This is a genomic window from Enterococcus sp. BSD2780061688st2 D3 (assembly GCF_005844145.1).
In the GTDB taxonomy this organism is placed as follows: Bacteria; Bacillota; Bacilli; order Lactobacillales; family Enterococcaceae; genus Enterococcus_B; species Enterococcus_B durans.
In genome coordinates this window covers 47,576-105,246 of record NZ_SPHN01000011.1, presented here as the reverse complement: position 1 = coordinate 105,246, position 57,671 = coordinate 47,576, and the positions used below count along the sequence as shown (strand labels likewise).

Below are 57,671 nucleotides of genomic sequence, written 5' to 3'. Positions count from 1 at the left end.
TTATCCTGTCTGTTTTTTTACTTATAGTAATCAAAAAACAAAAATGTGGTATACTATAGCTACAAAAATAAATACACAACTGCCACCGGGTAGTATAAAAGAGGAAAAGCATTCCATTAGGTCTTTGAAGGAATGTTTCTCCTCTTTTTTGTGTAGAAGGAGGAATGACTTATGGCATGGATCGAATTGATTTTTGCGGGTCTCTTGGAAGTTTTTTGGTCAACGATGATGAAGTGGAGTGACGGCTTTTCTAAATTAAATTATTCTCTTTATACAGTTCTCGGTATGATTGCTAGTTTTTATTTCCTCTCAAAAGCAATCAAGACTTTACCTATGAGTTTGTCTTACCCCATTTGGACAGGTATCGGCGCGCTTGGTTCAGTCATCGTAGGAGTTGGGTTGTTCCATGACAAATTAACTCCGCAAACCTGGTTCTTTGTCGGACTTTTATTGATCAGTATTATTGGAATAAAGATGACAAGTGGCCATTGATCCCCTTGAAGAAACCAATGGTAGAGCATATGACTTTTAAAGAGTAAAGCATATTTCAACTATTTATTATTTGGTAGATGTCTCCAGAATATCTGCTAAATCGAAAAATCATCGGCTCTTGACACAAAAAAATCCAAACACCTTGAAGTCTTCTATTCAGTCCAGTTAAGGTTGAATAAAAAGATGATCTCGGATGTTTGGATTTTTCTTTTTAAACGTGTAAGATCCCTGTCGCAAACAAAACAGAAGCGATCAAACCAATCATTGTGACGACGATCAATAAAATCCTGTCTAGATGGAGATGTGGTATCGGTTCATTCTGTTCTTTTCTCGCCCTCAGGTAAAAAACGATACCTGGCAAGAATAAAACTAAGACCAACATCACTTCATTGAATGCTACAACAAGCATGGCCCAGACCTGAAACGCCGTAGCTAAACAACCTACCAGAAATTGAACCCATTCTTTTCTTTGATAAGAGAGTTTCATTTGATATAACCCTAAGAATAACCAAGTAAAGAAAATTGCTGCTGTACCTAGCGTATACGCAAAATTATACGCGCTGTCTGTAAATAATAAAGAGAGCAAGAAAACATTCGTACAGATAGTTGTTAAAATGATCGCGTATGTTGGTGCGCCTTTTTTGTTCACTTTTCCCCAACGTTTTGGCAATAATCCATCATCCGCCATGTTTCGCATGGTTTCAATCGGTAAGATCGTCCAAGACAGCCAAACACCGACTAAGGAAATGATCAATCCTCCATTGATCAGAACAGCTCCCCATTTTCCTACCATCATTTCAAAGACATACCCCATTGCTGGCTGTGTATCGATTCCTTGTAGTTCTTGCATCGACATCGTGCCATACGGAAGCATTGAAACAAGGACATATACAATGATCAATCCGAAAATCCCCAGAATCGTTGCTTTTCCGACATCTGATTTCTTTTTAGCCCTAGAACCCACGACTGAGGCCCCTTCAATCCCAACAAACACCCACAACATCACCATGATACAGCTCAATACCTGACTTGAAAAAGGAATTGGTTGCCCATTGGCATTCAAAATGATCTCGCTCGAAAAATTATCTATAAACTGTTGGATCGAAAACGTGCTGATAGCAACAACAATAAACAAGAATAACGGAACAAGTTTGCAGATTGTGACAATAGCATTTACATAACTGGCATTTTCGACTCCTCGATTGACTAACCACGCATACCCCCAAAGAAGGATCGTACTCATAATGATCGATGCAACATTTTGCCCTCCGTCAAAGACAGGGAAAAAGTAGCCTAGTGCGCTCATCAATAGTGTAGCAAAAGCCACATTGCCTAGCCAACACGTCAGCCAATAACCCCAGCCACTGATAAAACCTGCGAAACGACCAAAACCTGCTTCTGCATAGCTGAAGATTCCACCCTTTAGTTCTGGACGCTTTTTATTGATATTATTAATTGATAACGAGAGCATCATCATTGCCGTACCTACAAGTACCCAACTGAAAATAGCGGGGCCTCCAGCCGATCCTGAGATGTCCGTCATGATACCAAACACGCCACCTCCGATTGCTGACCCAATTACTAAGGCCGCTAATGGAACCAATCCAATTCCTTTGTTCTGTCGCTCTGTATCCATTTAAACATCCTCCAAAATTAAAGCGCTTTTAGCAAAAGTATAGCAAAACTTCGTCTAATTTACTTTATTTATAAAAATTCTAATAGAAAAATAATTGTAACGATTCTTTTCTAATTATACAAGGAATTTGAATATTCATCGACTCAAAACCCTTTCACAAAAAGTACCAAAAAGATGCTATACTAAATAGGAATGATTGGAGGAAATGGCATGAATATTTTGTATCTATCCATCTCTGGAAATACACGTGCATTCGCTAAACATATAGCGGAATATGCTGAAAAGCAACACGCAGATAATCCTGAGATGCCGGAGATTTCATTAAAAGAAATCCATGAAAACAGTCCCTTTGAAAAAGAAAGCGAACCTTTCTTTACTTTTGTTCCTACCTATTTAGATGGTGGAAACGGCCTGGACAACGGAGACACTGAGATCTTGACTGAAACGTTGCGTGAATATCTTGAATATGAAGAAAACCATACACTTTGTCTTGGTGTCGTTGGAAGTGGTAACAAAAACTTTAACAACCAGTACTGCTTGACCGCCAAACAGTACGCAAGAAAATTCGGCTTCCCATTTCTCGCCGACTATGAATTACGAGGTACTCCTACAGATGTGGCAAATGTATATGCGATATTAGCTAAAACTTTTTCTGCACATAACGCGAAGTAGTCCTCTTAACAATAGAGTGGATAATCGTAAAAACTACCGCCCCTGATTGTTAGAAATTTATTCTGACAACCAAGGGCGGTAGTTTACTTTTTGTGTTTTCTATGCCTTTGTTTCGACATCCATCACTTGTGTTTTTGCTTTTGCTTTACCCGTTTTTTCAAGAACAAAATTTGCAACACGATCCATATTTGTAACAAGTACCATCATCGATGTTTCTTTTCCAGCTGATTTGATTGCTGCCAAATCCACATCCGCAACTAATGTATCTGAGGTCACTTGCTGTCCTTCTACAACTTTTAGATCAAAAGGTTTGCCACCGAGATCAACTGTATTGATTCCCATATGGAGCAAGATCTCCAAGCCATTTGCTGTAGTGATGCCGATCGCATGTTTTGTTGGGAAAACTGAGCTGACCTTCCCTGTGACAGGAGAATAGATTTGTCCATTTACAGGTTCAACGAAGTAGCCTTCCCCCATCATTTTTTGTGAAAACACAGGATCACTTGCATTTTCAAGCGGTTCAACAGTTCCATCCGCAACTGCTGTCAATGTGATTTCACTTGTACCCATGTTCGTTGCAGCGACAGTTGATGCAACAGGTTCATTGATGATCATTTCTTCTGCAAGAGCTTCTTTTTCCAATTGTTCTTTAGGGATTCCAAAGAAGAAAGTTGCTACAAATCCACCTGCATAAGCAGCTAATAACCCTAAGACATACCCATACCATTTTCCATCAGAAATCAATGGAATCAATGCAGCTCCAGAAGGTCCGATCGCAATGGCGCCGACATTTCCGATCATTCCGATTACAGCACCACCGATACCTCCACCAATACAGGCAGTGATAAATGGTCGGCCTAATGGTAATGTTACTCCATAGATCAATGGTTCACCAATCCCTAAAATCCCAACAGGTAATGCACCTTTGATCATTTCAGTTAATTCTTTGTCTTTTTTGCAGCGGACCCATAAAGCCAAAGCTGCACCGACTTGTCCTGCACCAGCCATTGCTAAAATAGGTAATAAAAGTGTTTTACCTGTTTCATCAATCATTTGTACATGGATAGGTGTTAAAATTTGATGCAATCCAAACATAACCATTGGTAAGAAAAGTGTCCCTAATACGAAACCTGAAAAGGCACCGCCGACACCTAGCACCCAGTTGATGCCGCCAACCATACCGTCTGAAATAAATCCAGCTAATGGCATGATCAAGAAAATTTCTACTAACCCGATCACGATCAATGACAGTGTTGGTGTGACGATGATATCGACTGAATCAGGAACTACTTTATGCAATTTTTTCTCTACGATCGACAATAACCATACCGCAAAGATAACTCCTAGGATTCCCCCTTGACCTGCTGCCAATGGATCACCTGTAAATAAGTTTTTAAGAGGTGCTTCTGGGTTCATCCCAGTAAGCATAACAACCGCACCGATTACACCACCAAGCGTTGGTGTTGCGCCAAATACTTGGGCCGCATTGATACCCGTGTAGATAACTAGATAACTAAACATTCCGTTTTTCAGAATATTCATGATGTCGATGTATTGTTGCCATGTTGCAGCATCTAACGTACCAGCTGTCACTAAGTTCGCTAAGACTGCTGCAATCCCTGCAACAATCCCTGTTCCTACGAATGCAGGGATCATTGGTACAAAAATATTAGAGATATCTTTCAAGATCGATTTTATTTTAGAAGGTTTCTGTTTTGATTTTTGGGCTGCCTTCATTGCTTGAGCGCGTTCATTCACTAGCGCTTTTCCAGATGTATCCGTACTAGTAGATTTAGGTGTACCAGAAGAAATTTTTTCACCTAGTTTTACTCCGGCTTGATCAACCATTGCTTGAGCGACTTTATTGACTTTTCCAGGACCGATAATGACTTGCAACTGCTCGTCTTCTACTACACCTAGAACACCAGGTATCGCTTTCAATTCATCAACATCGACTGATGCATCGTCGATGATCTTCATGCGTACACGAGTCATACAATGAACAATGCTTTCCACATTGTTCATTCCACCTACTCCAGCATAAATCCGTGAAGCTAATTCTTCTAAAGTCAATTCCTCTTTTGCCATGTGTTTTTCCCCCTTATAAGGTACCTTTTACAAACCCATTTGCGTCAACCAATTTTTCTTGTGCTGTTTTCTTGTCACTGTCTGTTAAAATCATAACGATGGCTAATTTGACATTTTGTTCTGCTTCATTAAAATACTTCTCTGCCGTTTCATAGTCAACGTCTGTTGCTTGCATAATGATTCGTTTTGATCGTTCTACTAATTTTTCGTTGGTTGGTTTAACATCGACCATCAAATTATTGAACACTTTACCAATACCGATCATGCTGATTGTTGAGATCATATTTAAAATCAATTTTTGAGCTGTTCCTGACTTCAAACGAGTAGAACCGGTCAAAAATTCTGGCCCAGCGTCCACTTCAATCGGAAAATCTGCGTGTTTACTGATTTCTGCATCTTTGTTGCACGAAATCGTCGCTGTTTTGGCACCAATCGAGCGTGCATAATCAAGACCGCCAATAACGTAAGGTGTCCGCCCACTTGCAGCAATACCTACAACCATATCGTTTTCTGTCAGATGTAAGTTGATCAAATCTTCTCTTCCTAACTCAAGAGAATCTTCTGCTCCTTCAACAGCCACTGTCATTGCTGCTTCTCCGCCAGCAATCAGCCCAACGACCATTTCAGGCTCTACGCCAAATGTCGGAACACATTCTGCTGCATCTAAGACACCTAATCTTCCACTTGTACCAGCACCCATGTAAATCAAGCGACCGCCTTTTTTGAATGATTCGATTGTTTGTTCGATCACTGGTTCGATATTGCATAACTCCTTTGATACTGCTTGTGCTACTTTTTGATCTTCTTGGTTCATCAAATTGACAGCTTGCGTGATACTCATTTCGTCAAGTCCAAATGTTTGTTCATTTCTACGTTCAGTTGTTAAATTTTCTAAGTTGATTGTATTCATCTAATTTGCCTTCTTTTCTTTTTTGATTAGTTTAAAATTTACTCCTGCATGTATTTGCTCAAGTAACGGTAATTCTTCTTCAATGACTCGCGCTACCCGATTGACTTTTTCATCTGCAGGTAGGTCTCGTTTCGTGATCTGGATCTCACCCATATATCGACAGTATTTCTCATTATCTAAAGTGACCGATCCTTTTTTTCGTTCATTCGTATCACGAACTGGAATGTATGGGATTTCTCTAAAACGTGCATCAGCACTTCTGAGAACATCTCTTGCATCATCTTGGCGATTAGTATGATTTCCTAAAACATATTCAAAAAACTCATGATCGATTACATCTACATGCAATAAAATGCTTTGTTCTTGCTGATAAATCAAAAACTGCTCGCGCACTTCTTCTGACAAACCACCATCACCGATATAAACCAGATCTGTTTGACAAGCGGCTAACTCAATGGCTGCTGCTAAAGGGTGGATATTACGATGTTTTTCAAGTGTTGGCAACCCTTGATAGACTGGTCCGCGTAAATCTTTATCACCTGGAACAAACCCTTGGATCGTGAAGCCCTGTTCTTTTAGCCAGCGGTTCTTTTTCGCATACCACTGATAGTCAAGCCCTGTCTCAGGACGCGGATAGTAATTGTGCCATGCCTCAAGTTGAGTAAAATCGGCTTTAGCTTCTTCTAATTCCTGGACATCTTGAGCTGTTATCGTACTGGCATTCAAACTGATTTTGATCTGATGAGACCAGTCAGCGATTTGTTGATTTGGAATGTGATAGTCCATTCGTAAACCGGTTACACCAATCTGTTTTAGCGGTTTCAAATCTTCAAAAGAAAAACCTGCACGACTTAAAGCATCCCCTGAAATATCAACCATCAAATCAAGCTGATGGTTTTTTGCACATTCTCCCAGTGCCATCAAACGCTTCTTATAGGCCGTGGGATCATCTTCGGGAATATGCATGGACGTGAAGATCCCTTGAAATCCACTGTCTGCCATTTGTTTGATATATGCTTTCTTTTCTTCAGTCAAAGGTTCATTCATAAAAATCGAAAATCCAAACATTTTTCTCCCCCATTTGTGTATCCGTCTTCATTTCTATGAACAGAGTATAACTCGAATGAAATGAAATTTCAACATTTTTATAAAAATATATTAATTTTATTTCTGTAAAGGTTTTTTTGATGTGATTTTGATCAGAAAATAAAATAAAAGACGGACATCTAATGTCCGTCTTCCTCCTATCAAATAAACAATTTCCCAAAGCAATTATATCAAGAAAAGTTCTCATTTTTTCATCACTGATCAAAGAGAATTTCTTTTATTTAATTACGCGCATCCACTATTTTCCCAGCTGACTTTCAACGTTAGAAACTAGTTGCTTTATTTAATCAATCGTTTTTTCGAACGTCACTAACTCAGTATTATCCACATAAAAATCAAAAAAAGTATGATTTGGCATCGGATTGAAATACGCATTGATCACCCGCATCAATGCATTATGGCAAACAAGCAAGTAGACATTCTCTTCATCTTCTAAACACTCTTTTAATAAAGGAACCACACGAGCATAGACATCTAGCACGGATTCACCATTTGGGAAACGTACAGCAAACTCCTGACGTGCTTCCTGAAAAGCTGCGTCTTTGCTCGGTACACCATCATACTTTCCAAAGTCCATTTCGATCAGACGATCATCTTCTTCCATCGATAATTCTAGTCTGTCAGCCACAGCTTGAGCTGTTCGCTTGGCACGTTGTAAAGGAGAATGGATGATTTTTGTCACTGGTATATCTAGTTGTGTGACTTTTTCAGCTAATAACTCTGCTTGTCTTTTTCCTTTATCGGTTAGAGACACATCTGCTCTGCCACAGACTAACCCTTGTGCATTCCAAGTTGTTTCTCCATGTCTGGTCACGTATAACATCAAATAACTTCCCTTCGCTAATTCTGTTTCGATTGTATCATAAATCACTCGTCAAACAAGTTTCTCTTCTTGGATTCATCTCGCTGGTGTCAACAAGACAACCTGACTTGCTATTTTTTTGAGAAATGTTTGATCGTGATCAACGATCAGCATAGGTGGTTTGTTTTCTAAAATCAATTGTTCTAACTGTTCTTGATTAAAGACATCTAAATAATTTAGCGGTTCATCCCAAATGTACAGTTCGGCATTTTGGGACAGTGATTTTGCAAGTTCAACTTTTTTTCGTTGCCCCATACTCATTTGCTCGATTTTATTATGAAAGACTTCTCTTTCCATTCCCAGTTTGCGTAAATTATTCAAAAAAGCTTGATAATCCACTCGATTCTTTTCGGCGAATTCGCTTAGGGTCCCTTTGTTATCTTCATAATTTTGTCGGACATAACTAATCGTTAGCTGTTGCGGCTGCTTGACTTCCCCAACTGCTCTCCCAGTAAAATCTCCAAGAAGGTACTGTATGATGGACGACTTGCCAATACCATTTGGTCCAGTCAATGCCACACATTGGTTTTGTTCAATAGAAAAGCGAACCGGAGCGAAAAGCATCTCGTCATAACCTAATTGGAGATCCTCCACTTCCAATAAGCGCTTATGATGCGTTTTGGTCACATTTATCGTCAATGGATCAATGTATTCAATATCTTTCAACAATTTTTCTTTTTCATCGATTTGCGTTTCCATTCGATTCACGATTGCTTTCGAGCGCTTCATCGTACGAGCCGCATCAGCCCCAATTGCACCACGATTGACTCGTCGGTTCTCTGTATCAATAAATCCAACACTTTTTTTCGTTTTATCTCCTTCACGAGACCGTGCCCATTCTGCTTTTTCAGCAGCAGTTTTCTTTAAACGACTCACTTCTTTTTTGATTTTTTCATTTTGGCCGATTTCAAACGCATCTTTTAACCGTTTTTGCTCTTCATAAACAGAATAGTTTCCTTGATACAATTCCAATTGACTTTTTTCGATCGCCAGCACATGATCAACCACTTCATCGATAAATCCGCGGTCATGACTGACGACAATAAATCCTTGATTCTTCTTTTTCAAGTAATTGGCAACTTGCTTTCTTCCCACTACGTCTAAATGATTCGTTGGTTCATCAATTAATGGAAAATGCTGATCGTCAATGAACAAAAGAGCCAGCAGGACTTTCGTTTTTTCACCACCAGATAGAGTATTGAAGGGGCGCCATAGGATTTCCACGTCTGTCTCCATCAAATTCAGTTCTCTTTCAATCTCCCAAAGCTCAAAATCAGCGATATCAACAAGAACGTAGTAAGTCAAACGCTCTTTTTCTGTTACTTTTTGTGGAAAATAAAGAAATTCTTGTTGGTGTTTTATCTGTCCTTGAAAAGCCAGTTTATTTTGCAGAATAGTTAATAAAGTTGTTTTTCCACGACCATTTCTGCCAATCAGTCCTAACTTCCAAGTTGTATCAAAATTTAGTGTTGCATGATCGAATAATAATGTCGTTTGGTTGTCATAGCCAAAGGTTAATTGTTTAATTTCTATTTTGGACATATTCATTCCCCCTAAAAAAAGACCAGTCCTATTTTCAGAACTGGTCACTAAAGAACGGGAACAAAAAAGAGACCCCACCATTGTGAACTAGCCAATTCTGAAAATCTGCACACTCTCCCCATGGTATGATGGAGACAGTCTTGATGCAGCTTCAATAATTGACTTAAATTCTCAATGCGCGGATCCCTCACTTCACTTTATTTGCCCTTAGGTTAACATATTGTTTTTCTATCTGTCAACTAAGGTCATTCATTTTCTACTAATCTACTAAGATTCTCAGATAAGATACTGACTTTGGTCAGCGTCTCCTCGTGTCCCATTGCTTCTTCTAAAGAGATAGGCCCAAGTTGGATACTGAATACACTAGGTAAAAATCTTGTTAATTCTCCTAAATCTTTCTCACGACTTCCACATAAGGCAATGATCGTTTTTCCATACTTTTTTGCTAACCGAGCGACACCATAGGGAACTTTACCATGAATCGTTTGCTGATCGATACGCCCTTCGCCAGTGATCACAAGATCCGATTTCTTGATTTGTTCTTCAAGACCGATCAGTTGTGAAACAACGGTAAACCCAGAAGCCATTTTAGCACCTAACAATAGTAATGCCCCTCCAATACCACCAGCTGCACCGCTTCCGGACAAACGATCTAGATCGATGCCATAATCTGTTGCCAGTTGGTTTGCTAGACGTACAGCTTGTGCATCTAAAAATGCCAACGTTTCGGGAGATCCTCCTTTTTGCTTTCCAAATAAGCGGGCTGCCCCTTGCGCACCAGTGTAAGGGCTTGTCACATCAGCAGCTATCAATAGTTCGACTTCTCCAAAATCTTCTTGTAGATTTCGAAGATCGATCTTTTTAGTTGAAAGCAATGGATTCCCCTCCGTGATCCCTTCAAGTCGTGCGCCTAACGATTGTAGCAACCCTAAACCGCCATCTGAACAGCCACTGCCACCCAAAGTCACGATGATCTGATCTACATCTTGGTTCTGGGCATCTTTTACTAATTCACCTAAGCCAAAGCTAGATGCTAAACGAATTGTTTGGTCGGTTGGTTGTGTCAGCAAGTCGATCCCAATCACTTCCGTAGATTCAATGACTGCTATCTTTTTACCTTGATAACTCGTCAGCAGATAACGACAGATTTTTTTCCTAAAAAGCAGATCGATTGCTTCCAACTGACGCCACGTACCACCTAGCGCATAATGAATCACCTCTGCTGTCCCTTCGCCTCCGTCAGCTACAGGCAAATTGACTTTTTTACCTTCTGTCAATTGCCATGCATCCAACACAGCTTGGTTTAGTTCGAGAGATGTTGCACTCCCTTTAAAGGAATCAATTGCAGCTACTATATCCATGGTCATTCCTCCTGAATTGTTCTTCTCTCCTCTAGTAAGACACGGCTTCTCCTTTTTTTCAAACAAAACAATGCTCTTTTTTTACTTTTTTATATATACTAAAGAGGTATTGTAAAAAAAGGAGAGATTTTTTATATGAAAATTGCTATAGCCGGTGCTGGCGCAATGGGTAGTCGCTTGGGATTGATGCTTCATCAAAGCGGGAATGAAGTGATTTTGATCGATCGCTGGCCTGCCCACATCGAAGCAATCAGAAACAATGGTCTGATTGCAAATTTTAATGGGAAAGAAATCGTTGAAGCAATCCCGATCTATTCCCCAGAAGAAGTAATAAAAAGTAACATTCAAGCAGATTTGATCATTGCGCTAACAAAGGCGAATCAGCTAGATGGTATGTTTCAAGCAATCAACTCGATCATCACGGAACAGACTCATGTCCTTTGTCTTTTGAATGGTCTTGGTCACGAAGATGTCTTAGAAAAATATGTACCGAAAAAGAATATCTTATTTGGGATCACCATGTGGACAGCAGGATTAGACGGACCTGGTCACGTTACTTTGTTGGGGGACGGTGAGATCGAATTGGAAAATCTTGAACCCGAAGGAGAAGCATTTGCAAAAGAAGTTGTTGCGGTATTCAAAGATGCCAAATTAAATCCAACTTATAGTAGCAATGTCCGGTATTCGATTTGGCGAAAAGCTTGTGTCAACGGTACTCTAAATGGTTTATGTACTATTTTAGACTGCAACATCGCTGGTTTAGGCGAACAGCAACCAACAAATGATATGGTACGTACCATCGTTGCTGAATTTGCGGCAGTTGCAGAAAAAGAAGGTATTGAACTCGATCAAGAAGAAGTAAATCAACATATCCAAGCAACCTATGATCCTGACAATATCGGATTGCATTATCCATCCATGTACCAAGACCTGATCAAAAATCATCGATTAACAGAAATCGACTATATCAATGGTGCGGTATGGAAAAAAGGACAAAAATATGACATTCCAACACCTTATTGTGCATTTCTGACTCAACTGATCCACTCAAAAGAAGGATTACTTGCCGCCAAATAAAAATAGAACGGCAAAAAGAAATTGGGACAGAAATGTTTACAACCGAAAATAAACCGAAATCCACAGGAATTGTTTCTCAATTTTTGTGGATTTTTGCTTATTTTTTAGGAGTTAAACACTTCTGTCCCAGCCTCGTCTTTTTCTCCAATTTCTCAAACCTAAACGACTTTTGTCTCGACCTCTAGCATTGAATGATTTTCAGATTTGAAAAAAATCGCTAAGCTCTTTTTTATAGGTGACAAATATGCTTTCCATGCCCCGTGACAACAGTGTATACAATATCCGCTTGTCTTGAGCGGTATGGAATTTTTCTTTTGAGATATCGTAAAGAATAACATGATCAAATTCTCTTCCTTTAGCGATATCAATAGAATAAATCGAAAAAGATCGTTGGTTTGCCTGTCCTTTGAAATATTCTTCCAAAAAAGCAGCTTCCGTCTGGCTCTTTGTCAATATCGTATAGTGGTTTTCATTTTTCATGAAAGGTGTGATCACCGCCAGCCATTTCCTTTCATTTTCAAAACGAATAAATCGGGGAGACTCTCCTGCTGGGCGAACAGGTACAATTGACAGAGTTTCATCATTGACAAGTTTTGCAAATAGTTTAGTGATCTCCCCACTAGAACGGTAACTCGTTCGTAAATCATAACGTTTTACTGTTCGGTTGTTTGTCTCGAAGATTTTTTGGATCTCACTAAACGGGATCGCCGAATTGAAAATTGCTTGATTTTCATCCCCAACCATAGTGAAGGCTGCTCGGGGAAATAGCGTCAATAACAGTGCACATTGAGCCGGAGTATAGTCTTGGATCTCATCAATCAACAGAAAAGACAGCGATGGTACGGCAAGTTTCTCGACAAACAAATGTCGGTTGAATAAGCGAATTACTGCTTCATCCAAAGTTATTGTAGACTGCTTTAAATAAGGTCGTTGAGTGAACGCTGTATAATAGTGATCTAAAAATCGATCTTCATCGATCCAACTATTATCTTTCAATTGGTCATCAACGACGTGATACCTCATTCTTAATAACTGCATGGTATATTTTTGGATACTCGTTGGAGAATCATCCTCGATCAAATGACCAAAGTATCTTTGTTGTTGTTGTTCAGAAAGTGTTAATACTTGATCCTGTAATTCTTGTTTTTTGCTATTTCTGATCAATTGTGACTCCCACTCACTTATTAATCTTTTTTTAGTTGCCTGTAATCGCTCGATCATTGGGAGTTGAGGCGTAGAGTGATAGATTGACTGAATCTTTTCTTTAGATATAATGACTTTGCCTTTTCGAAGGATCGAGTGAAAAGAAGGTTCGATCAGCGCTGTTTTACTGGCCGCTTCTTGCAGAAAGGCTACAAACTCATTGCTGCGGATCGTTTCTGTCTGAAAAGTTACAGGTTCTTGCAATCGGGAAAAATAGGCTTCTTCATTTTCTAAAGGAACTGTTTTTGCTTCTTGCAACAAGAACGAACAAAACTGCCGAATCGTTTGATTCAAAGGATTCTTTTCACCTAATGAAGGTAAGACTTCCGAGATATAGTGGATAAATTCTTGGTTTGGTGAAAGGATCAGCACATTGTCAGAAGTGATCTGACTACGGTATTGATACAACAGATAAGCAACACGTTGCATGATAACTGAGGTCTTTCCGCTACCTGCGACTCCATTGACCAATAAGGTTTGGCTCGATTGATCCCGAATGACTGAGTTTTGCTCTTTTTGGATCGATGCCGTGATGTCCCGCATCTTTTTTCCGTCGTTCTTTTCTAATGCATCCAATAATACATCATCTTGGATTGCAATCGACGTATCGAAAAAGCGGATTAATTTATCATACGCAACAATTAGTTGCCGTCTGTTTTCTATAGATACAGCAATCATGTGACCATTGACTTGATAGGAAGAATCACCCAACGTATTATTATAAAAAAGTTCTGCAATTGGAGAACGCCAATCATAGATCAAGTTATGACTTTCTTCATCTGCAAAACCGTTGATGCCAATGTAAAAAGATTCGGCGGATTCGCCATCAAGAAAATCAACGACTATTTTCCCGAAGTAGGGTGATTTAAGCAAACGTTCAATGGTAGCCAGTTCTTTTTCTGCTGTCTGTAAGCTCAGGTTCATTTGGTCAATTTCGCGATTTTTGCTCTCAATAGCAGCATAAGTTTCTAGGCTATCTGACAAGTTGTCAAAGTTGAGCCGAATATCCGTCCCCATTGTTTGGAGGTCCTGCAAATGGCTCCCATAGCTTTTATCTAGAAAAGAGCGTAGAGTATTTTTGCGAGTAACCAATTTTTGATGAACAAATGATAAATGATGTTCCTCTAACATGCGTTGCTTTTCCATCCGTTTTCACATCCATTTCCCAGAGTATGTCTCATTATACGAGGTGTTGGCAAAAATACTAGTCTGTTTTTCACTCACTTTTTCCTGTATAATAAATGTAAGGGAAACATACTAAGATTAGAGGGTAAATTCATCGACGGATGAAATTACCCTCTAATCTTAGTATGTTTTTTTTGCCTCCAATATCCCTTCCAGAAAGACACTTCAAAGAACAAGATAGCCAGCCAATCAGAAAATGCTGAGCTTTGATCTAACTGTTCTAAAGTATCTTAGTTTTCGAACGATCAACAAAAATCATTTCAAAATCTGCGAAAAAACGAAAATCATTTCTTTGAAGTACAGCATCAAATGAACGAGACCCTTCTTGTAACTAAATCTGCTATGACAAACATGCACGTGACAATTATGTATTTTGGGTCCTTTCCTCGATTCCAATAGAGATTTTGTTTTGAAAAAGAGGTCGAGACAAAAGTCGTTTAGGTTTGAAAAATTGGAGAAAAAAGAGGCTAGGGCAGAAGTGTTCAACTCCGAAAAATAAGAAGAAATTCACGAAAATTGCTTTTCAAATTTTTGTGAATTTCGGCTTATTTAAGAAGGAGTTGCTTCTGCTCCCGCCGTTTATTCGAGGGTCTGTAGCAAATCTGTTTTTTAGATTTGTCCCACATTTACTTCATTATTCTTGTTTGTTGGTTTCCTCTATTTTACTTCACGGTACTCATACTGTCGGTATATCTCCTGATCTTGCTGTAAAAAACGTTGAGCCCATGCTTGTGCATCAAAAAATTCAAGAAGCGCTGTATCAACTGGGTGATAAGGTGTAGCTAAAAAATCAGGCAATTCGTCTAATGCTCTTTCTTGAAGAAGAAAAATATTTTGAGGATCGTAAAAGTGATAATGCTTCACCGCTTCGTTATCCGTCACTAATTTTTTTTCAAAATAAAGTGATTCAAAGGTTCGCAATGTCACTCCCCGTTGTCCTTCACGTACAAGTTCTAAAATACCACGGGAATGAGCCGTTCGTTCTAGGTATTCTGTATAAGAAAGATAACCAGCTTGTTCGTTTCCTTTCAGCGGAAGAATAAAATAATTTGGTTTTATTCCACGTTTTTCAAACTCTTGTTTATACTCTTCTGCACGTTTTTTACGTCCATGGTTCGTCGCACCAAAAAATAGGTCAGACGTAATCTCGACTTTTGGCATAACCATATGTTTAGAATAAAAAGAACTGTTATGCTTCAATCCAATCTCTCGTGCTTCTAGAAAATCAAAATGATAGAACTCATTGATTGCCGGTTCTTGCTCTGCTGCTCTTAATAAATTGAAATGCTCTTCTTTGAAATGATTCCAGAAAAAAAGCACGATCTTCGCATTTGTATAGGGACGAATCAGTTGCGCCATCTCAAGTTCAAAGCCATAATCTAAAAAAATGATCAGTTCATAGGTCGCCAACTTTTTTTGAAAGGAAGAAAAAAATGTTGGGACAAATAACTCTTTTGCTGTTATTACGTCGAGTGAATCAATAGATGGAAAAAAGTACAACGATCGATTTTTTGGAATCAATAAAATAGGTGATGCAGTCATCTCAATCCCCTCGCTTTCAAATCTCAATATAAAAGAATACTACTTTTTGCTATCATATCGCCTTAACGATCAAAAAAGCGAATAAAACGCTTGCTTTCGCAAAATAAAGGCGAACAATCACACTCACTAGGACAAGTCATTATGGCAAATTTATGATGTTTTCATTAAAGTAACCGAAAACATTTACAGAATAGTTGAAATTATCAGATAATTTGCTATGATAAAACAAGTTATTTTCAAAGTAGCTGATTATTTAATTATTAAAAAACAAGCATTTCGGTTTGATATTACTAGAAAAGGAGTTCTTTATGGAAAAAACTAAAAACACCAAACTAAAAAAACAACTTAGCTCCAGACACATCACAATGCTTGCATTAGGTGGTGCTATCGGTGCTGGTTTATTTAAAGGAAGTGGCGAAGCAATCGGTATTGCCGGCCCTTCTGTCTTGATTGCCTTTTTGATTGGCGGATGTGTCTTATTCATCGTTATGAATGGTTTAGGGAAACTGGTGCTAGATGGTGGCGATACTCAGCATGGTCTTTCAGGTCTTGTCCGTCCTTTCTTAGGTTCGCATTCTGCTGATTTTGTGGATTGGGTCTATTATTCTATGTGGACGATCAATATCATTGCAGAAGCAGTTGCTGCAGCCTCTTTCTTGCAATTATGGTTTCCTCATATCCCTACTTGGGCGTTTGTTTTGATCTTAGCTGTTTTAACTACGTTGATCAACTTATATTCTGTCCGATTATTCGCTGAAACAGAATATTGGTTAGCCTTTGCTAAAATCAGCGTGATCATCTTGCTGATCATTTTCGGTATCTATCTAGTGGGTCAGCAAATGTTGGGACATGGCGTTTTCCCTACTTTGCAAAATATCACGAACCATGGCGGATTTGCTCCCCATGGCATGAAAGGAGTCATTAACTCTTTACTCGTAGTGATCTATTCATATGGTGGATCAGAACTGATCGCTATCACGGTTAGTGAAGCTGATGATCCTAAAAAAGCTATTCCCAAAGCAATTCGTGGGGTAATGGGAAGAATCGTTTCATTCTATATTATTCCATTGTTTTTACTATTGATTATTTTCCCTTGGAATAATTTGGCAGGAACAACAGTTAGCCCATTTGTGATGGTATTTGAAAAAATGAATATTCCTTTTGCACCAGATATCGTCAATTTTGTGATCGTACTCGCACTCTTTTCGTCAATCAACTCCGGTGTCTATGCTTCTTCCCGTCTGTTGTATTTTCGATTGAAGGATAAAAAAGGTCCAGCCAATAAACTTGCTGTTTTGAATCGACACCATGTCCCTCAACGTTCTGTACTTTTTTGTGCAAGTATCTTATATCTTGGCGTTGTACTTTCTTATTTTGTTGGGGATGAATTGTTTGGTTATCTTGCCGGTTCCCTCTCCTATACAGTCCTAGTGATATGGATCATGATCAGTGCCGCAGCTTTTATCCTCTCTTTAAAACGAGGTACTTTGTTTGCAAAATGTGTGAATTTACTCGCTTTGGTCATCTTAGGATTGATCTTGATAGGTATCTTGTTAACAAATTCTATCGGGGTTACTGTATTGACTGCATTGCTTTACTTGATCATTTTCTTTAGTTATCGTAAAAAAAATGATAGTTTTGCTATACAAAAAGGCTAAAAAACAATTGAATGAGTTACATGAAACAAGCAACTAGATTATCGCAAATCAGTTGCTTGTTTTTTATTATGATGAGAAGATAAAATGGAATGATCGAGCGCTTCAACTTTTATGGATATCCGCTTGTTTTGAAACGATAACACTAAAAAAGCCGTATCATCTTGAAAAAAGGTTTCCCGATTTTCAAAGTGATACGACTTTTTACTAATTAGAACAGGAGCGTTCGACTCTACTTTTCTTTACTCAAATTGGGCGTTTTCTTGTTGTGCTTCAACAGATTCTTTACTGATTTTTTCTACACCTAATCCAGTAAAAGCACTGACCATTGAGAACACTGGCGACAATAGACTAAAGAAGACAAATGGCAAGTATGTCAACGTTGGAACCCCAAAAGTACTAGCAACAAAGCTGCCGGCGATTCCCCAAGGAACAAGGTAATTGATAACTGTACCGCCATCTTCCAATGTCCGTCCTAGTACGGTCGGATCAAATCCAGCTTTTTGGTATGTTTCTTTAAAGGCATTACCAGGCAAAATCACTGATAAAAATTGCTCTCCAATAAACAGATTCACACCGATACTTGTCATTAAAGTAGTAAAAATCAATTTTGGCGTATTCGTCATTTTTTTAGAAACGACATCCATAACGGTTGAGATCAACCCAAACTCAATAAGCAAACCACCTAGCGACAAAGTTAAAATAATCAGAGAAACCGTTGGCATCATGCTTTCGATCCCGCCTCGACTAAGTAACGCATCAATTTGTTGATTTCCTGTTTTTGCTACAAATCCTGACTCGATGACAGTTGCCAATCCATTCAGTGATGTCTGTGGGTCTTGGATGAAAATCATACCTACTGCAACAGCGATGTTCAATAAGATGGTCAAGATGGCGGGAACTTTTTTCCATGCACATAACAACATAAGAAATAACGGTATCAATGACCAGATGGAGATGGTAAAGTTGGCTTCTAGTGTCGTTGTGACTTCTTGGATTGCTGATAAACTTGCCCCTTTACTTGTATGACCTAAAATCGCAAACAAGATGAAGGAAACAATGAATGCAGGAACTGTTGACCACATCATATGCTTGATATGTTTGAATAGATCCGCATCAACGATTGCCGCTGCTAAATTAGTTGATTCAGATAGAGGTGACATTTTATCGCCAAAGACAGCCCCTGACACGATAGCACCTACTACTAAAGCTGGGTTCAGTCCTAATGTTGTACCGATGCCGAAAAAGGCGATGCCGATCGTAGACATAACGGTAAAGGCACTACCGACCGCACTACCAACGATTGCACAAACAACAAATACAGATGGAACGAACCATTGAACACTAATCAGTTTGAAGCCAATGACCATCAATGTTGGGATGATCCCTGCTTGTATCCATACCGCAATCAGTGAACCAACTAATATGAAGATAAAGATCGGAATGATCCCTGGTTTTATCCCGTTGATGATTCCTTCATGAAGCCATTCCGTTGGGTATCTCTTCACAACAGCGTAAAGCATGACCATACCGATCGCTGCCAAAATTGTGATATTGGGTGATAATTTTAGCCCAACTACCCCAATCGCAATACTTAATACAATCACTGTTAACACTAAAACTGCTTCTTTAAAACTTGGTTTTACTTTTCTCTCCATGATAATTCTCCTTTTTTAAGTTAATCTAAGACCTAAAAAAGAGTAAATATCGAATGACCCCGCCACAATTCATCTGCGTTTCCTCCTTCATTTAAAACAAAAAGACCTGTTTTCAACTAAGGACGAATGACTCCGCGGTACCACCTTAATTAAAAACAGATCTGTTTTTCACTTTGATTAGCTATTCAATTATTGAATCCTTTTCATGTACTTCGTCATCAAGGCTTGATCGGTTCACAGCAACCACCGACTTTCTGGACTAAACACCCAAATGCTACTATGTGAAAAGTTGACTTTCATGAAGTTTACCTTCTTCTTCTTTGTTTGTCAACCTAAATGGAATAATTTTCTTATTTTTCTGAAAATAACGTTGCAATGAATTGCTTAGAACGTAGAGCCCTCGTCCTTTTTCTTTGCTACGATTTGTTGATGCTCTTCTTTGATCTGTGCTAACAATTCTGGGTTTTCAAAAAGATCCAACGCTGTCGCTGCTAAACATTCAGCCGCGATCGCAATCGAAGCCAATCCTTTTTCACTCTTAGCCGCTGCTTTGAATTCTTCCGAATGGCCAGCGATATAATCATCTGAAATCGACACAGTTGGTTGGATGGTAGGAATCACTTGGCTAACATTACCTACATCTGAAGAGCCCAAGCTTGTACGTAGTTTCCGTTCAATTTCTTCCTCAGGGACTCCTGCTTCTGCAGTATGTTGGAAGAACAATTCATCAAATGAAGGTGTAACGATCACATCATCAACTGCATTTTGGAATAGGCCAAATTCATAAGTTGCTCCTGTACTCAATGCTGCCCCTTTAACGATATTTTCCACTTTTTTGTATACTTCATCTAATGTTGGCCGATTGCTTGCTCTCAAATAAAATCTTCCTGCAGCATATTCTGGGATAACATTTGCCGCTACGCCACCATCTGTGATGATACCGTGGATATTGACATCTTTTGGCAATTGAAGACGTAATGCATTGATGCCGTTAAATACTTGGATCAGTGCTTCTAATGCATTGATTCCTTTTTCTGGAGCCGCTGCTGCGTGGGAGGCTACACCATAAAATTTGATATCCACTGGATCATTCGCTAATGACTCTGTTGTTTTTCCATAGCGATATGCAGGATGCACACATAATGCTGCATCTACATCTTCGAAAAATCCCTCACGAACAAAACTGCCTTTGGCTGAGCCATTTTCTCCTCCTTCTTCGCCAGGAGTACCATATACACGGATTTCTCCACCGATTTCTGCAATTCTTTCACGGATGATACTTGCTGCTAACACTGAATATGTGCCAAACAAATTATGCCCACACGCATGACCAATACCTGGTAGAGCATCAAACTCAGCTAGGAAAGCAATCACTGGCCCTGGTTTGCCAGAAACAAAACGAGCGTCGAAGCCAGTGCGATGTCCTGCTACGTCAGTCTTTACGTCAAATCCTTCTTTTTCCAATTGATGGACCAATGCGCTTGAAGAATAGAATTCATAGTTGCTCACTTCCGGATGATTATGGATATCTAGTGCTAGTTCTTGGTAATCTGATAATCTCTTTTGGATAGCTTCCTGCAATTGGTTTGTTGTGATCGTTGATGTTGTCATAAGTAATTCCTCCTCTAAATTGTTTTGTTATTTGCGTCCAAATGTGTCCCATGCTGGTACACTTGACCCTTTTGATGTTTTTTCAATCACTTTCGCTGTATCTTTCGTTTGGTATGCATCTACTACTTTTTGATAAGTCTTGTTCTTTTCGTCTTTCTTTCTAGCAACGATGATATTCACGTATGGACGTGCACTGTCATCTACTGGTTCTATGAAAATCGCATCCTTTGTAGGGGTAAATCCTGCATCTACTGCCACACCACTGTTGATAACAGAAATATCCACATCGTTCAATGATCGCGCCGTTTGTGAAGCATCTAATTCTGAGATATCCAACTGTTTTTTATTTTCAGTAATGTCTGAAACTGTCGGCGTTTGACCTTTTGATTTATCTACTTTGATCAGTCCTGCTGTTTGTAAAAGTAATAATGCCCGACCTCCGTTAGTGACGTCATTCGGGATAGCTACTTTTGCACCATCTTTGACTTTTTTCACATCTTTTATCTTGTTTGAATAGATACCTAATGGTGCATTTACCGTGTTCCCGATCGAAACCAAATCTGTTCCATGCTCTTTGTTATAGTTATCCAAAAAGAACTGATGCTGAAATGAATTCAAATCGATCGATCCATCTGCTAGTGCAGCATTTGGTTGATTGTAGTCGGTAAATTTTACATATTCCAAATTGATATTTTCTTTCTTGAGACGTGCTTTTACATCATCCCATACATCCGTATCCTCGCCGACGATCCCTAGTTTTACGGTAGTTTCTTTTGCTGTATCTTTGGTGGCTGCTTTTCCTTGGGAACATCCTGCTAACCAAATCAGGGCAACAATGACAATTGTGGCAAATCGAATAATTTTTTTCATTTTTTTTCCTCCAACTTAATGTGCTATTTTTTTTATAATTAGATTACTGATGAATTGACTTAAAAAAACAAGTGCTAATATCAATAATGTTGCTACGATCGTTACATCTGTCTGGAATCGATTATATCCTCTAGAAATAGCTAAATTCCCTAGTCCTCCTGCTCCGACAGCACCTGCCATTGCAGTTAATCCAATCACATTGATGATCGTCAAAGCAGATACTCGCACGATTCCAGGTAGGCCTTCTAATAAATAAACACGAAGAATAATTCCAATAGGGCTCGTTCCCATTGCTTCTGCTGCTTCAATGACTCCTGGGTCAACTTCTAGTAAGGCATTTTCGATCTGGCGGGCAAAGAAAGGAACGACTCCAAAAATCAAAGGAACGAGTGCTGCTTTTGCACCGATCGTTGTACCTACTAAAAATCTGGTCGTCACTGCCAATAAAGACAACAAAATAATAAACGGGATCGAACGGATAACATTGATCACTTTATCCAAAATCTCAAAGAATAAACGATTTTCTAACAATCCTTTGGGTCTAGTCACCACTAAAGTGATTCCTAAAATAATTCCTAAAATACCACCGATCAACGCTGTCCAAAAAGACATATACAGGGTCTGTTTTGTCGCTTCAATGAATTCATCTGGAATCAAGTAAACATTCGGTAGATATTTTTCAACTAAACTGCTCATGTCAAATTCCCCCTTCTGCAATTTTGATTTGTTCATTTTCTTCATTCTTCTGTAGCACATTGACTCGAACACCCAAACGTATCAAATAGTCCAGTGCCTTTTGCCGTTGATTCGTTTCACCTGCGAGTGTCACGATCAAACTTCCAAGCGGTGTTTCTTGCAACAATTCAACATTTCCATAAAGGATATTAGCAGTCACTTGGTATTTGCTGTAGAGCTGTGCAATCAACGGTTCATTCGTCTGATTCCCCACATAACTCAATTCAACCAACCATTTATTCGTGATCTGTTCTGCAAAAGCTCGATGTCCAATAATTGTTTCAAGTGCTTGATCTAAATGCGTAGCTGTACGAATAAAATCTTTTGTCAACGCTTCTTGTGGATGGCTGAATATCTGGACACTGCTACCTTTTTCTACGATTTTCCCATCTTCCATCACCGCCACCTTGTTGCATACTTCCTTGACTACTTGCATTTCATGCGTGATCAAGACGATCGTCAATCCCAACTTACGGTTAAGTTCCTTTAGCAAGGCTAAGATTTGATGTGTCGTTTTTGGATCAAGTGCGCTCGTGGCTTCATCACATAATAAAACTTTTGGTTCATTTGCTAATGCGCGAGCAATCGCTACACGCTGTTTTTGCCCTCCTGATAGTTGATTCGGGTAGGCAGATGTTTTTTCTTCTAATCCAACTAACTCTAGAAGTTCGCTCACTTTTTGACGACGTTCCTGTTTTGACTTTCCCGTATACTTCAGTGAAAAATCAACGTTGTCAAAAATCGTGCGGTTCTCCATCAAATTGAAATGTTGAAAAATCATCCCAATCGATTTTCGTTCTTTTCTTAGCTCTTTTGCCGAAAGCTTGCCTAAATCAGTTTGATTGATGATGACTTTTCCCTCTGTAGGTTTTTGTAACAGATTCATCACTCGGACCAACGTACTCTTTCCTGCACCGGAATAACCAACGATCCCGTATACGTCCCCTTTTTCAATAAACAAGTCGACATCTTCTACAGCTTGGATCACTTTATCTTTTTGATGAAAACGGACACTTATATTTTGTAATTCAATCATCTTGTTTCCTCCTTTTCTTATACTAAAAAAGGCATCCTCAAGAAAATGATCTTTATCACTTTCTTGAGGACGCCTTTTGCGTGTTACCACCTCATCTTCGAGTTGAACTCACATTCAACTCCTTTTCAAGTACATACATACTCTAGCAAGATATCGGTCGCAACCGTCACCGCCTCACAATTTTTGCTTGGGGTGAAATGCTCAATAGCCATTTTCTAACTGTTCCTCTTTGCTTCTTCTCAGCTGTCGAAGCTCTCTGTTAAAAGATTTCCAGTTGTACTTACTATCTCATCGCAAAAAAATATTAAAAAAAAAATCCTTTTACCAACACATTTTGTGTTAGTAAAAGGACGATCAATCGTGGTACCACCTTTATTCGGAAGTTTCCTTCCCTCTGCCCAACATCTTCATTTGAAGAGATTGGTGTTCATTTTAACGGATGAACGTGAACCGAACCTGCCTACCTATCGACAGATTATTCTCCGAGGCCATTTTTCAACTTTGCGAACTTGACTCTTTGCACCGGACAGAGTCTCTCTGAGAAGTCTTTCAAGTTTACTTTCCTCATCAACGAAAAGTTATTTTGTTGTTGGACATAATTTACCTTAACAAAATTTAAAAGTCAAGCATAAAAATAAAAAAAATTATATCTCGCTTAATTTATTGTTTTTTTATCGAGCATTTCAACAACGATACGCAAATCTTTTCCTTCAACCAATAATGTTAATCCAGCTTTTTCTTTGGCGGAGTAGTTTCGATCAAAACTAGCATCTGGAATCAAAACAACTCCTAGCCCAGCACGTGAAGCTGAAGTAGCTCCCACTAGTGAATCTTCTATCGCAAAGGCTTCATGTGCAAGCAATCCTGTCTTTTCGAGAGCTGTCAAATAAGGGATCGGTGAAGGCTTATTTTCCGCTACTTCATCACCAAAGGTCAACGTATCGAAATAGTGCGACAGATCAAATTGTTCTAAGATATCTGTGGCTCTTTTTGTAACAGTCGTAGTCGCTAAACCTAATTTGAGTTGGCGTTTTTTTAACTCAGTCAAAATTTCTTTTGCGTAAGGTTTGAGTGCGATTTCTCCACCACGTAGTTTTTGGTAAAAGTATTCCTCCCGTATTGCTCGGACTTCTTGCACTTTCTCTAGACTGCCGGCAGCTTCAACTAAAATATCAAAGCTCTGCTTCCAGTTTTTACCGCTCCAGGCATCTACGATTTCTTTTGGTATTTCTATTCCATATTGCTCAAAGCCCCATAGCCACCCATCACGATATGTTTTTTCGGTGTCGACTAATAGACCATCTAAATCAAATATTGCGCCTTTCATACTTTCACTAATCCTTTCAAAAAACAATACCTTTAGTTTAGCATGAGTACCAGTTGAAAGTATAGAAATGAGTGCAAATTTCATGAAAATTATCCTAGACAATATCCTGATAATATCCTGACAAAATCACTACACAGCAGTTACATCGGATAATCAGTGTCAAAACTGTCCTTTCGATTCAACACAGAAAGAGGTTGGGACAGAAGTGTTTAACTCCGAGAAATAAGAAGGAGTTGCTTCTGCTCCCACCGTTTATTCGTTTTTAAAGTATGAGACAAAAGTATTTCTTACTTTTGTCCCACATTCTCCTGCTTGATGGAAACCCATAGCTCAGATGGGCTCTCTTTCTTCTATATTGTCTTGATTTGTAAGATCAATTCATTTTATAACAATTCACCAAATTTTTTGATATAGATTTTTTTGACCATCGTGACTAAAGCTAAGTAAGCTAGTACCGTCACAATCAACCAGATCCAATACGTTCCTGGTAAAGGCAACAAACCTAATTCTGCACCAAAGCCTGTGAATGGTAAAATGGACCCTACGACTATTCCCAAAGTGGTAATGATGAACATCGCAAATGTTGCGTTACTTTGTAAAAATGGAATCTTCGGTGTACGTAGTGCGTGCAGTACCAACGTTTGTGTCCACAAGGATTCGACAAACCATCCGGCATGGAACAATGCAATAAATACGACTTGTTGTTTCGCATCCAATGAGTGGAAGTTTCCCCCAACAACAGCTGGACAAATCACAAAATACATCAATAAGTATGTGGTGATATCAAAGATTGAGCTGGTTGGACCAAAATAGACCATGAATTTTCCAATACTAGATGCTTTCCATTTCTTAGGTTCAGTTAAATATTCCTTATCCATTTGATCCCAAGGAAGAGAGATACAAGAAACATCATAAATCAAATTCAAGAACAAGATTTGTAACGGTAACATTGGTAGGAATGGTAAAAATGTACTAGCGATCAATACAGAAAACATGTTACCAAAATTCGAACTTGCTGTTGCTTTGATATATTTCATGATATTCCCAAAAGTTTCTCGACCTGACAAAAGACCTTTTTCTAAAATCGTCAAGTCTTTTTCCAAAAGAATCACGTCTGCTGATTCTTTGGCAATATCCACCGCTGTATCCACTGAAATACCGATATCAGCTACTTTCATCGCAGGTGCATCATTGATTCCATCACCCAAAAATCCTACCGTGTGCCCATTTTGGCGCAAAGCTGTAGTCAATCGTGCTTTTTGTTGTGGATTTAATTTGACGAAGACTTCATGATCTTCAGCTACTTGTGCCAATTCACGATCGTCCATCTCTGAGATTTTTTCTCCTGTAATCAGTTCATTGATCTCTAATCCAACTTGTCGACAAACAGAACGAGTAACCAACTCATTGTCACCAGTCAAAACTTTTACGGCCACCCCATGATCTTTCAATGCTTTTAGTGCTTGTTTTGTTGTTTCTTTTGGTGGATCAAGAAAAGCAAGATATCCGATCAAGACCATTTCGGATTCATCTTTGACAGAAAATTCTCCAACTACACTTGGGTTCGTCTTTTGTGCGACTCCAATGACCCGAAGACCGTCTTCGTTTAGATCTCTTACTTTTGCTAAGACAGATTCTCTTAACTCTTTCGTTAACGGACTAACAACACCCCCAAGATCGATATAGCTAGAGATGCTAAGCATTTCTTCAATTGCACCTTTTGTGATCATCTGCGTTTTTCCCGCAACATCTTCCACTACTACACTCATCCGACGACGTTCAAAATCAAATGGAATCTCATCCACTTTTCGATAATTGATGCTATCCGTTGCCAATGTTTCTTTTGCTTCTTCAATGATCGCGACATCAAGTAGATTTTTTAGTCCCGTTTGATAATAACTATTCAAATAAGCATGTCGTAACACACGGTCATCTTCTTTTCCTTCACAATCCATGTGGTATTCCAAAATGATTTTATCTTGTGTCAACGTTCCTGTTTTATCTGTACATAACACATCAATTGCACCAAAGTTTTGGATCGCATTCAGATTTTTGATGACTGTTCCTTTGTTCGCCATCACACTTGCACCTTTGACAAGGTTAGTAGTGACAATCATCGGTAACATTTCTGGCGTCAATCCTACGGCAACCGATAGGCCAAATAGAAAGGCTTCTAACCAGTCACCCTTAGTAAAACCGTTGATAACGATAACCGTTGGTGCCATCAACGCCATAAATTTGATCAACAACATCGATGTCTTATGGATCCCTATCTCGAAACTTGATTTGATCGGTTTTTCAGAGAGGGTCTGCGCAACATGTCCAAACAACGTTTGATTTCCTACAGAAATGATGATGCCCTCAGCGCTTCCGCTGATGACATTACTTCCCATGAATGCAAGATTATCGTAGCTTGTTTCGCTAAGTGTCGCATCTTCATAAACATGTGCTTGTTTTTCCACTGGATAGCTTTCACCTGTCAAAGCCGCTTGAGAAATAAATAAATCTTTTGCGGATAATAACCGCATGTCTGCTGGGATCATATCTCCCGCTGATAAGCGCACTAGGTCACCACAGACGATTTCTTCCATCGGGATTTCAGTATATTTGCCATTTCGTTTGACCGCAGCGGTCACTTTTACTAATGATTTTAATTTTTCAGCTGCCTGATTCGAACGAACAGACTGTATCAATGTCATTGTTCCACTGACGATAACCATTGTAAAAATGATTGCAACACCAAAAAGATCCTTGTCGCCGGGTGCGGCTAAGACATATTCTGTGATAAATGAAATAACACCTAAAGCAATCAAAACTAATGTAAAAGGCGTGATATATGCTTTCAAAACTTCTACAATAAACGGTGTTTTCTTTCCATAAGAAATTGAGTTTTCACCATACTGTTCTCTTGCTTGTTCAACTTGTTCTTCTTCCATCCCACGATCTGTTGAATGAAAAAATTGCAGTAATTCTTCTTTTGTTTTACCTGCAAATGCAGCATAGATTTTTTGTGTATCTTTCTTTTTTTCCATCTCATTCTTCTCCTTTTTGTCAGCCAAAAAGTACGTACTGGTAGCTTTTTTACTGATCAGTTATTTTATTGGAGAGAGAAAGAAAAAGCTGTTCCTAAAGGGGCTGAAAACAGATAGATAATAGTCTCAGCCAGCAGTTTCTCTCGCTCTTGTTTTTTCGCAGGACTGTCATCCATTTGTTCTCATCTCCTTTATTTGTTTACTTTCCAACATATTTTTTTCTATTTTCAGCTTCAACTTCCCAACAAAATCACCCCTTTTACGCATAATTTGGAAGACTAATGTAAAAAAAGCAAAAAGACCTTTCGCCAAAATCCAGCGAAAGGTCGAAAAAGCACACGAAAAAAGCTTCTTTGATCTCATCGTTGAGTTTTGACACTGTACAACGTAAAAAGCAACTTCTTGCTTTTAGCTACCTTATGAAAAGCCTTGTCTCGACAATTCCTGTTCTACCCATTGGCGTCTCTCGACGTTTTTGGGCAGTAGCCTATGTTTGTATAGGAGCCTCACCTAACAAATCTTATTTAGTTTTCCTCCGTAAATATAACAACATATAGAAGGAATGTCAAACTTATTTTTTTGATTTTTTTGAAAATCTTTAAATAACGACTGTTAGCTTTTTTTATTGTCAGTCACCTATTCTAGACTTCACTAATATTTGTACCTTTTTATAGACACAAGTATAATAAGACTATAACAATTGAACAGGAGTGATTGAGATGGAACGAACGCTTGTCATTATTAAACCGGATGGTGTAAGACGTCATTTAATCGGCCGAATCATCCAACGATTTGAGGAAAAGGGTTTAGCAATCACCGAAATGAAATTTGCTACTATGACAGAAGAATTAGCAAAAGAGCATTACCAACATTTATCTGGGCGTAGTTTTTTTTCTGAATTGATCGACTACATGACTTCGGGGCCAGTTGTCTATTTAGTCTTAGCTGGTGACGATGTAATCGACATCGTCCGCAAGATGGTTGGCGCAACAAAAGCTGTCGATGCCGTTCCAGGAACGATCCGTGGTGATTATGCTTTACCTGGAACAGAAAATATCATTCATGCTTCTGATTCCCGTGATTCTGCAACCAATGAAATCAATCGGTTCTTTCCCTTATTTGATACGCAAAAGAATAAGGCAGCGATCATCCACCCCGATTTAAACAATTAAAGATGATACCAGAACCTTCACTGAATCACTCAGCCAGAGATTTCTAATTGTGCTTAGCATTTGGAAATCTCTGGCTGGTCATTGTTGTGCTTTTTTGTACTAATCCACTTTATCTGCCGTCGCTTCTCTGGTGTCCAACGGCTGCTAATTTTTCTTCAAGTGCCACGCGTTCTTTCTTTCCCAACGTGTATTCAATCACAGAAAATAGTGTATTCGTTCCTTCTATGATCGGTTCGCCTAAAGCTGCAGCAATCATCCGCCGGTAATACTCAAGCATCAGCATCTCATAAATGATCGTTGACTTTTCTTTGTGAGCTAAACTGCGGTACATGTCTTCATTGATACTACGGGCTTTTTTGAAACGTTTTTTATCAATATAGTAAATGGTTAAGTTTTTTAAAAAAGTAAATAAATATTGATCCGATAGTTTTGAATCTGGCAACAGCCGCATTCTTTTCTTGATTTTTAAATAATGATTATCAATGAATGAATCACTGAATATGTAAGGAAACTCAGCTAATATCCCCAATTCGAAGAGTCCATATTCTCTCATTTGCATAAAATACTCTTCAATTGTCCGACATTCATATTTTAAAAACTCTAATTGCAACTCCCCTTCTGTTTCCCAAAACATCTGTAGATTCAATACCAGATAATAGAGATCCGTCGTTTTTTTGAATTGTTTGCGATTATTTGCAATTTCCTTATAAGGATCGAAGTTATCTTCTTGGACTTTGTTTAAAAGATGACGACTTTTCTTGATTTTCTTTGGTTCATCCATTTGATTACGTAACCATTCGTACTCAGCCAAAGAAATATTTAATCGTTCTAAAAATGCTTTCAGTGTCAAAAAGGATATTTTTTTTACTGAATTACTTTCAATCCCTACTAAAGACGTTTTAGAACAGATTCCTTGTGCTAATTGTGATTGTGTCAGTTTTCTGTTCACCCTAAGTTGTTTGATCAATTTCCCATCGTACATAAAATTCCTCCTCCATCGTTTGAATACATCCAGATTTTTGTATTGGCTCTTCCCTCATCCAAGAACAGAATGAAGCAAGAACGTTCAATACTAAAAATTTGTTTCATTCATTAATCAAATACGCAAAAAATAAAAAATTCATGAATTATAAAAAAAACTTCTAAAGAAATGGAACATCCAGTCTCTTTAGAAGTTTTTTAGTATGATCATTTGCTTGTTGCTGGTTCTATGGGATAAAGGTTCGTCGTTGTTTTATTGCCATTTTTTGAATAGACACTCGTTGAATTGTTTCCTTTTTGTTTTTCGATTGATTCATTTTTTTGTGCTTCATTTTTATAATCATATTTTTTAGGATCGATCGTTTCAAATCCTTCTGGGACATAGAATCTTAGAAGATTTTCCTGATTCAATTTATCAGAGAGACTTAACGCTTTTTTCACTTTATCTTGATCTTGTTTGATCTCTTCCTCGATTCCTGCTGTTTTTTCATCGATAACTTCACCTGTTTGATTATTATAGGTTTTTCCACCTAAGACGGTATAATCCGGCGTAACAAAGTTTCCATTTCTAAATGCAACTACTTGATCGTGTTTGGCAGACAATAGGTCTGTTCCAAAATGGATATAATTCTTATCATCGATACCTACTAGATGCAACAGAGTCGGTAATACATCGATCTCTCCACCATACTCGTGATTCACTTTTCCTTGCGTATATCCTGGGATATGGATCATCAACGGCACCCTTTGCATTTGAGCATCGTCAAATTCATTCCAAGTCTTAGCATCTTTCCCTAGCGCTGTTGCGAGATCTGCATTGTCTGTGTTGGAGATTCCAAAATGATCCCCGTAGATCACAAACATCGAATTTTGATAAATACCAGATTTCTTCAAATACGTAAAGAACTGTTCTAATGATTGATCAAGATAATGAGCAGTTCGTACATAATTATCTACCGTACTATTCCCTGTATTCAATGACGGAAAGTCAAAATTCTTATCATCTGTATAATAAGGAGTATGGTTCGTGACAGATAAGAATTTGGCATAGAAAGGTTGTTGTAAGTGTTCCAAATATTGAGTCGATTCACTAAATAAATCTTTATCCAAAATGCCATACCCGAGAGTTTCATCTGAATCTTTGAAATAAGAACGATCAAAGAAATTCTCGTATCCAAGGTTTTTGTACACGTGATCTCGATTCCAGAAGCTAGCAACATTCCCATGGAAGACAGCACTTGTATATCCTTGGCTTTGTCCAAGGATTGCTGGCGCTGCTTGGAAGACATTATCTGAGCCAAGCTCTGTAAACAATGAACCCTGAGGCAAACCAAAAGTACCAGTTTCTAACATATTTTCTGCATCACTTGTTTTCCCTTGACCCACTTCATGGAAGAAATTGTCAAAACTGATCGTTGATTGATTTTGAAAAATACTATTTAAGAATGGCGTGACTTCTTGACCATCCACCTTCATATTGATCAAAAATTGCTGAAAACTTTCTAAATGTAATACAATGATATTCTTTCCTTTGGCAATGCCAAATGTATCGGGATTTGGTTCAGCATAATGTTGTTTCGTATAATCTAGTACTTCATCGATTCCATTACTGCTTGCATGCGCGCGTACGCTACTCGTCATTCCCGTTTTGATGCCATCGTAAATCGTATAAGCATCGATCCCTAAATATTTCACGATGTAAGAACGATCAAACGTTCTTTGTAATAACTGAGGGCGATTCGCTTCACTGAGCGCTAAATTACCAGAAAATATCAAAGCGGATAGACAAGTGAGGGCTAGCGCAACTGGTTTGGGCACAGCCGGACTCTTTAGTGGAACTTTTTTCACGATCAACCAACCAAGTAGACCGATAAAGATGAGAATATCCACCCAATATAAAATATCATGGGGTTCCATCAAAGAAAAAGAGCTTCCTGAAAGACCTTGTGATACTTTTGAAAATCCTAATACAGATTTCACCGTAATGAAATCAGTGAATTCACGGTAAAAGATAATATTCAAATATAGAACTAATGTATTTAAAATATCAATGATCAAAAGGACAAACAACGCTGGTTTGAGCTTCTTTATATATAAAGATAAGCCAAAAAAAAGCAGTGTCGTTGCAATCGGATTGATCCATAAAATAAAGTATTGGATACTTCCTTCTACTCCCAATGAAAAATCAATACAATAGGCAAAAATTGTTTTTAACCAAAAGAAAAAACTGGCGATCAGAACAATCATCAGACGATTTTGGCACAATTTTTTCAAACGTGTCACACATATCACTTCTCTCTATTCATTTTTGTATATTCTGCTCTTCAAAAATGAAAATTCTCTAAAAAAAAAATTATTTTAAGATTTTTTTAGAAATTAGCTAAAAACATGCCCATCTGATTGGCCGGTTTATCTCAAAAACTAAAAAAGAATAGAAACAACTAATTCGTTTTTCTACTCTTTTTAGATAGTTCTATTGATTATTTTGATTTAATTCACTTTGATTATTGACCGTATTTACACCTGTTTCCCCACTAGTCGAAGGAGGTGCTGTCGGAGAATCTGACGTAGTGGTAGACTCTGAATTTTTTTTCACTTGCTCGTTTGTTTTGATCCATTCTTTTAGTCGTTTATCGACTACATCTACATTGATTTTATCCGAATAACTGGTTTTGACTTTGCCATTTTTTAATCGGGCCAAGGGTTCCCCTTTGTTGGTTAGTAATAAAACCGTCAAGTGTTTGTCCTTGAATTGATATTGTCTAAATGAAATCGCACTCAGCACATCATCTATATTGATGAACTGATTATTTTCCTTATCTTTTGGCAAATAGATCTCTAATTCTCCCTTATCGTAGTTGGCTACTAATTTATAATCTTCCCACCAATACGTCGAAAATTCTTTTTTAAATTTATCTACTGATTCTTTACTTGCAACTATTTTTTCTGTATTTTTTTGAGAAATATCAGCTGTCATTTTTCCTGAAGCCGCAGCAGACAAAATAAGCAGTAGGAAAAAACCAAGTAACCAAAAGAGAAGAAAAGGTCTCTTTTTTCTCATGCCTTCCTTCACTCCTATTCAATTTTACCTATACTATTATATACAAAAAAAGGGGCTTATAGAGGAAAAAATAAAAAAAAGCTTTAAAAAACTAGAATTATTTTTTATCGTCTAAAAAAAGGATGCACATACCCATTTCTCCTAATTCGAACCACTTTTTTCTCTTCCATTTGCTTGATGCTTTTATTGAGGAAAATATCCATGACAGATTTTCTTGTTGCAAAATAAACTTATACATGATTACAACAGACACCTTTTTACCGTCTATACTAAAAAAAAGAATATGGAACAAAGGTAAAAATCAGTTTTGCTACAGACTCTCGAGTAAACGGCGGGAGCAGAAGCAACTCCTTCGGAAATAAGAAGAAATTCACAAAAATTTGAAAAGCAATTTTCGTTCATTTCTTCTTATTTCTCGGAGTTAAACACTTCTGTCCCAGCCTCTCTCAAATAAACGGTGTCCAAAAGTCAGGTTTTTCGGAAATTTCAAAAAAACGAGCAATACAAAAAACGTATTGCTCGTTTTTTCTCAAATTTCTCAAACCTACACGACTTTTGTCGCGACCTCCTCTTTATTGCTATAAAATCATTTCATTTTTATCAGATAACTCTTTAAACCAATAGCCGGATTTCTTGATCGTCCGTTTTCCATCGTTTGATAAATCGACAGAAATGAACCCATATCGGTTTTTATAGGCATTCGTCCAAGACCAATTATCCATACACGTCCACATATGATAGCCTAAACAATTACTACCTTCTTGAATCGCCTGATGCACATATTTCAAGTGTTCTTGAACAAATTCGATTCGATAGTCGTCATGGATCATCCCGTCTTCTTTGATGAAACGAGCTTCATTTTCGACACCCATCCCATTTTCAGAAATAAAGCAGTCGATATTGCCATAGTTCTCACGAACATTGACCAAAATATCATAGATTCCTTTTTCATAGATTTCCCATCCTCGATAAGGATTCATTTTACGACCAGGCATCTGATAATTATCAAAATAGTCTTCTGGCATCGGACCGTTTTCTTGATCGATCGGTGTTTCTTTTGCCTTTACTCTTCGAGGCTGGTAGTAATTGATCCCTAATAGGTCGATCGTATTTTCTTTGATGATCGTCAAGTCGCCCTCATTGATTGCAGGCATGATCCCTAGTTCTTTGACGATTGCTACTAATTCCTGTGGAAATTCTCCTTTGACCGCTGGATCTAGAAAAGAACGATTGAAAAAGGCATCAGCGATTGCAGCTGCTTTCACGTCTTCTGGATTTTTTTCATCTCTAGGGTAACTTGGTGTCAAATTCAAAATGATACCGATTTGACCTTCTAGTTCCATTTCATGATACGCTTTAACTGCTAAAGCAGATGCTAATGCTTCGTGATAGCCTACTTGAACAGCTTGTTTCATGTCTGACTCTTCCGGATAATGCCAGCGGTAAAGATATCCAGCTTCTACAGGTACGATCGGTTCATTATGTGTGAACCATTTCTTGACTTTTGTTCCAAATAATTCAAAACAGATTTTTGCGTAACGTTCATATGCTTCCACTGTTTCCCGATTGAGCCAACCACCCTTTTCTTGGAGTGCCATCGGCATATCGAAATGATATAAATTGACAAAAGGTTCGATGCCATTTTCAATCAATTCATCGAAATAGCTATGGTAAAATTCAACTGCTTTTGGATTGACTTCGCCGATCCCTTCAGGAATCAAACGACTCCACTGAATAGATGTCCGAAATGAATTGTGGCCTGTCTGTTTCATTAATTGGACATCTTCTTTGTATTTTGTATAAACTTGCGATGCTTTTCCCGGTCCTACTTGATTGAAAAATTTTTCTGGTTCTTTACTGTACCAATAATCAAAGATATTTTCTCCTTTGCCATCACCAGATACACGGCCTTCCGTTTGAGGACCACTTGCTGCTGACCCCCACCAAAAGTGAGCAGGAAATTGATAATTTGTCATAGTCGCACCTTCTTTTATAGAGTTACAATAACTTTTGTGAATCTCATCACTCGTTACTTCCCCATCAATATAGCAAACGTTTTCTCAACTTACAAGCCTATTTATGAAACGTTTTCTAAAAAGGATTAGACCAATTGACATTTTTTAAAATAACCCTATACTTAGCAAAGTACAGGACGTTTTTCTTGAAGAACCAATTCGAAAAAATAATTTTTCCCTTCTTGTTTAAAAAGTAGACTCACTGAAATCACGGATTTTCACGCTCATCCGTTTCATGTTTTCCTGTCTAATGGTATAATTTTGATAACTATAAAATGGGGGCAGTATTTTGAAGAAATTAATCGTAATGGTTGTTTTGCTTTTTGCAAGTTCTACTCTATCAGGCTGTAGTTTGTTTGGTGGGGCAGATCAATCATCCGAACAAACCACTGACTCATCTATTCTGATGGCAGATAAGTCAGATATTACAAATAGCCAGTATTCCTTGAAGGTGCGCAAAGATATGGATCTAATCAGTGGTCAACTCACCTTCACAGATAATAAGATGACTTGGGTACGCACGTATGCTGAAGATGAAACGGATACTTCCAATACTACAAAAAAAGCAATCACTTTAACCGATATCAAGATAAAAACTAAATCAGATAATTATACGATCACAGGAAAAGAAAAAGGAAAAGACGTGTCGATTCAATTCACTAAAATCGGAAATTATCGCATAGAAGACGAGGATGGAAATATCTATAGCCTCTAATCGTTTTGCATAGGCTACACGAGTTGTCCATACAAAAATGAGCCAACTCCGAAATAAATTTATCTGTTTAGCAAATGTTGGCAAATCAAAAAATCAGTTTTGCTACAAACGCTCGAGTAAACGGCAGGAGCATAAGCAACTCCTTCGGAAATAAGCCGAAATTCACAAAAATTTGAAAAGCAATTTTCGTTCATTTCTTCTTATTTCTCGGAGTTAAACACTTCTGTCCCTGCCTCTCTCGCATAAACGGCGTCTAAAAGTCAGTTTTTTCGAAAATTTTAAAAAAAGGTTGGGACAAAAGTAAGAAACACTTTTGTCTCGACCTCATTTTTTGTATTCTTCTGTTGATTCGTGGAACATTTTTTTAATTTTGCTTAATTCTTATGGATATTTCATATTTTTCTGTTATATTGAGTAAGCAGTTTGAAATAAAGGAGAAAACAATGAGTATATTTGATAGTCACGACTACTGTACATGTACAAGTAGCAAGAATATTCATACTGAATTTAGCGATCAAGGAAGCCTAAGTATTTGTGACCATTGTCATAAATTAATCAAAGATTCATTTAAATCATTTGAAACTTATACAAAAGAAAGCTTCGTCGGAGATTTCTATAATTAAGTAAAAATGAGGGTAGGATAAAAGCAAAAAAACTTTTATCCTACCCTCATTTTTAATTTCTGTCCTTTGACTTTTTCACTATTGTTTTAAAGGATACTCTCTTTACAATCCAAGCCCTTGCCCTTTCGCATGATCGTTTTCTGTAAAGTAACTGCCAGAAGACTCTCCTTCTAATTCAGCTAATTTTTGTTGGATCTGTTTGATCACTTCTTGGGCATGTTCCGGTTTTTCTACAAAATCAAACCGATCTCCATCGATCTGGATCTTAGGACATACATCAAAATCTTCGTACCATTGATCATATCGCTGATTCAATGATTCATAATATCCATATAGCGTTTCATCACTTTCAAGTTGTTCGTACGTACGACCACGTTTTTTGATCCGTTCCAACATCGTATCTAATGATACTTTGATATGGACCATCAAATCTGGTCTTTTTTTCGGTGCCACATCATCTAGTTCATTCAACATAGTATCTAGTAAATGGTCGTATTGTTGGACTTCGATATCTGTTACACGTCCTAAATCAGCATTCAAATGGAAGAGTAAACTATCTTCATAAATTGAACGATCCAATACATTGTCATCATTCACTAATGCCTTCTTCATGGCTAGAAATCGCTTATTCAAAAAAAAGATTTGTAATAGAAACGCGTATTGTTCCGGATTAGAATAAAAAAGCGGTAAAACTTCGTTATCCTCTACACTTTCATAAAATGGTTTTGAATCAATTTCTTTTGCAAGCATATCTGTTAAACTGCTTTTTCCTGCGCCAATTGTTCCTGATATCAATATCACTGACATACAATCCTTCCTTTTCTATAAGTATTCGCCAACATATGCTGTTACAGGTAATTTTTCAAAATCATAGTTGCGAATCTCATCTACTGATTTCAAATAAGTGTGCAAGCTCTGCGTGATCATCAAATTCGTTGGAACTGTTTCTTCCTGAAAGACGATCATTGGTTTGTTCATCATCGTTGCAGCCCCTAGTTCGTAAGCTGTTCCTGGATCAGTTGATTGGTGTTCATAGTCTAAAATAGCAACGACAAAATCAGCTGCAGTTAACTCTTCCATATCTTTTTCGTAGACTTCTTGAGCCCAGCCTGCTGTAAACAATTCATAATTGCTTTCTTGATGGTGTCGTGGCGAATAAAAGCTGCTCACCGTTTTATTTTCTTCCAATGCCTTTTCGATTTTACTTACACGTTCGATTTGTTCCTTTGAAAAAAATGGGCCTGCTAAATAGATTCGACTCATTATTTTGCCTCCTTCAATAATGTTGATAATCCTGTTGTTTCTTCTCGTAATAGATCCACTAGCTTTAAGGGATTATTTGAAAAAAAGATTCGATTTAACCATTTTGCATCCATAAAGCCTTCTTTGGCAAATGTCTCTAGCAATGTTTGCAATCCGCTATAGTAGCCGCCGATATCCAAAATCCCGATTGGTTTATCTGGCGTGAGACCGATAGCTATCCAAGAAAGGAGTTGTGAGAACTCTTCCAAAGTGCCTAATCCCCCAGGAAAAATCAGTACAGCATCGCCTTTTTCAAAGAGCAATACTTTCCGTTCATCGATTGAATCTGTTGGAATGAACGTTGTAACTTCTTCCTTAGGAGTTTCTAATTCGAAAAGTCCGGTAGGATAGATCCCCGTGACTTTTCCATTATTTTCTAGAACGGTTTGGCTAAATATACCCATAATGCCGGAGTCCGAGCCGCCATAAACCAATTCAATATTTTCTTGTGCCATATATTTTCCTAACATTTGAGCAATAAATTTGTAACTTTCTTTATTGCCAAAACGGGAGCCGCAAAAAACTGTCAGTTTCAAAAAAAAAACACTTCCTAACTCAAAAGTATATCTTTATTCTACTCTTGTTTTTTTAAAATAAAAGACTAGATTTTGTGCTTTTTTAATGGTATAGAGAATACAAAACACTAGATATAGTGTTTTAAGATGATATAATTTCCGGATCGTTTTTATGAGCAAATATAAATAAATAACTATGTAAAAAAATATGAAACGACTTTCTTCTAGAGAAAACTATGCTTTCACTTCATGCGTCAATAACATTTCTCATTCTAATGTTTTCTTTCATTTTTGCGAAATAGTTGATTCCTGATTTTTTTCAAATGTTATGTTTCACTAATAGAAAATGTTTCGCTGCTTTTTTACAAAATCTCCTTTTGATACACACTGGTACTTTTTCCAAAACAATAAGTCCCCTGTAGAGCTAGTATCGCTCAATTTTTCACCAAAAAAGCCGAATCACTCAAAAATCCAGCGATTTTCAAGTGATTCGGCTTTTTTCTTGAAACCTATTTTTTGTTATCGTTCTAACGATCAACTATGCTTGAATGACCCCGTGTATAATTGATAGTATTCTCCTTGCTGGGCAATCAACTCATCATGTGTTCCTCGCTCAATGATTCTTCCTTGATCCAATACCATGATCGCATCCGAATTTCGTACCGTAGATAGACGATGCGCAATGACAAAAACAGTCCGGTCTTTCATCAAGGAATCCATTCCTTTTTGGACGATCGTTTCCGTGCGAGTGTCGATACTAGATGTGGCTTCATCAAGGATGAGTACTGGCGGATCAGCTATAGCTGCTCGAGCAATAGAAAGTAACTGTCGTTGTCCCTGAGAAAGAGAACTGCCGTCATCGCTCAACTCTGTATCGTAGCCATTAGGTAATTGACGAATAAAATGATCTGCATTGACTAACTGAGCGGCCTCGTAGATTTCTTCATCCGTTGCATCAAGTTTTCCGAAACGGATATTTTCTTTGATCGTTCCAGTAAATAAGTGTGTGTCCTGTAAAACGATTCCTAATGAGCGACGAAGAGATGACTTTTTGATCTGTTCGACATTGATACCATCATAGGTAATCGTTCCTTTTTGGATATCATAAAACCGATTGATCAAGTTCGTGATCGTCGTTTTACCCGCACCAGTCGCCCCAACAAAAGCAATCTTCTGTCCAGGCTTTGCAAACAATTGGATATCATGGAGGATCACTTTTTTCGCATTGTATCCAAAAGTCACCTGATCGAAACGAACATCCCCTTTTAGTTCGGTATAATGTACCGTACCTTGTTGTACGTCTTTCCAAGCCCAAACCCCAGTCCGAGTTACGGATTCGTGGATTCGTCCATCAGAATCTTTCTCAATGTTGACCAACTCGATCGTTCCATCATCTTCTTCTGGCTGTTCATCCAATAAATCGAAAATCCGTTGTGCGCCTGCTAAAGATAAAATAATCGCGTTGAATTGTTGCGAGATCTGTGAGATAGGCATCGTGATACTTTTCGTGAATTGAACAAATGAAGCAATACTTCCTAGTGTTAATGCTGTAACGCCAGTGATTGAAAAAATAGCTCCAATCACAGCTGTTAGAAGGTACGTGAAGTTTCCAATATTTCCCATGATGGGCATCAAAATATTGGCATACGTATTGGCCTTAGTCGAATTCAATTTTAACTCATTGTTCAATGTAACAAAACCTTGGATTGCTTGCGGCTCATGATTAAAAACTTTGACTACTTTTTGCCCTTCGATCATTTCTTCCACGTAACCATTTACAGCGCCTAAAGATCCTTGTTGTAAGGAAAAATACTTGCCACTCTTACTTCCTAAAGTCCGAATGATAAAGACCATCAAAGAAACCATGATCAATACAAAGATCGTCATTGGGATATTGATGATCAGCATGGCAATGATAATAGCAGCCACTGTCACCAGTGCAGAGATCGTTTGCGGAATCGATTGACTGATCATCTGTCTCAATGTATCGATATCATTTGTGTAACGACTCATGATATCACCAGTTGGATGCGAATCATAATAGCGAACAGGTAATTTTTCCATATGGGTAAACATCTCATCACGAATATCTTTTAAGATCCCTTGTGACACGGTAACCATCGTTCGATTATACACGTAGGTAAACATTGCCCCTGTAAAATACATGATGCCCATTAAAGTAATGATTTTTAATAGTGGACCAAAATCTGGATTTTCTTGTTTTGACAATGGTTCAATAAATCGATCAATCAATTGTTTCGTAAAACTGATCCCTATAGCATTCGTTGCCGCACTGATCACGATACTAAAGAACACAACGATCAAACGAAGACGATATTTCAGTGCATAGGAAAAAATTCGTTTCAACAATTTGACTGGACTTGTTTGTAATTGATTATTCCTCACTGATTCGCCCTCCCTTCACTTGTGATTCATACACTTCTTGGTAGATTTGGTTCGTCGCTAATAATTCTTCATGCGTGCCGATCCCATTGATCTTTCCTTCATCTAAAACGACGATTCGATCTGCATCTTGGATCGAAGAGATTCTTTGTGCCACGATGATTTTCGTAATGTCGGGGATTTCTTCCATCAAAGACTGGCGGATCATACGATCTGTTTTCGTATCTACAGCACTTGTTGAATCATCCAGAATCAATACCTTAGGATTTTTCAGTAAAGCTCTCGCAATCGTCAACCGTTGTTTTTGACCACCTGAAACATTGGTCCCACCTTGATCCAAGACCGTTTCATAGCCATCTGGAAACTCATTGATGAACCCATCTGCTTGTGCTAGTTTAGCGGCATGCCTTACTTCTTCTAAGCTCGCATGCTCATTGCCCCAGCGAAGATTTTCAATGATCGTGCCTGAAAACAATGTATTCTTTTGAAGAACCATTGAGATCTGATCTCTTAGGGTCACTAGATCATATTCCTTTACATTTTTACCACCCACTAATACTTCTCCAGCAGAAGTATCATATAAGCGTGGAATCAGTTGGATCAAGGAAGTTTTCCCACTTCCTGTCCCCCCCAATATACCAATCGTCTCACCAGAAGTAATTTGTAAGTTGATCTGGCTTAAGTTGGGTTCTGCTGCTTGTGGATTATAACTAAATCGGACGTCTTTAAATTCGATTGCTCCATTTTCAAGCTCTTTCAATGCATTCTCTGGGCTAGTTAATGTGCTTTTTTCTGTCAACACTTCTGAAACACGCTCAACGGAAGCTTCTGAAATAACGATCATAACAAAAATCATCGAAATCATCATCAAACTATTCAAGATCTGCATCATATACATGATAAAACTCGTTAACTCACCAGCAGACATCATATCTCCAACAACATACTTTGCTCCGAACCAATAGACAACAAGCAATGTACTGTAAATGGCAATCTGCATGATTGGACTATTCAGTGCAATGATCTTCTCTGCTTTCATAAAAATCTTTTTGATCTCATCCGAAGCATGTTTGAACTTGTCGATCTCTTTTTCTTCACGGACATATGATTTAACGACACGGACACCATTGATATCTTCTTGAACGGTCTGATTCAAACGATCATATTTTTTAAACACCTGAAGAAAATAAGGGTGGACTTTGTAAACAATCCCAATCAAAATAACTGCGACTACTGGGATGATGATCAAAATGTCTAATGCTAATTTGGTATTGGTATAGGAAGCCATCCCATAGGCAAAAACAATTGTGAATGGGGCACGAATAATTGTTTTCAGAACCATTTGGAAAGCATTTTGGATATTCATGATGTCAGTCGTCAAACGAGTAATCAAGCTTGAGGTTGAAAACCGATCAATATTCTGAAAAGAAAAGCTTTGGATATTTTTATAAATATCTTCCCGCAAATTCCCTGCAAATCCAGCAGAAGCGTCTGAGGAGAATTTCCCTCCCAATACGCCAAATAACATCGATAGACTAGCAACCAAGCACATAAGCAGACCTATCTTGACAATGTAACTGATATCTTTTGTTTCAAAACCGCGATCAAGTATCTTTGCCATCAAAAAAGGGAGCATGACTTCCATAGATACCTCCAAAGCCATGAAGATCATCGTAAATACAGCCGGTTTTTTATATTGTCTTAATGATTTTCCTAATGTTCGATACATTCCATCTCTCCTTTCTGATAACTCATACTATCGTTCATCAACTCATAGATTCGTTTGATTGTTCGAATCGTCGTATCCATATCTTCAATAGAAATTTCTTGTAAAATTTCTGCATTTTGCTCATGGAATCCAGAAACATCCTTAAGATAAAGAGCCAAGCCTTTATCGGTTAAATCAACATTGATGATGCGCCGATCTTTTTTATTTGTTTGTTTTTTCATATACCCTAGTTCTTCTAAGGTTGCGACATTTTTTGTCACACTCGGTAGAGTTCCTTTGATTGCTTTAGCGATATCACTGATTTTCACAGTGCCATTTGTTTCTTTCAAATGATAACAAGTTTTCAAAATATAAATATGCCTTCGCTGCAGTCCATTTGGTGGTGTAGGCAAAAATTCAGTCGTTCGTTTCGCAATCATACAAGCACCCAAATAAGCCTCTGATCGTTCTCGATCCATTCTATCACTCCTTTATCGCTCAAAAATAATTACTTTAGGTAACTTTTTTCTTATTATAGTAGACCTTACGTAAATAAAAAAGCTTTTTATGTATAAACATGCAATAAAAAAGCAAGGCGTTCCACCATACAAAAGATGGTAACCCTTGCTTTTTTTTATTTTATTTACTTGGTAAGCAATTATGAACGTTTGGTCGTTTTCCCCTTAACGCCTAGCATACATGATCATTTTTCCTTTTGATCAACGATAGAAAACAACCAAATAATGATTGGCTGAATGCCACTTACACGAGGTCATTCATTATCCTGAAAAGATCCATACACACAACCAGATGAACTGCATCAACGTATCTACCTTCTGGCCGCCATTTGATCCTTGCTAGATACTCTTATCCTCAGGTGTATTTATTGGATAAAAAAAGGATTGGACACGCGTTGCCCAATCCTTTTTTGACACAGCAAATAAAACGCATTCATTTTGTTTATTTTTTCTCTCCAAAAGGCTAGATTTCTCCTCTAAGATTCGATACAATAAACGAATTCGATGGTTTCCATTGACTATGGCAAACTTGACTGGTCACTGTGTATGACTTTTCAAGGCCTCTGTTTCTAGCTGCCACTAGAAATGGAGGCGCCTTTTTTATTTAGCTGTTTCTATCTGTCATTTATGATACTGATCACTTGAACAGTAGTCAAGCGAATCCAAAAAATCACAAAAAACTGTTCTGTTTTTCCACCAACTTTTTGTAGAAAACTTTTTTTATTTAGTATATATCCTGAAAAATAGTAATTTGACAACTTTTCTGAACAATAAAATATCTATATAATTAAAAATAATTAATTACCATTATTCAAAAAACACCCATCAGAACAAGGCAGAATAGCCCATCTTGATGGATGTCTGTGTCCGTCGACTGTTTCTTTTATCTGATCAGATCCACATCTGGTGCATCTAGCAATTGTTGGACTTGCTTTCTGGTAGTTAAAGGAACATCACCTTGGATAGCATGTGCAAGTCGTGCATTTGCCAAGGCAAACTCTACAGTTCGTGAAAGTGTCCATTTTTCTGCATACCCCAATAAAATCCCTGCTGCGAATGCATCGCCTGCACCAATTCGATCTAGCACAAAAAGATAGTACAACTCTGTCTCTACAGCTTCTTGTGAAGTAATCAAATAACCACTTAATCGTTTGTTTCCCCCACTCACCGTCCGTTTCGTTCCTGCAAACCATTCAATCCCATAGTAATCTAGGAAAGAACGAATATATTCGTTTGGCGTTTCGGCCTCAGAAAATTCAGACTGCCATTCCATCAACTCCGTCAAATCACGAATCGAGCCTAGTAAAAGTGTACAGTAGGGAAGAATCTCTTCATAGCGTTGTTTCAGCACCGCTTTTTTATCTTTTTCCTGATTTAAACTAGGACGGAAATTAAAATCAAAACAAACTTTTTTTCCTTGTTCATCTGCTTTTTTTGCCAAAGCAATTGCTGTTTGTGCTGAGAGATCAGTCAAACTTAAACTGATACCGCAGATATGCACAAGATCAACTGCTTCAATAAATCCATCTAGTTGATAATCCCTTTTTTCGGCTAGTCCAAAAGAGCTATGCTTCCGATTTTGATACGTTACCTCAGTTGGACGAATACCATACCCCATTTCCGCAAAATAGGTCCCGATATGCTGTTCTTTTTGAATAATATAAGTGGTATGGACGCCTAACCCTTTTAAACTGGCTAACGCCGCATCACCTAGCCGATTAGCAGGTAATGCAGACAGCAAATAACTTTCAATGCCAAAATGCGCTAAATTCCCCACAAGATTCACGCCGGTCCCTGTATAAGACATTCGAAGTGTATGTGTTTGTTCTAGCATCAAATATTCAGGTGGTGTCAATCGCAGCATCACTTCACCAAATGCACCAATTTTCATTTTTTCACCTTACTCTACGATTTTTTTTGTGATCTCCAATAGTCTGCGAACATCCTCAGGTCTTGTGTTTCCAGTAGTCGGATCAATGATGGAACTATAGATATGAGGAATGATTTTTTTTACCCCCGCATCAACTGCGATTTGAACGATTTCTTCAAAATTCTCTAAATCGATGCCACCAGTTGGTTCTAAAGCAAAATCATAAAGCGCACAGGCTTGGGCTACTGCTTCATATTCTTTCTGATGTTCTAATCCCTTCATAGGGAAATATTTGATCGATGTCCCTCCCATGTCTTGCAAGAGGCGAATCGCCGTTTCGATCGTTACCACCCCCGCTGTTCCTTGTGAACTTAATGGTCCTGTGGCAATATTGACATATCCTTCTTTTCCTGTCGGAGAAACTAGCCCGTTAACGACTGTTTCCGACTGTCCTAAGACAGCTCGTGTAGCCCCCACACCTGTAAACACTTGATTGACATGTTGCGGTTGCAAGACTTTGGCTAATCGAGTGACCATCTGACTTTGATTCGGGTCTCCTGCCCCCAAACCAATTGATAAAGCATTATTGGTAGCTTCTTGATACTGCTTCATTTCTTTGATTGCCGCTTCATCATTCGGATAATTTTTTGAAAGCACCCCTAACAGAATGTGTCCTTCTGCTGCTTCGTAGCATTCTTTTGCATTTTGGAGCGAATTTGCCAAGACATTCAAGCAAATCTGATCTTTTAAATAATTGGGTGTTCGTATCATTTATACTCTCTCCTTCACTATTTCCTTCAGCCGTTGAATGATTTTTTTCATCTCTGTTTGATCGACCGAACGGACATCAAATTCAATGATGCCATTATTTGCTTGATATTCTCGGGTATAGATTGCTGGATTTTGTTCTTTTAACTCACTGATAACTGTTTTTGCAGATTTCCCTGTGACCTTCACACTTGCACGATAGATTTCTCTTCCAGCTGGGTCTTGCACGATTTTTGCGTCAAGATGTTCGATCTTGTTCAATTCTTCTATAAATGGTTGCAATCGTTTTTTCATTGATTCCCCTGATTCACTCCCATTTTGCAAATAATCCTCGACTGCTTGAGTAAAACCAAGGATGTTTTCTTTCCCGATTTTCATCGAACGACCAATCCCTTTTGATTGCATACGTACCCACGACACATAAGGATTTTTTCCAATGACCATACCAGCGCTAGGTCCTTCGATTGCTTTTGCTCCTGAATAAATAACTAGATCTGCGCCTAATTGTGTATATTTCAATAAATCTTCTTCCGCTGCGGCATCAACGATCAAAGGCAAATCGTTCTTCTTTGCCACCTCGACTGCTTCTGAAATGGTCAGCATACTCTTTTGTACGGTGTGATGGCTCTTGATATACAAGATTGCCGCTGTTTGTTCTGTGATCATCATTTCGAGGTGTTCAGGTGTACACATATTTGCATAGCCTGCTTCAACGACTTTCCCACCACCTTGTTGCACCATCAACTCCACAGAAGTACCATAATCAACATTGTGTCCTTTTGGCAAAATGATTTCTTTTTTCTTGATGGTAGCTGAATAAGGGTGATATACATGAGCCAAACTACCTTGCCCAATGACTGCGGCAATGGATTGCGCAATGCCGGCTGAAGCAGAAGAGACGATTTGGACATCGTCTACGCCTAAGAGTTGAGCTAAGTAACCTCCCGTTTTTTCACTAAGGTCAGCCATTTCAAAAAAATGTGTACCACCAAAACGTTGGGCCTCAAGAACAGCTTCTGAAACTTTCGACACACCCAGCACTGTCATTCTTCCTGAAGCGTTAATGACTTCTTTTAGATTGAATTTTTCATTACTCACACTCATATTTCTTTCCTCCAATAATCGTGTACACTGGTCTGATTTGTTCCGTTATCATTCGTTGGTTGCCGTTTGAATCAGTCACTGTTTTCTTTTGGTCTCGCCATTCAAATATTGTGAAATCAGCATCAAAACCTTCTTCGATCTTCCCTTTTTTTCTTAACTGAAAATTTTCAGCAGAGGCAACCGTCACTTTTTCGATTATTTCAGGCCATGTATACCCAATCAAGTGCAGCTTTTCCATTGTCGTTGCTAAATCATAAACAGGACCATTTTTACGATTTTTGATATAGATGTCAGTACTGATCGAATCTGCCTTGACTCCTTGTTCATACGCTTTTTCAGCTACCTCAAAATTAAAACTATCTGTTCCATGACCAATATCAAAAATGATTCCCTTTTCTATTGCTTTTTTAACAAAAGGCTTGATTTCTTTCGTCTGTTGATCCATGATCCCATTTGCTTTTCCGTTAAAGCAATGCGTCAAGACATCTCCGCGGTCCAGTCCATCTAAAATTTCAGATAAATGTGGTGGAGCAGAACCAATATGGACCATCAAGGGCAAATTTTGATTTTCTTGTTGGATTTTTTTTGCCATATAAAGTGGGATGATCCCATTTTCTCCCACAACTGTTTTACTCATTCGTGCTTTGATACCTACAATAAAATCAGGCAGTTCTGTTAATTTTTCTTTCACTAAGTCACTTTGGATCTTTGTCAGATCCGCTAGTTCATCTTGTTTGATGATTCCCCATTTTGAAATATTCAATAGTGCGTAGACATTGGTTTTTGCTTGTTGGGCATGTTCATAAAATTGACTGATATTTTCAGCACCAGTAGTTCCTGCATCAATGACTGTTGTCACACCCTTCATTATCCCAATTTGGTCAGGATAATCATAGTAAAGTGTCATTTCTTCATAACAATGCACATGATCATCGATCCAACCAGCAGATAAATACTGATCAGGAGCTAAGACTTCTTCTCTTCTTCCTTTTTCACGAATGGTCGGAGCAATTTTTTTGATTTTCCCATCTTCAATTCCAATATCCATTATTTTTCCTGTTACTGTATGAGCTTTTCTGATTACCAAATCAAACATTATCGCGCCTGCTTTTCTATAAATTTAAATTTTGACCACGGATGAATAAAATCAAGTAAGATTTTTTCTTCCGGAATGATCGAACCGACTTTGTTTTTTCTAGAATCACTATGCGGTTCTAAAACAATTTGCAATTCATTCTTATATTTGCCAAAGCTGTCGTTTCCGATAACAACGTCTCCTCGTTGAAATTCAAAGGTTGTATCATGGGTAGGATTGCTTTGTCCACCATATTTTTTGCGCACTTCTGTCGAACGAATCACTTGTTCCGTAATATCTCCTCGTCTAACATGCTGTTCATTCAACATGATTGCACGCTCAACTTCATTTAATCCAGATACAAATTCGACCGTAAACGTTGTTTGGTAACGATCCAGATTTCCTAAAGCTTGTAGTTCTTTTTCTGAAGCATAGGCATTCCCAATGATCACATCATCGATCAAATTGGTAGCAAACAGATGCTTCGCCGCCGTTTCTACCGCTAAATGTCGGTGCATTTCCAATGTCGGCAACCCATCATTGATATCCCATGGCCCGATCGTTCCCACCTGTGACGAAATAAAGGCCGCTGTTCGAATTCCATGCTTCTTAAATCGTTCACTACAAGATTGAAAAAAGGCATAGGGTAATCCCGTTCCTTCTTGGGGATAGAAGTTATGACATCCATATAAAAATGGCTGGTTTGCTTGATGACTTAAAATATTTTCCAGATAGGCCACATCATTACTCATATTCAACTCAATTGCTAATTGATAGGGGTTATACGTAAGCAATGCTTCTTTTTTGCCATCGAAACCTAAATCTAAACGGATTCCGTCTGCACCTGTTTCATAGAAAAATCCAAGATCGTCGTAAGAAATATCCAGCTGTTCAAAAATATTCGGTGCGACATCTAAAATCGTTTCAAATCCCAAACTTTTAGCAAAAGTAATCAGCTGACGAAATTTTTCTTTTACGATTTCAGGGTCCTCTGTTACCTCTAACATGCTCATGAAAATACGCGTAAACCCATATTTTTGTGCTAATTTTATATATTCTTTGTCCTCATCCAAATCACTATGATCTGGATAAAGGGACACGCCTAATGAACGCTTCATTTTTCTCCCCCTCTTCTTTACTTACTATGCTTGCTCCTGCGTGATGCCGTCCATCATTTTAGCCGCTTCTTCCTTAGCTAGTTCTTCTGCTTCACGAGCCAGCTGTTGTTTTTCAAACACTTTAAAAAATGGATAATAAATTGCCAGAGTGATCAAAAAATTCACGACAACAAGAACTCCTGCTGCCACACTCCAATTGGTACTCATCCACGCGGCAATCGGTGCAGGCATCGCAAAAGGTAATCGTGCCACCATCATCGGTACGACTCCACTTACCGTCAATATATAAGACAAGGTGGTTGTCACTAATGGAGCAACAATAAAAGGAATACCTAAGACAGGATTCATGACGATCGGTGCACCAAAAATCATTGGCTCATTGATATTGAAAAGGCCAGGTAAAATAGATAATCGTCCTAAACTTTTCAGGTATTTTGATTTAGAAAACATAAATAGTACAACTAAAGCTAGCGTTGTCCCAGCTCCTCCGATCCAGACGAACCATTGCAAGAACTGCTCTGTAAAAATATTGGGCATGTTCTGAGCATTTGTTCCAGCATTGAATGCATCGATATTTTCGGCAATCGAGATATCCCAAAATGGTCGAATGACTGGTCCCATGATTGCAGGACCGTGAATCCCAAGAACCCAAAAGAAACAAATCAGAAAGACAGTCAACAAGCCGCCAAACAAGCTATTACCAGCTAATACACCTTTTAGAGGCATCAATAATTGGCTTAGGAACCCGTTTAAATCAAATCCCAACATATGACGCACTACCCAGAAAAAAATCAAGATAACTGCACCTGGAATCAATGCTACAAAAGAATTCGTCACTTCTGGTGGTACACCATCAGGCATTTTGATCGTAATCTTTTTCTCAATAAAAAAACGATAGATTTCAACAGAAACAATTGCTGTAACGATAGCGCCAAATAATGAACCAGAACCTAAATTCGCAATATTGATATAACGGCCAGCCGTAACCCCTTCCAAATCTTCGACTACTCGAAGCGGTGGCGCTGCTACAATCAGAAAGGACATCAAAGCTAAAATACCTGCAGTCAAAGAATCCAGTTTATAACTTTTGGCTAATGATGATGCAATGCCAAATGTAGCATACAATGCAAGGATTCCTACTGTATAACGAAAAGGAATATCCAATATTTCACGATACGGTTCAATGACTGATGCCACTGATTCGATGGGGATATTCAGTAAAATGGTGAAAAACGAACCGACGACCGTTAGCGGCATGGTGGCAATGATCCCTTTTCTAATTGCTGTCATGTGTCGCTGAGTACCGATACGATTGGCAACCGGCATGATTCTTCGCTCGATGATCCCTACAAATTTATCCATTTACGCCCTCTCCTTATATAACATTATAATGTTTACGCATTGATAGTAGCATAACTACCTTCAAATGTAAACGTTTTTCATAATGTTTAAAAAAAGAAGTTGACACTAAACTATAGCCTACCTTCCCCACCACCTACAAAATGGGCCACCCAGCTAGTCCTTCACTTGGGTGTTTATCCAGATTATTTTCTTATAGTGAAATAAATATCCCTACCTAACAAGTGAACTTTCCTGAGAGATAAGAAATGCTACTCAGATCTGTCCACTTATTAAGCAAAGTATTTATTGCCAGACATTATGTTTCATAGTCAATATGATAAGGATGTAAATCTGTATGATAGATTGCTTCTGAATATTCAAGGATTTCTCCTTGTTGATTGGATGATCGACGAATTCTCTTTATGCCAATTTGTGCAGATGTCTTTAAGATTTCTTGCTCTTCCTCGCTGAGAAAAATAGCAGAAAAATCATCTGAAAATACATCGATGTATTCTCCTTTTTGAGTCAGCAATCGATAAAGGGATTCTTCGTCAAATTCCTTGCGTTTCACTCTGATCATCTCACTCGGCAAATAATGGATAAAGTAAATATAGGGCTCATCATTCAAATAATATAAGCGCTTAAATCGAGTAGCATGCGAACCAAAATAACCATACAACGGATCATCTTTTTTTAAAGCAATTTTTTTTACCTCTAGTGTTTCTTTTCGAACTTCATATTGTGAATTTTTGAGAATTTGCGTAAAACTTGCTGCTTTTGATAATCGATTATATGGGCGATTACTTAGGACCGTAGTTCCTCTACCACTCTTCTTTTCAACATACTCATCTGCCGCTAGTAATTCAATTGCCTTACGAACAGTTATTTTGCTCACTTGAAACAATTCTTCTAGCTCATTTTCAGTAGGCAGCATCGTGCCAACTGGATATTTCCCTGAAAAAATATCCTCTTTGATCTTATCTGCAACTTCTAAATATAATACACGGGTTCTTTTCATGGCGTCACCTTTCGTTTTACTGTTACTAAAAGAATAGCATAGATAAAATAAAAAAAGAATATAAAAGATAAGAGAGGTTATGAAAAGCATGGTTTGACCTGAGCAATAATAAAGGGTGAAAAATAAAAAAAGAGTGTGGAACAAAACTAAAAATCAGTTTTGCCACAGACTCTCGAATAAACGGCGGCCAAAAGTCAGGTTTTTCGGAAATTTCGAGAAAAACGATCAATACAAAAAGCGTATTACTCGTTTTTCTCTCCAATTTCTCAAACCTAAACGACTTTTGTCTCGACCTCTTTTGACTCACATCATTTGCTTATCTACTTTTTTGAATAAAGCGAACTTGCTCTAAACAAAGAGTAGTTTTTGAAACTTCCATTTTACGTATCAGAACGAATCGAGGCTGGGACAGAAGTGTTTCTTACTTTTATCCACGCTCCTTCTACAGCTTTTCCCCATTTGAGGCGATAACCTCTTTGTACCAATCAAATGACTTTTTCTTTGAACGGTCCAAAGTTCCCTTGCCTTCATCGTCTAAATCCACATAGATAAAGCCATAGCGTTTACTCATTTCACCCGTTGAAGCACTGACCAGATCAATACAGCCCCAAGGCGTATATCCCATAAGTTCAACACCATCTGCTACTGCTTCACCCATTGCTTCGATATGGCGACGTAGATAGTCGATTCGATAATCATCATGGATACTTCCATCTTCTTCGACTTTGTCGATCGCACCTAGTCCATTTTCCACGATGAACAATGGCTTCTCATAACGATTGTACAATTCGTTTAAAGCAATTCGCAACCCTTCCGGATCAATCTGCCAGCCCCACTCACTAGCCTCTAAAAATGGATTTTTCACACCACCGAGTAGGTTACCCGCTGATGTTGCCGCTGTTGGATCGGTTTCATTGATTGCTGTCGACATATAGTAGCTAAACCCGATATAGTCCACTGGATAAGCTTTTAATAAGTCAAAATCTTCTTTTGTCTGTTCTAATTTTTGACTATCTACACCATATTTTTCATAGGTACGCTTTGTGTAGGCTGGATACTCGCCTCTGACTTGTACATCTGTACAAAAGAAATTGAATTCTTGATTTTGGATCAATGTTGCGACCTGATTGATTGGATTGGCGTCAATGCTATACGTAGTTGCGTAGATGATCATACAACCTACTTGGATATCTGGACGTAGTTCATGGGCGATTTTTACTGCTTTACTACTTGCTACAAATTGATTGTGCCATGCTTGGAAGATATTTTGATACTCACCCGCACCATTGCTTTTTACCAATCCTTGGCTCAATGCCGGAAAATGGAACGCTGAATTGATTTCATTGAAGGTCATCCAATATTTCACCTTGCTACTGAAACGTTCAAGAACTGTTCTGGCAAATCGTTCATAAAAGTCGATCAATTGGCGGTTCTTCCAACCCCCATATGCTTTAGCTAGATTTAGAGGCATTTCATAATGGGAAATCGTGATTACTGGTTCGATCCCATAGCTTAAACATTCATCAATCACTTGCTCATAAAAAGTAAGACCAGCTTCATTCGGTACTGATTCATCCCCTTGAGGAAAGATTCGTGTCCAAGCAATCGAGAAACGGTAACATTTAAAACCCATTTCAGCGAATAACGCGATATCTTCTTTAAAACGATCATAATGATCGATACCTTGATGATTCGGATAGTTATAGTTTTCTGGATCGATCGTCCAGTCAAATGTTTCGCTACCGATAATCTCAAAGCGTTTTTTCCCACCAGGCATTGCATCTGCCACAGATAATCCCTTGCCATCACGATCATAGGCGCCTTCTAGTTGATTGGCTGCTGTTGCGCCGCCCCATAAAAAATCTTTTGAAAAACGTGTTGTCATCCTTACTTCCTCCTTATTTTACAATCGCTAGAAAATCTTCACTAGCAATGATTTCTTCTTGATCAAACTCTAAAACATCAGCAAAATGATCTGTATTCGTTACAACGATTGGTGTAATCACACTATAGCCCGCCTTTTTGATCGTATCGATGTCGAAACGGACAAGTAAATCGCCTGTATGAACAGTATCTCCTTGTTTCACAAATACTTCAAAGCCTCTGCCTTCAAGTTCGACTGTGTCCATTCCGATATGCATCAATAACTCGATACCATCTGTGGTAGTGATCCCTACTGCATGACCCGTTGGAAAAATCGTCGTGATCACTCCATCTGCCGGAGCAAGCAAGTCACCATTTTCTGGTTCGATCGCAATCCCTTTACCCATCGCTCCAGAAGAAAAGACTTTATCGGGTACTTCACTTAGAGGTAAGACTTTGCCGCTCAATGGGCTTTTTAGATTATGACGAGCTGTTCCAATGGAGTCCCCAGCTGTCGTTTGCTTGTTTCCTTCTAGATTTTCATCTTGTGCAGATTCATCAAAACCAATAATCAATGTACCTACAAATGCTAAGATAAATGATACTGCTGTTGCAATCACTGCCATCATTACACTAGACTCAACTGCTTCATTTGTACTAATAAATGTTGGGATCGTCAATAAACTAACTAAACCGCTAGAAAAAGCTTTGACGCCTGCAAATCCGATCATTGCTCCTCCGATTCCTCCTGAAAGACACGCAACGATAAATGGTTTTTTCAGTGGTAGTGTTACTCCATAGACCGTGGGTTCAGTAATTCCGAACAGAGAAGTGATCATAGAAGAGATCCCTAATGAACGAAGTTTTGCATCCTTTGTGCGTACAGCTACAGCTAAAGCTGCTCCACCTTGTGCTAAAATAGCTGGTAAAAGCATTGGCATCAATACATCAAAGCCATATTGTTCGATATTCAAGAACATGATCGGCACAAATCCCCAGTGCATACCAAACATCACGAATACTTGCCATAACGCTCCCATGATAAAGCCTGCGACTAATGGACTAAAGCCATAGATGGAATTGAAAAGACTACCTAGGCCATTACCGATAACCGTCCCGATTGGTCCTAAAACAAGGAATGTGAGTGGAACCATTACTAACAACACGATCATCGGAACAAAGATCATCTGTAAAAATTGTGGAATCGCCTTTTTCACTAGTGGTTCAAATTTACTTTGGACCCATACAGCCAAAATGATCGGGATCACAGAAGATGTATAGCCAGATGGTGAGAGAATGACTGGTAAGTTAAAGAAGTCAACAGCGCCACCGGCTCCTGCGAGTTCAGTGATGGCTGGATAAACCAGAGCCATCGCGATCGCCACAGATAGAAATTGATTGGCCTTGAATTTTTTTGCTGCGGTAAATGCTAACATTACTGGTAAAAAGGTAAAAACACCGTCTGCTGCTGCATATAGGATTTGATAAGCACCTGTATCAACGGTCAGCCAACCTAATACGATTGCTAAAGATAGGAATCCTTTCAAAATACCAGCTGCAGCCATTGCTCCTAAAAAGGGAGTAAAGATACTCGAAATGATATCAATGAAACGATTTAATGGATTCTTTGATTTTTCTTCTGTATCCGCATGATCCGCTAGGCCTTGCTCATCTACAATGGACTGGTACACATCCGCTACATTGCTGCCGATCACCACTTGATACTGACCACCACTTTGAACAACTTGGATCACATCAGGATCATTTTTTAGTTCTTGTGTCTTCGCAAGAGATTCGTCTTTCAATTTAAAACGCAATCGAGTCGCACAGTGCACTAAACTGTTCACATTGTTTTTACCACCGACTGCCTCCCAAACTCTTTTACCAACTGCTTGATTATCCATTTCATTTCCTTCTTTCCATTTATTTTTTATAAAATAAAAAACCTAGATTGAAAAAACGGTCACGCGAAATCTCGTGTCCTTATTTTTTCAATCTAGGTTTTGCCTGCTTTACCAGTAACAATCCTTAAGATTGGGTACTTTGTTTTTCAGTTACTACACGTTGGATATGGATCGTAAGATAAATTTGTTCTGCTACACCCATTGGTTCTTTTTGCGTCTGGACAAGGTACTCATTGATCCGTTCAGAACAGCGAAATGCTTTTGGATACTTGCCTTGGACCAAGGCATAAAGAAATTCATCTTGTTCGCCTGAGCTTTCTCCTTTTAGATATCGCTGCGCAAAAAATTGAAGGTGTGTGATGAGTCGTTGGTAATTCAACGAATCTTCATCGAATACGATCCCAAAAAATTTACTGATGATACTTACTACATCTCGAACCATCGTTGTAGCTGTCATCGTCACTTGCATATCTCCATTACTTTGCTGACTATTGACAAAATGAAACGCAATGAAACCAGCTTCATCCATCGGTAGTGAAATGCCCATTTTTTGCTCAATCAGTTGAAGAACAGCTATTGCTGTTTGGTATTCTTTAGGATAGAATTTTTTAGTCTCAAATAATAATGGATTAGGTAACTCGATCTTTTCTTTTGCACGATTGATTGCATAATGGATATGATCCGTCAACGTCAGATAAATATTAGGAGAAAACGAAACTTGCAATTTTTCTTCGGCAAAATCAACAATGGATTTCACTAGTTCGACTTCCTCTAGCGGCACATCCGCCATCAATTGTTGGAACTGGTGGGTAGCAAAAGAATCCTTTAAAATGAATTCTTTTTGAACGTCATTCTTTGAGATATGGTCACCTGGCTTTTTTTGAAAAGCGATACCTTTTCCCATACAAATGATCTCTTCACCCAATTCATTTTTAGAAACGACGACATTATTATTCAATACTTTTTCAATGACCATTCTGCTTCGCCCTCTCGAAAAAAATAAAAAAACCTAGAATCCGCCTAACAACGAGCTGAATTCTGGTTTTGCCTGCCGCACAGTAACAATCCATTTCTTATCTGAAATAAGCATAACATCCTTTTTTTAACTTTGCAACCCCTTTCATCACGTTTTTTATTTTTTCTTTCAATAGAAAAAAACACCCTTACTATATTCAAGCAAGAGTGTCTGTCATTTTCATAAAGAACTACTTGGATCAAAAGGTTCGCGTTGGCATATCGAAGGCTTTTTTCATTTCCTGTGTAGCTTCTTTCATCGGAGTGATTTTTTCCAATTCACCTTGAACAACTAAGCGCGTCACTGCGTTCATATCTCCACAAGTAATCAAGGTAACAAGTTCTTTTCCTTCTTGAACGTTCAGCAATTGTGTGTCTGTTGGGGCAACTTTTTGCTTGAACGTTGCTTTGTACGTATACACGTTGTCCAAATCGACTAAATAGATTTTATCGCCTAATGTTAGATTCTCTAAGGGAGTAAAAAGTAATTCTGGATTGTTTGCACGATGGCTAGCTAAAGCATAATTGCCCTTACCCATCTGCTGATCAGGTGACAAGGTACCAGCACCATAAAGCAGATTGGCATTATCCAATCCTTTGAAGATAGGGATATTGATTGAGACAGATGGTACGGCGATACTTCCAATAACTGGTAGCTCTGTATGGTTCAACTGAGCCTTCAACACACTTTCTGTACTCATGGATTCGACAGCATCAAAATCAAAACTTGCGTCTTTTTCCTTATTTTTATTGATATCTTCTTTCGTCACGTTTGCAATCGCATATTGATCTCCTGTGTTTTTAACAAAAAAATCTTTGATTTGTTCATTAAAAATCAGCGCCAATCCAATCAGTAACAATAAGAATAGAAGAATATTGATCAGCCATTTCTTTACTTTTCCTTCTTTTTTCACTACCACGCCTCCTTTTCTGCCCTACAGTTCCGTATATTTTGTTCGTTGACCTTTACTTTTTTCTAACGGATATTTCAAACAATTTTTCTTCAACTTTTCTTCGATGATCTCATCAAGATCAAGATTTAAATTATCTGCCAGCATATAAGAATAGATCAAAACATCTGCTAGTTCTTCTTTGATCCGTTCCAGATTGTTCGCTGTTACTTCTTCTGGCTGTTTCCATTGAAACAGTTCAAGCAATTCAGAGGCCTCCAAAGAAATAGAAATAGCCAAGTCTTTTTCATTATGGAATTGTCGCCAATCCCGCTCATCTCTGAATTGATTTACTTTATCCATACTGTTCATCTATCATTCACCTTTTTCTAATACGATCACTGTTTATCATATCATGTTTATGAAGAAAAAAAGAGCAAATTTATTTTTAACATTTTCATTAAATTGAAATTTTTAGTTTCATTGACTAAAAGAATCGTTAATAATTCAAATAACCACCATGTGTATGTAACAAGGTCACTTCATTTCCCGCTTCTTGTTGCCGTTCAATCCGTTCTTCTCCCCAAACAGACATTGCAACTAAGATTTCCCGTAATGATTTTCCTTCTTCTGTTAATGAATATTCTACTTTAGGAGGTACTTGATTGTAGACTTTTCGATCAACGATACGATCTTCCTCCAACTCTCGTAATTGTTGTGTCAACATTTTCTGAGTGATCGTTGGTATTTGTCTTTTCAATTCACCTGTTCGTATTGGACCATTCCCTAAATGGCATAGAATAATGGGTTTCCATTTTCCACCGATTACTTCTAATGTTGCTTCAACGCCGATATGATAGATTTTTTCCATGTTTTTTCTCCTTTTAAAAGATACGCATCAAATAGTAGCACCCTATTGCTTATTTGAAAAGTAAAAATGTTCAAAAATATAAAATACGTGCATTTTATAAACAAAAATTAGAAAACACTCATTAAACTATCCGTTAGAAATGCCTCTATCAACAATTATTACTAAAAAGTAACTATCGCACAAAAAAGTAGGTACTTCTTTTTGAGGGAAATACAGACTAT

The 57,671-nt window shown here is 38.2% G+C and carries 45 protein-coding genes, 1 pseudogene, 1 riboswitch and 2 other annotated features; of the genes and pseudogenes, 6 read left to right on the top strand and 40 right to left on the bottom strand.

What is annotated here, in order from left to right; translation table 11 throughout:
- Positions 1 to 171: 171 nt before the first annotated feature.
- The gene (locus FGQ66_RS10075) at positions 172 to 492 is read left to right on the top strand and encodes a DMT family transporter (protein ID WP_081133952.1); all 321 of its coding nucleotides are present in this window, start codon (positions 172 to 174) and stop codon (positions 490 to 492) included.
- A 211-nt stretch (positions 493 to 703) separates the two neighbouring features.
- Here the strand turns inward: FGQ66_RS10075 and FGQ66_RS10070 are convergent, their stop codons facing one another.
- Complete coding sequence (locus FGQ66_RS10070) at positions 704 to 2,128, bottom strand: basic amino acid/polyamine antiporter (RefSeq protein WP_138302332.1); 1,425 nt, start codon at positions 2,126 to 2,128, stop codon at positions 704 to 706.
- Between the two features lie 210 nt (positions 2,129 to 2,338).
- Here FGQ66_RS10070 and nrdI point away from each other — a divergent pair, with 210 nt between their 5' ends.
- Positions 2,339 to 2,800 (top strand): class Ib ribonucleoside-diphosphate reductase assembly flavoprotein NrdI, encoded by a 462-nt coding sequence (gene nrdI / locus FGQ66_RS10065; RefSeq protein WP_138302331.1) that lies wholly within the window; start codon positions 2,339 to 2,341, stop codon positions 2,798 to 2,800.
- Positions 2,801 to 2,899: 99 nt separating this feature from the next.
- On the opposite strand, the gene FGQ66_RS10060 is transcribed toward nrdI, so the two are convergent.
- From FGQ66_RS10060 to FGQ66_RS10035, 6 genes are all read right to left on the bottom strand, one after another.
- The gene (locus FGQ66_RS10060) at positions 2,900 to 4,888 is read right to left on the bottom strand and encodes a glucose PTS transporter subunit IIA (protein WP_138302330.1); all 1,989 of its coding nucleotides are present in this window, start codon (positions 4,886 to 4,888) and stop codon (positions 2,900 to 2,902) included.
- A gap of 13 nt (positions 4,889 to 4,901) precedes the next feature.
- A complete protein-coding gene (murQ, locus tag FGQ66_RS10055) occupies positions 4,902 to 5,798 on the bottom strand; it encodes an N-acetylmuramic acid 6-phosphate etherase (protein WP_104661790.1) in 897 nt (298 codons plus the stop codon).
- Complete coding sequence (locus tag FGQ66_RS10050; RefSeq protein WP_138302329.1) at positions 5,799 to 6,866, bottom strand: DUF871 domain-containing protein; 1,068 nt, start codon at positions 6,864 to 6,866, stop codon at positions 5,799 to 5,801. It lies immediately after the preceding gene.
- Positions 6,867 to 7,188: 322 nt separating this feature from the next.
- The gene (locus FGQ66_RS10045) at positions 7,189 to 7,728 is read right to left on the bottom strand and encodes a histidine phosphatase family protein (protein WP_138302337.1); all 540 of its coding nucleotides are present in this window, start codon (positions 7,726 to 7,728) and stop codon (positions 7,189 to 7,191) included.
- A gap of 75 nt (positions 7,729 to 7,803) precedes the next feature.
- Positions 7,804 to 9,309, bottom strand: coding sequence for an Lsa family ABC-F type ribosomal protection protein (locus FGQ66_RS10040; RefSeq protein WP_138302328.1), 1,506 nt, complete (start codon positions 9,307 to 9,309; stop codon positions 7,804 to 7,806).
- 245 nt (positions 9,310 to 9,554) lie between these two features.
- Positions 9,555 to 10,670, bottom strand: a complete 1,116-nt coding sequence (locus FGQ66_RS10035; protein WP_138302327.1) for a glycerate kinase family protein — start codon at positions 10,668 to 10,670, stop codon at positions 9,555 to 9,557.
- A 135-nt stretch (positions 10,671 to 10,805) separates the two neighbouring features.
- Between FGQ66_RS10035 and FGQ66_RS10030 the strand changes: the two genes are divergently transcribed.
- Positions 10,806 to 11,747 carry a 2-dehydropantoate 2-reductase gene (locus FGQ66_RS10030; RefSeq protein ID WP_138302326.1) on the top strand — a complete coding sequence of 314 codons (942 nt, stop codon included), beginning with the start codon at positions 10,806 to 10,808 and terminating at the stop codon, positions 11,745 to 11,747.
- 198 nt (positions 11,748 to 11,945) lie between these two features.
- On the opposite strand, the gene FGQ66_RS10025 is transcribed toward FGQ66_RS10030, so the two are convergent.
- Both FGQ66_RS10025 and FGQ66_RS10020 read right to left on the bottom strand, forming a co-directional pair.
- Positions 11,946 to 14,081: a HelD family protein gene (locus FGQ66_RS10025; protein WP_138302336.1), complete on the bottom strand. Its 2,136-nt coding sequence runs from the start codon at positions 14,079 to 14,081 to the stop codon at positions 11,946 to 11,948.
- Positions 14,082 to 14,792: 711 nt separating this feature from the next.
- Positions 14,793 to 15,677, bottom strand: a complete 885-nt coding sequence (locus tag FGQ66_RS10020; protein ID WP_138302325.1) for a WaaS/CpsH family glycosyltransferase — start codon at positions 15,675 to 15,677, stop codon at positions 14,793 to 14,795.
- Positions 15,678 to 15,985: 308 nt separating this feature from the next.
- Between FGQ66_RS10020 and FGQ66_RS10015 the strand changes: the two genes are divergently transcribed.
- Positions 15,986 to 17,335 (top strand): amino acid permease, encoded by a 1,350-nt coding sequence (locus FGQ66_RS10015; protein ID WP_138302324.1) that lies wholly within the window; start codon positions 15,986 to 15,988, stop codon positions 17,333 to 17,335.
- Positions 17,336 to 17,574: 239 nt separating this feature from the next.
- Here FGQ66_RS10015 and nhaC read toward each other — a convergent pair whose 3' ends face one another.
- From nhaC to mgtA, 7 genes are all read right to left on the bottom strand, one after another.
- A complete protein-coding gene (gene nhaC / locus FGQ66_RS10010; RefSeq protein ID WP_138302323.1) occupies positions 17,575 to 18,990 on the bottom strand; it encodes a Na+/H+ antiporter NhaC in 1,416 nt (471 codons plus the stop codon).
- 384 nt (positions 18,991 to 19,374) lie between these two features.
- Positions 19,375 to 20,601 (bottom strand): M20 family metallopeptidase, encoded by a 1,227-nt coding sequence (locus FGQ66_RS10005; RefSeq protein ID WP_138302322.1) that lies wholly within the window; start codon positions 20,599 to 20,601, stop codon positions 19,375 to 19,377.
- A 27-nt stretch (positions 20,602 to 20,628) separates the two neighbouring features.
- Complete coding sequence (locus FGQ66_RS10000) at positions 20,629 to 21,471, bottom strand: MetQ/NlpA family ABC transporter substrate-binding protein (RefSeq protein WP_138302321.1); 843 nt, start codon at positions 21,469 to 21,471, stop codon at positions 20,629 to 20,631.
- A gap of 15 nt (positions 21,472 to 21,486) precedes the next feature.
- Entirely contained in the window at positions 21,487 to 22,167 is a 681-nt protein-coding gene (locus FGQ66_RS09995) for a methionine ABC transporter permease (RefSeq protein WP_081133967.1), read from the bottom strand.
- A 1-nt stretch (position 22,168) separates the two neighbouring features.
- Positions 22,169 to 23,242 (bottom strand): methionine ABC transporter ATP-binding protein, encoded by a 1,074-nt coding sequence (locus FGQ66_RS09990; protein WP_005877242.1) that lies wholly within the window; start codon positions 23,240 to 23,242, stop codon positions 22,169 to 22,171.
- 62 nt (positions 23,243 to 23,304) lie between these two features.
- Positions 23,305 to 23,543, bottom strand: a binding site (T-box leader).
- A 42-nt stretch (positions 23,544 to 23,585) separates the two neighbouring features.
- Positions 23,586 to 23,822, bottom strand: a binding site (T-box leader).
- A gap of 75 nt (positions 23,823 to 23,897) precedes the next feature.
- Complete coding sequence (locus FGQ66_RS09980) at positions 23,898 to 24,569, bottom strand: HAD family hydrolase (RefSeq protein ID WP_081134021.1); 672 nt, start codon at positions 24,567 to 24,569, stop codon at positions 23,898 to 23,900.
- A 383-nt stretch (positions 24,570 to 24,952) separates the two neighbouring features.
- On the bottom strand, positions 24,953 to 27,628 hold the full coding sequence (mgtA, locus tag FGQ66_RS09975) for a magnesium-translocating P-type ATPase (RefSeq protein WP_260607145.1): 2,676 nt from the start codon (positions 27,626 to 27,628) through the stop codon (positions 24,953 to 24,955).
- A gap of 323 nt (positions 27,629 to 27,951) precedes the next feature.
- Positions 27,952 to 28,126, bottom strand: a riboswitch (M-box (ykoK) riboswitch).
- A 194-nt stretch (positions 28,127 to 28,320) separates the two neighbouring features.
- On the opposite strand from mgtA, the gene ndk reads away from it, so the two are divergent.
- Positions 28,321 to 28,773 (top strand): nucleoside-diphosphate kinase, encoded by a 453-nt coding sequence (ndk, locus tag FGQ66_RS09970; RefSeq protein ID WP_005877232.1) that lies wholly within the window; start codon positions 28,321 to 28,323, stop codon positions 28,771 to 28,773.
- A 109-nt stretch (positions 28,774 to 28,882) separates the two neighbouring features.
- Here ndk and FGQ66_RS09965 read toward each other — a convergent pair whose 3' ends face one another.
- The 5 genes and pseudogenes from FGQ66_RS09965 to gmuD all read right to left on the bottom strand — a co-directional run bounded on the left by FGQ66_RS09965 (position 28,883) and on the right by gmuD (position 34,791).
- On the bottom strand, positions 28,883 to 29,755 hold the full coding sequence (locus FGQ66_RS09965; protein ID WP_005877229.1) for a helix-turn-helix domain-containing protein: 873 nt from the start codon (positions 29,753 to 29,755) through the stop codon (positions 28,883 to 28,885).
- Positions 29,756 to 29,961: 206 nt separating this feature from the next.
- A complete protein-coding gene (locus FGQ66_RS09960) occupies positions 29,962 to 32,037 on the bottom strand; it encodes an LTA synthase family protein (protein ID WP_138302320.1) in 2,076 nt (691 codons plus the stop codon).
- A 190-nt stretch (positions 32,038 to 32,227) separates the two neighbouring features.
- Positions 32,228 to 32,815: a hypothetical protein gene (locus tag FGQ66_RS09955; protein WP_005877225.1), complete on the bottom strand. Its 588-nt coding sequence runs from the start codon at positions 32,813 to 32,815 to the stop codon at positions 32,228 to 32,230.
- Between the two features lie 320 nt (positions 32,816 to 33,135).
- Positions 33,136 to 33,255 (bottom strand): annotated as a pseudogene (locus FGQ66_RS15700) (DUF3788 family protein); the annotation flags it as partial.
- A gap of 138 nt (positions 33,256 to 33,393) precedes the next feature.
- On the bottom strand, positions 33,394 to 34,791 hold the full coding sequence (gene gmuD / locus FGQ66_RS09950) for a 6-phospho-beta-glucosidase GmuD (protein WP_138302319.1): 1,398 nt from the start codon (positions 34,789 to 34,791) through the stop codon (positions 33,394 to 33,396).
- Between the two features lie 328 nt (positions 34,792 to 35,119).
- Between gmuD and FGQ66_RS09945 the strand changes: the two genes are divergently transcribed.
- Positions 35,120 to 35,545 (top strand): LptM family lipoprotein, encoded by a 426-nt coding sequence (locus FGQ66_RS09945; RefSeq protein WP_081133974.1) that lies wholly within the window; start codon positions 35,120 to 35,122, stop codon positions 35,543 to 35,545.
- A gap of 725 nt (positions 35,546 to 36,270) precedes the next feature.
- On the opposite strand, the gene FGQ66_RS09935 is transcribed toward FGQ66_RS09945, so the two are convergent.
- The 19 genes from FGQ66_RS09935 to FGQ66_RS09845 form a co-directional block, all read right to left on the bottom strand.
- Entirely contained in the window at positions 36,271 to 36,975 is a 705-nt protein-coding gene (locus FGQ66_RS09935; protein ID WP_081133976.1) for a deoxynucleoside kinase, read from the bottom strand.
- A 15-nt stretch (positions 36,976 to 36,990) separates the two neighbouring features.
- Positions 36,991 to 37,431 carry a nucleoside 2-deoxyribosyltransferase gene (locus FGQ66_RS09930; protein ID WP_138302318.1) on the bottom strand — a complete coding sequence of 147 codons (441 nt, stop codon included), beginning with the start codon at positions 37,429 to 37,431 and terminating at the stop codon, positions 36,991 to 36,993.
- Positions 37,431 to 38,006, bottom strand: a complete 576-nt coding sequence (locus FGQ66_RS09925; RefSeq protein WP_005877211.1) for an LOG family protein — start codon at positions 38,004 to 38,006, stop codon at positions 37,431 to 37,433. Before FGQ66_RS09925 ends, FGQ66_RS09930 begins: the two co-directional genes overlap by 1 nt.
- Positions 38,007 to 38,519: 513 nt before the next feature.
- A complete protein-coding gene (locus tag FGQ66_RS09920) occupies positions 38,520 to 40,391 on the bottom strand; it encodes an ABC transporter ATP-binding protein (protein ID WP_138302317.1) in 1,872 nt (623 codons plus the stop codon).
- Positions 40,381 to 42,117 (bottom strand): ABC transporter ATP-binding protein, encoded by a 1,737-nt coding sequence (locus FGQ66_RS09915; RefSeq protein WP_138302316.1) that lies wholly within the window; start codon positions 42,115 to 42,117, stop codon positions 40,381 to 40,383. The genes FGQ66_RS09920 and FGQ66_RS09915 overlap by 11 nt, the downstream gene beginning before the upstream one ends.
- Positions 42,102 to 42,575, bottom strand: coding sequence for a MarR family winged helix-turn-helix transcriptional regulator (locus FGQ66_RS09910; protein ID WP_081133980.1), 474 nt, complete (start codon positions 42,573 to 42,575; stop codon positions 42,102 to 42,104). The genes FGQ66_RS09915 and FGQ66_RS09910 overlap by 16 nt, the downstream gene beginning before the upstream one ends.
- A 922-nt stretch (positions 42,576 to 43,497) precedes the next feature.
- Positions 43,498 to 44,505, bottom strand: a complete 1,008-nt coding sequence (locus tag FGQ66_RS09905) for a sugar kinase (protein WP_138302315.1) — start codon at positions 44,503 to 44,505, stop codon at positions 43,498 to 43,500.
- 9 nt (positions 44,506 to 44,514) lie between these two features.
- Positions 44,515 to 45,255 (bottom strand): 2-dehydro-3-deoxy-phosphogluconate aldolase, encoded by a 741-nt coding sequence (gene dagF, locus FGQ66_RS09900; protein WP_005877203.1) that lies wholly within the window; start codon positions 45,253 to 45,255, stop codon positions 44,515 to 44,517.
- On the bottom strand, positions 45,256 to 46,356 hold the full coding sequence (locus tag FGQ66_RS09895; RefSeq protein WP_138302314.1) for a DgaE family pyridoxal phosphate-dependent ammonia lyase: 1,101 nt from the start codon (positions 46,354 to 46,356) through the stop codon (positions 45,256 to 45,258).
- Positions 46,343 to 47,452 carry an amidohydrolase/deacetylase family metallohydrolase gene (locus tag FGQ66_RS09890; protein ID WP_138302313.1) on the bottom strand — a complete coding sequence of 370 codons (1,110 nt, stop codon included), beginning with the start codon at positions 47,450 to 47,452 and terminating at the stop codon, positions 46,343 to 46,345. The genes FGQ66_RS09895 and FGQ66_RS09890 overlap by 14 nt, the downstream gene beginning before the upstream one ends.
- Positions 47,452 to 48,549 (bottom strand): DUF871 domain-containing protein, encoded by a 1,098-nt coding sequence (locus FGQ66_RS09885; RefSeq protein ID WP_138302312.1) that lies wholly within the window; start codon positions 48,547 to 48,549, stop codon positions 47,452 to 47,454. The genes FGQ66_RS09890 and FGQ66_RS09885 overlap by 1 nt, the downstream gene beginning before the upstream one ends.
- A 24-nt stretch (positions 48,550 to 48,573) precedes the next feature.
- Positions 48,574 to 49,911, bottom strand: a complete 1,338-nt coding sequence (locus tag FGQ66_RS09880; protein ID WP_138302311.1) for a PTS sugar transporter subunit IIC — start codon at positions 49,909 to 49,911, stop codon at positions 48,574 to 48,576.
- A 295-nt stretch (positions 49,912 to 50,206) separates the two neighbouring features.
- The gene (locus FGQ66_RS09875) at positions 50,207 to 50,908 is read right to left on the bottom strand and encodes a GntR family transcriptional regulator (protein ID WP_138302310.1); all 702 of its coding nucleotides are present in this window, start codon (positions 50,906 to 50,908) and stop codon (positions 50,207 to 50,209) included.
- 442 nt (positions 50,909 to 51,350) lie between these two features.
- The gene (locus tag FGQ66_RS09870) at positions 51,351 to 52,793 is read right to left on the bottom strand and encodes a glycoside hydrolase family 1 protein (protein WP_138302309.1); all 1,443 of its coding nucleotides are present in this window, start codon (positions 52,791 to 52,793) and stop codon (positions 51,351 to 51,353) included.
- Between the two features lie 13 nt (positions 52,794 to 52,806).
- Positions 52,807 to 54,675 (bottom strand): beta-glucoside-specific PTS transporter subunit IIABC, encoded by a 1,869-nt coding sequence (locus FGQ66_RS09865; protein ID WP_138302308.1) that lies wholly within the window; start codon positions 54,673 to 54,675, stop codon positions 52,807 to 52,809.
- A gap of 124 nt (positions 54,676 to 54,799) precedes the next feature.
- Positions 54,800 to 55,651 carry a BglG family transcription antiterminator LicT gene (gene licT, locus FGQ66_RS09860; RefSeq protein WP_115235257.1) on the bottom strand — a complete coding sequence of 284 codons (852 nt, stop codon included), beginning with the start codon at positions 55,649 to 55,651 and terminating at the stop codon, positions 54,800 to 54,802.
- Between the two features lie 238 nt (positions 55,652 to 55,889).
- A complete protein-coding gene (locus FGQ66_RS09855) occupies positions 55,890 to 56,603 on the bottom strand; it encodes a class A sortase (protein WP_081133990.1) in 714 nt (237 codons plus the stop codon).
- A gap of 21 nt (positions 56,604 to 56,624) precedes the next feature.
- Positions 56,625 to 56,951: a nucleotide pyrophosphohydrolase gene (locus FGQ66_RS09850; RefSeq protein WP_005877180.1), complete on the bottom strand. Its 327-nt coding sequence runs from the start codon at positions 56,949 to 56,951 to the stop codon at positions 56,625 to 56,627.
- Between the two features lie 127 nt (positions 56,952 to 57,078).
- Positions 57,079 to 57,450 (bottom strand): winged helix-turn-helix transcriptional regulator, encoded by a 372-nt coding sequence (locus FGQ66_RS09845; RefSeq protein ID WP_016177004.1) that lies wholly within the window; start codon positions 57,448 to 57,450, stop codon positions 57,079 to 57,081.
- Between the last annotated feature and the right edge of the window lie 221 nt (positions 57,451 to 57,671).

Coding starts and splice junctions, on each gene's coding strand:
- FGQ66_RS09955 (WP_005877225.1), bottom strand. CDS start 32,815: ATGAGAAAAAAGAGACCTTTTCTTCTCTTTTGGTTACTTGGTTTTTTC.
- FGQ66_RS09965 (WP_005877229.1), bottom strand. CDS start 29,755: ATGTACGATGGGAAATTGATCAAACAACTTAGGGTGAACAGAAAACTG.
- murQ (WP_104661790.1), bottom strand. CDS start 5,798: ATGAATACAATCAACTTAGAAAATTTAACAACTGAACGTAGAAATGAA.
- FGQ66_RS09885 (WP_138302312.1), bottom strand. CDS start 48,549: ATGAAGCGTTCATTAGGCGTGTCCCTTTATCCAGATCATAGTGATTTG.
- FGQ66_RS10035 (WP_138302327.1), bottom strand. CDS start 10,670: ATGGATATAGTAGCTGCAATTGATTCCTTTAAAGGGAGTGCAACATCT.
- FGQ66_RS10025 (WP_138302336.1), bottom strand. CDS start 14,081: ATGTTAGAGGAACATCATTTATCATTTGTTCATCAAAAATTGGTTACT.
- FGQ66_RS10005 (WP_138302322.1), bottom strand. CDS start 20,601: ATGACAACATCAACGATCACAACAAACCAATTGCAGGAAGCTATCCAA.
- FGQ66_RS09850 (WP_005877180.1), bottom strand. CDS start 56,951: ATGAACAGTATGGATAAAGTAAATCAATTCAGAGATGAGCGGGATTGG.
- dagF (WP_005877203.1), bottom strand. CDS start 45,255: ATGATACGAACACCCAATTATTTAAAAGATCAGATTTGCTTGAATGTC.
- FGQ66_RS10060 (WP_138302330.1), bottom strand. CDS start 4,888: ATGGCAAAAGAGGAATTGACTTTAGAAGAATTAGCTTCACGGATTTAT.
- FGQ66_RS09880 (WP_138302311.1), bottom strand. CDS start 49,911: ATGGATAAATTTGTAGGGATCATCGAGCGAAGAATCATGCCGGTTGCC.
- licT (WP_115235257.1), bottom strand. CDS start 55,651: ATGGTCATTGAAAAAGTATTGAATAATAATGTCGTCGTTTCTAAAAAT.
- FGQ66_RS09905 (WP_138302315.1), bottom strand. CDS start 44,505: ATGAAAATTGGTGCATTTGGTGAAGTGATGCTGCGATTGACACCACCT.
- FGQ66_RS09875 (WP_138302310.1), bottom strand. CDS start 50,908: ATGAAAAGAACCCGTGTATTATATTTAGAAGTTGCAGATAAGATCAAA.
- FGQ66_RS09870 (WP_138302309.1), bottom strand. CDS start 52,793: ATGACAACACGTTTTTCAAAAGATTTTTTATGGGGCGGCGCAACAGCA.
- FGQ66_RS09995 (WP_081133967.1), bottom strand. CDS start 22,167: ATGAGCAGTTTAGTTGAAAAATATCTACCGAATGTTTACTTGATTCCA.
- FGQ66_RS10020 (WP_138302325.1), bottom strand. CDS start 15,677: ATGACTGCATCACCTATTTTATTGATTCCAAAAAATCGATCGTTGTAC.
- FGQ66_RS09910 (WP_081133980.1), bottom strand. CDS start 42,575: ATGGATCGAGAACGATCAGAGGCTTATTTGGGTGCTTGTATGATTGCG.
- FGQ66_RS09990 (WP_005877242.1), bottom strand. CDS start 23,242: ATGATTGAATTACAAAATATAAGTGTCCGTTTTCATCAAAAAGATAAA.
- FGQ66_RS09935 (WP_081133976.1), bottom strand. CDS start 36,975: ATGTCAGTGATATTGATATCAGGAACAATTGGCGCAGGAAAAAGCAGT.
- FGQ66_RS10045 (WP_138302337.1), bottom strand. CDS start 7,728: ATGTTATACGTGACCAGACATGGAGAAACAACTTGGAATGCACAAGGG.
- FGQ66_RS10050 (WP_138302329.1), bottom strand. CDS start 6,866: ATGTTTGGATTTTCGATTTTTATGAATGAACCTTTGACTGAAGAAAAG.
- FGQ66_RS09980 (WP_081134021.1), bottom strand. CDS start 24,569: ATGAAAGGCGCAATATTTGATTTAGATGGTCTATTAGTCGACACCGAA.
- FGQ66_RS09895 (WP_138302314.1), bottom strand. CDS start 46,356: ATGAGTGTGAGTAATGAAAAATTCAATCTAAAAGAAGTCATTAACGCT.
- FGQ66_RS09845 (WP_016177004.1), bottom strand. CDS start 57,450: ATGGAAAAAATCTATCATATCGGCGTTGAAGCAACATTAGAAGTAATC.
- FGQ66_RS09915 (WP_138302316.1), bottom strand. CDS start 42,117: ATGTATCGAACATTAGGAAAATCATTAAGACAATATAAAAAACCGGCT.
- gmuD (WP_138302319.1), bottom strand. CDS start 34,791: ATGACAAATTATCAATTTCCTGCTCACTTTTGGTGGGGGTCAGCAGCA.
- ndk (WP_005877232.1), top strand. CDS start 28,321: ATGGAACGAACGCTTGTCATTATTAAACCGGATGGTGTAAGACGTCAT.
- FGQ66_RS10015 (WP_138302324.1), top strand. CDS start 15,986: ATGGAAAAAACTAAAAACACCAAACTAAAAAAACAACTTAGCTCCAGA.
- FGQ66_RS09865 (WP_138302308.1), bottom strand. CDS start 54,675: ATGGATAATCAAGCAGTTGGTAAAAGAGTTTGGGAGGCAGTCGGTGGT.
- FGQ66_RS10040 (WP_138302328.1), bottom strand. CDS start 9,309: ATGTCCAAAATAGAAATTAAACAATTAACCTTTGGCTATGACAACCAA.
- nhaC (WP_138302323.1), bottom strand. CDS start 18,990: ATGGAGAGAAAAGTAAAACCAAGTTTTAAAGAAGCAGTTTTAGTGTTA.
- FGQ66_RS10030 (WP_138302326.1), top strand. CDS start 10,806: ATGAAAATTGCTATAGCCGGTGCTGGCGCAATGGGTAGTCGCTTGGGA.
- nrdI (WP_138302331.1), top strand. CDS start 2,339: ATGAATATTTTGTATCTATCCATCTCTGGAAATACACGTGCATTCGCT.
- FGQ66_RS09930 (WP_138302318.1), bottom strand. CDS start 37,431: ATGAGTCGAATCTATTTAGCAGGCCCATTTTTTTCAAAGGAACAAATC.
- FGQ66_RS10070 (WP_138302332.1), bottom strand. CDS start 2,128: ATGGATACAGAGCGACAGAACAAAGGAATTGGATTGGTTCCATTAGCG.
- FGQ66_RS09890 (WP_138302313.1), bottom strand. CDS start 47,452: ATGTTTGATTTGGTAATCAGAAAAGCTCATACAGTAACAGGAAAAATA.
- FGQ66_RS10000 (WP_138302321.1), bottom strand. CDS start 21,471: ATGAAAAAAATTATTCGATTTGCCACAATTGTCATTGTTGCCCTGATT.
- FGQ66_RS10075 (WP_081133952.1), top strand. CDS start 172: ATGGCATGGATCGAATTGATTTTTGCGGGTCTCTTGGAAGTTTTTTGG.